General features: G+C 73.3%; 49 protein-coding genes and 2 pseudogenes (1 of these 51 only partly in view). 20 read left to right on the top strand and 31 right to left on the bottom strand.

The window, feature by feature from the left end; genetic code table 11:
* The 3 genes from AB0M76_RS31430 to AB0M76_RS31420 all read right to left on the bottom strand — a co-directional run.
* Nucleotides 1–119, bottom strand: partial view of a carbohydrate ABC transporter permease gene (locus AB0M76_RS31430; protein WP_365956126.1) — the 5' end (the start) only. Its footprint begins 748 nt before the window's first position; 119 of the gene's 867 nt are visible here — the first part of the coding sequence; the start codon lies at nt 117–119; its stop codon lies beyond the left edge, outside the window.
* Nucleotides 112–1,041, bottom strand: coding sequence for a sugar ABC transporter permease (locus AB0M76_RS31425; RefSeq protein ID WP_365956180.1), 930 nt, complete (start codon nt 1,039–1,041; stop codon nt 112–114). The genes AB0M76_RS31430 and AB0M76_RS31425 overlap by 8 nt, the downstream gene beginning before the upstream one ends.
* Before the next feature lie 73 nt (nt 1,042–1,114).
* On the bottom strand, nt 1,115–2,434 hold the full coding sequence (locus tag AB0M76_RS31420) for a sugar ABC transporter substrate-binding protein (protein WP_365956125.1): 1,320 nt from the start codon (nt 2,432–2,434) through the stop codon (nt 1,115–1,117).
* A 195-nt stretch (nt 2,435–2,629) separates the two neighbouring features.
* Between AB0M76_RS31420 and AB0M76_RS31415 the strand changes: the two genes are divergently transcribed.
* Nucleotides 2,630–3,949 (top strand): ROK family transcriptional regulator, encoded by a 1,320-nt coding sequence (locus AB0M76_RS31415; RefSeq protein ID WP_365956124.1) that lies wholly within the window; start codon nt 2,630–2,632, stop codon nt 3,947–3,949.
* Between the two features lie 3 nt (nt 3,950–3,952).
* On the opposite strand, the gene AB0M76_RS31410 is transcribed toward AB0M76_RS31415, so the two are convergent.
* Nucleotides 3,953–4,849, bottom strand: coding sequence for a LysR family transcriptional regulator (locus AB0M76_RS31410; protein ID WP_365956123.1), 897 nt, complete (start codon nt 4,847–4,849; stop codon nt 3,953–3,955).
* 126 nt (nt 4,850–4,975) lie between these two features.
* On the opposite strand from AB0M76_RS31410, the gene AB0M76_RS31405 reads away from it, so the two are divergent.
* Complete coding sequence (locus AB0M76_RS31405; protein WP_365956122.1) at nt 4,976–5,713, top strand: SDR family oxidoreductase; 738 nt, start codon at nt 4,976–4,978, stop codon at nt 5,711–5,713.
* A complete protein-coding gene (locus AB0M76_RS31400; RefSeq protein WP_365956121.1) occupies nt 5,706–5,951 on the top strand; it encodes a hypothetical protein in 246 nt (81 codons plus the stop codon). The genes AB0M76_RS31405 and AB0M76_RS31400 overlap by 8 nt, the downstream gene beginning before the upstream one ends.
* A gap of 12 nt (nt 5,952–5,963) precedes the next feature.
* On the opposite strand, the gene AB0M76_RS31395 is transcribed toward AB0M76_RS31400, so the two are convergent.
* Entirely contained in the window at nt 5,964–6,554 is a 591-nt protein-coding gene (locus AB0M76_RS31395) for an HD domain-containing protein (protein WP_365956120.1), read from the bottom strand.
* A 39-nt stretch (nt 6,555–6,593) separates the two neighbouring features.
* Nucleotides 6,594–7,670, bottom strand: a complete 1,077-nt coding sequence (locus tag AB0M76_RS31390) for an RNA ligase (ATP) (protein ID WP_365956119.1) — start codon at nt 7,668–7,670, stop codon at nt 6,594–6,596.
* 159 nt (nt 7,671–7,829) lie between these two features.
* Between AB0M76_RS31390 and AB0M76_RS31385 the strand changes: the two are divergent.
* A pseudogene (locus AB0M76_RS31385) lies at nt 7,830–8,095 on the top strand (SDR family NAD(P)-dependent oxidoreductase); the annotation flags it as partial.
* Between the two features lie 31 nt (nt 8,096–8,126).
* Here AB0M76_RS31385 and AB0M76_RS31380 read toward each other — a convergent pair.
* Nucleotides 8,127–8,861: a peptidoglycan-binding domain-containing protein gene (locus tag AB0M76_RS31380; RefSeq protein WP_365956118.1), complete on the bottom strand. Its 735-nt coding sequence runs from the start codon at nt 8,859–8,861 to the stop codon at nt 8,127–8,129.
* Between the two features lie 292 nt (nt 8,862–9,153).
* Nucleotides 9,154–10,386: an MFS transporter gene (locus AB0M76_RS31375; RefSeq protein ID WP_365956117.1), complete on the bottom strand. Its 1,233-nt coding sequence runs from the start codon at nt 10,384–10,386 to the stop codon at nt 9,154–9,156.
* A 303-nt stretch (nt 10,387–10,689) separates the two neighbouring features.
* Between AB0M76_RS31375 and AB0M76_RS31370 the strand changes: the two genes are divergently transcribed.
* Both AB0M76_RS31370 and AB0M76_RS31365 read left to right on the top strand, forming a co-directional pair.
* A complete protein-coding gene (locus AB0M76_RS31370; RefSeq protein ID WP_365956116.1) occupies nt 10,690–11,154 on the top strand; it encodes a hypothetical protein in 465 nt (154 codons plus the stop codon).
* Between the two features lie 62 nt (nt 11,155–11,216).
* Entirely contained in the window at nt 11,217–12,056 is an 840-nt protein-coding gene (locus tag AB0M76_RS31365; protein ID WP_365956115.1) for a MerR family transcriptional regulator, read from the top strand.
* 25 nt (nt 12,057–12,081) lie between these two features.
* On the opposite strand, the gene AB0M76_RS31360 is transcribed toward AB0M76_RS31365, so the two are convergent.
* Nucleotides 12,082–12,411 carry a hypothetical protein gene (locus tag AB0M76_RS31360; RefSeq protein WP_365956114.1) on the bottom strand — a complete coding sequence of 110 codons (330 nt, stop codon included), beginning with the start codon at nt 12,409–12,411 and terminating at the stop codon, nt 12,082–12,084.
* 95 nt (nt 12,412–12,506) lie between these two features.
* Here AB0M76_RS31360 and AB0M76_RS31355 point away from each other — a divergent pair, with 95 nt between their 5' ends.
* On the top strand, nt 12,507–12,971 hold the full coding sequence (locus AB0M76_RS31355) for a hypothetical protein (RefSeq protein WP_365956179.1): 465 nt from the start codon (nt 12,507–12,509) through the stop codon (nt 12,969–12,971).
* Between the two features lie 198 nt (nt 12,972–13,169).
* Here AB0M76_RS31355 and AB0M76_RS31350 read toward each other — a convergent pair whose 3' ends face one another.
* Together AB0M76_RS31350 and AB0M76_RS31345 are read right to left on the bottom strand one after the other, a co-directional pair.
* Nucleotides 13,170–15,014: a HEAT repeat domain-containing protein gene (locus AB0M76_RS31350; protein ID WP_365956113.1), complete on the bottom strand. Its 1,845-nt coding sequence runs from the start codon at nt 15,012–15,014 to the stop codon at nt 13,170–13,172.
* Nucleotides 15,015–15,145: 131 nt separating this feature from the next.
* Nucleotides 15,146–16,126, bottom strand: coding sequence for a WYL domain-containing protein (locus tag AB0M76_RS31345; protein WP_365956112.1), 981 nt, complete (start codon nt 16,124–16,126; stop codon nt 15,146–15,148).
* A 108-nt stretch (nt 16,127–16,234) separates the two neighbouring features.
* Between AB0M76_RS31345 and AB0M76_RS31340 the strand changes: the two genes are divergently transcribed.
* Nucleotides 16,235–16,663 (top strand): DUF3224 domain-containing protein, encoded by a 429-nt coding sequence (locus tag AB0M76_RS31340; protein ID WP_365956111.1) that lies wholly within the window; start codon nt 16,235–16,237, stop codon nt 16,661–16,663.
* 80 nt (nt 16,664–16,743) lie between these two features.
* On the opposite strand, the gene AB0M76_RS31335 is transcribed toward AB0M76_RS31340, so the two are convergent.
* A complete protein-coding gene (locus AB0M76_RS31335; RefSeq protein WP_365956110.1) occupies nt 16,744–19,476 on the bottom strand; it encodes a DNRLRE domain-containing protein in 2,733 nt (910 codons plus the stop codon).
* A 173-nt stretch (nt 19,477–19,649) separates the two neighbouring features.
* On the opposite strand from AB0M76_RS31335, the gene AB0M76_RS31330 reads away from it, so the two are divergent.
* Nucleotides 19,650–20,327, top strand: a complete 678-nt coding sequence (locus AB0M76_RS31330; protein ID WP_365956109.1) for an HAD family hydrolase — start codon at nt 19,650–19,652, stop codon at nt 20,325–20,327.
* A gap of 26 nt (nt 20,328–20,353) precedes the next feature.
* On the opposite strand, the gene AB0M76_RS31325 is transcribed toward AB0M76_RS31330, so the two are convergent.
* Entirely contained in the window at nt 20,354–22,264 is a 1,911-nt protein-coding gene (locus tag AB0M76_RS31325) for a cellulase family glycosylhydrolase (RefSeq protein ID WP_365956108.1), read from the bottom strand.
* A gap of 274 nt (nt 22,265–22,538) precedes the next feature.
* Between AB0M76_RS31325 and AB0M76_RS31320 the strand changes: the two genes are divergently transcribed.
* From AB0M76_RS31320 to AB0M76_RS31310, 3 genes are all read left to right on the top strand, one after another.
* Nucleotides 22,539–22,841, top strand: a complete 303-nt coding sequence (locus AB0M76_RS31320; RefSeq protein WP_365956107.1) for a hypothetical protein — start codon at nt 22,539–22,541, stop codon at nt 22,839–22,841.
* Nucleotides 22,842–23,079: 238 nt separating this feature from the next.
* Nucleotides 23,080–23,541, top strand: coding sequence for a cyclic nucleotide-binding domain-containing protein (locus AB0M76_RS31315; RefSeq protein ID WP_365956106.1), 462 nt, complete (start codon nt 23,080–23,082; stop codon nt 23,539–23,541).
* 236 nt (nt 23,542–23,777) lie between these two features.
* Nucleotides 23,778–24,221, top strand: coding sequence for an SSI family serine proteinase inhibitor (locus tag AB0M76_RS31310; RefSeq protein ID WP_365956105.1), 444 nt, complete (start codon nt 23,778–23,780; stop codon nt 24,219–24,221).
* 119 nt (nt 24,222–24,340) lie between these two features.
* Here AB0M76_RS31310 and AB0M76_RS31305 read toward each other — a convergent pair whose 3' ends face one another.
* Nucleotides 24,341–25,195, bottom strand: coding sequence for a GNAT family N-acetyltransferase (locus tag AB0M76_RS31305; RefSeq protein WP_365956104.1), 855 nt, complete (start codon nt 25,193–25,195; stop codon nt 24,341–24,343).
* 32 nt (nt 25,196–25,227) lie between these two features.
* Nucleotides 25,228–25,656, bottom strand: coding sequence for a hypothetical protein (locus AB0M76_RS31300; RefSeq protein ID WP_365956103.1), 429 nt, complete (start codon nt 25,654–25,656; stop codon nt 25,228–25,230).
* A 149-nt stretch (nt 25,657–25,805) separates the two neighbouring features.
* On the opposite strand from AB0M76_RS31300, the gene AB0M76_RS31295 reads away from it, so the two are divergent.
* Nucleotides 25,806–26,546, top strand: coding sequence for a Sir2 family NAD-dependent protein deacetylase (locus AB0M76_RS31295; RefSeq protein ID WP_365956102.1), 741 nt, complete (start codon nt 25,806–25,808; stop codon nt 26,544–26,546).
* Nucleotides 26,547–26,596: 50 nt separating this feature from the next.
* Here the strand turns inward: AB0M76_RS31295 and AB0M76_RS31290 are convergent, their stop codons facing one another.
* The 7 genes and pseudogenes from AB0M76_RS31290 to AB0M76_RS31260 all read right to left on the bottom strand — a co-directional run.
* Nucleotides 26,597–27,082, bottom strand: coding sequence for a VOC family protein (locus AB0M76_RS31290; RefSeq protein ID WP_365956101.1), 486 nt, complete (start codon nt 27,080–27,082; stop codon nt 26,597–26,599).
* A gap of 158 nt (nt 27,083–27,240) precedes the next feature.
* Nucleotides 27,241–30,819, bottom strand: coding sequence for a bifunctional glycosyltransferase family 2 protein/CDP-glycerol:glycerophosphate glycerophosphotransferase (locus tag AB0M76_RS31285; protein WP_365956100.1), 3,579 nt, complete (start codon nt 30,817–30,819; stop codon nt 27,241–27,243).
* Between the two features lie 179 nt (nt 30,820–30,998).
* A complete protein-coding gene (locus AB0M76_RS31280; RefSeq protein ID WP_365956099.1) occupies nt 30,999–31,373 on the bottom strand; it encodes a hypothetical protein in 375 nt (124 codons plus the stop codon).
* 95 nt (nt 31,374–31,468) lie between these two features.
* Entirely contained in the window at nt 31,469–31,894 is a 426-nt protein-coding gene (locus AB0M76_RS31275) for a roadblock/LC7 domain-containing protein (RefSeq protein WP_030295551.1), read from the bottom strand.
* Between the two features lie 80 nt (nt 31,895–31,974).
* Nucleotides 31,975–32,766, bottom strand: a complete 792-nt coding sequence (locus tag AB0M76_RS31270; RefSeq protein ID WP_365956098.1) for a transcriptional regulator — start codon at nt 32,764–32,766, stop codon at nt 31,975–31,977.
* Entirely contained in the window at nt 32,763–33,167 is a 405-nt protein-coding gene (locus AB0M76_RS31265) for a hypothetical protein (RefSeq protein ID WP_266631973.1), read from the bottom strand. The genes AB0M76_RS31270 and AB0M76_RS31265 overlap by 4 nt, the downstream gene beginning before the upstream one ends.
* Nucleotides 33,168–33,401: 234 nt before the next feature.
* Nucleotides 33,402–33,617: pseudogene (locus AB0M76_RS31260) on the bottom strand (helix-turn-helix domain-containing protein); the annotation flags it as partial.
* Nucleotides 33,618–33,884: 267 nt separating this feature from the next.
* Between AB0M76_RS31260 and AB0M76_RS31255 the strand changes: the two are divergent.
* Together AB0M76_RS31255 and AB0M76_RS31250 are read left to right on the top strand one after the other, a co-directional pair.
* Nucleotides 33,885–34,055, top strand: a complete 171-nt coding sequence (locus AB0M76_RS31255) for a hypothetical protein (protein WP_365956097.1) — start codon at nt 33,885–33,887, stop codon at nt 34,053–34,055.
* A gap of 111 nt (nt 34,056–34,166) precedes the next feature.
* Complete coding sequence (locus AB0M76_RS31250) at nt 34,167–35,405, top strand: helix-turn-helix domain-containing protein (protein WP_365956096.1); 1,239 nt, start codon at nt 34,167–34,169, stop codon at nt 35,403–35,405.
* Nucleotides 35,406–35,407: 2 nt separating this feature from the next.
* On the opposite strand, the gene AB0M76_RS31245 is transcribed toward AB0M76_RS31250, so the two are convergent.
* The 4 genes from AB0M76_RS31245 to AB0M76_RS31230 form a co-directional block, all read right to left on the bottom strand.
* Entirely contained in the window at nt 35,408–37,360 is a 1,953-nt protein-coding gene (locus AB0M76_RS31245; protein WP_365956095.1) for an APC family permease, read from the bottom strand.
* 51 nt (nt 37,361–37,411) lie between these two features.
* A complete protein-coding gene (locus AB0M76_RS31240) occupies nt 37,412–38,815 on the bottom strand; it encodes a helix-turn-helix domain-containing protein (RefSeq protein ID WP_365956093.1) in 1,404 nt (467 codons plus the stop codon).
* 322 nt (nt 38,816–39,137) lie between these two features.
* Nucleotides 39,138–39,593: a (2Fe-2S)-binding protein gene (locus AB0M76_RS31235; RefSeq protein ID WP_365956092.1), complete on the bottom strand. Its 456-nt coding sequence runs from the start codon at nt 39,591–39,593 to the stop codon at nt 39,138–39,140.
* 35 nt (nt 39,594–39,628) lie between these two features.
* A complete protein-coding gene (locus AB0M76_RS31230; protein WP_365956090.1) occupies nt 39,629–41,839 on the bottom strand; it encodes a molybdopterin cofactor-binding domain-containing protein in 2,211 nt (736 codons plus the stop codon).
* 321 nt (nt 41,840–42,160) lie between these two features.
* On the opposite strand from AB0M76_RS31230, the gene AB0M76_RS31225 reads away from it, so the two are divergent.
* Both AB0M76_RS31225 and AB0M76_RS31220 read left to right on the top strand, forming a co-directional pair.
* Nucleotides 42,161–42,409 carry an SCO4226 family nickel-binding protein gene (locus tag AB0M76_RS31225; RefSeq protein WP_266631957.1) on the top strand — a complete coding sequence of 83 codons (249 nt, stop codon included), beginning with the start codon at nt 42,161–42,163 and terminating at the stop codon, nt 42,407–42,409.
* A gap of 220 nt (nt 42,410–42,629) precedes the next feature.
* Nucleotides 42,630–44,054, top strand: coding sequence for a SpoIIE family protein phosphatase (locus AB0M76_RS31220; protein WP_365956089.1), 1,425 nt, complete (start codon nt 42,630–42,632; stop codon nt 44,052–44,054).
* Nucleotides 44,055–44,166: 112 nt separating this feature from the next.
* Here the strand turns inward: AB0M76_RS31220 and AB0M76_RS31215 are convergent, their stop codons facing one another.
* The gene (locus AB0M76_RS31215; RefSeq protein ID WP_365956088.1) at nt 44,167–45,648 is read right to left on the bottom strand and encodes a hypothetical protein; all 1,482 of its coding nucleotides are present in this window, start codon (nt 45,646–45,648) and stop codon (nt 44,167–44,169) included.
* Nucleotides 45,649–45,878: 230 nt separating this feature from the next.
* Here AB0M76_RS31215 and AB0M76_RS31210 point away from each other — a divergent pair, with 230 nt between their 5' ends.
* Nucleotides 45,879–47,003 (top strand): aminoglycoside phosphotransferase family protein, encoded by a 1,125-nt coding sequence (locus AB0M76_RS31210; RefSeq protein ID WP_365956087.1) that lies wholly within the window; start codon nt 45,879–45,881, stop codon nt 47,001–47,003.
* Between the two features lie 211 nt (nt 47,004–47,214).
* Nucleotides 47,215–49,044, top strand: a complete 1,830-nt coding sequence (gene kstD / locus AB0M76_RS31205; protein ID WP_365956086.1) for a 3-oxosteroid 1-dehydrogenase — start codon at nt 47,215–47,217, stop codon at nt 49,042–49,044.
* 13 nt (nt 49,045–49,057) lie between these two features.
* Here the strand turns inward: kstD and AB0M76_RS31200 are convergent, their stop codons facing one another.
* From AB0M76_RS31200 to AB0M76_RS31185, 4 genes are all read right to left on the bottom strand, one after another.
* Nucleotides 49,058–49,558, bottom strand: a complete 501-nt coding sequence (locus tag AB0M76_RS31200) for a hypothetical protein (protein ID WP_053787178.1) — start codon at nt 49,556–49,558, stop codon at nt 49,058–49,060.
* A gap of 139 nt (nt 49,559–49,697) precedes the next feature.
* The gene (locus AB0M76_RS31195; protein WP_365956085.1) at nt 49,698–50,546 is read right to left on the bottom strand and encodes a maleylpyruvate isomerase family mycothiol-dependent enzyme; all 849 of its coding nucleotides are present in this window, start codon (nt 50,544–50,546) and stop codon (nt 49,698–49,700) included.
* 34 nt (nt 50,547–50,580) lie between these two features.
* Complete coding sequence (locus AB0M76_RS31190) at nt 50,581–53,403, bottom strand: AAA family ATPase (RefSeq protein WP_365956083.1); 2,823 nt, start codon at nt 53,401–53,403, stop codon at nt 50,581–50,583.
* Nucleotides 53,404–53,547: 144 nt separating this feature from the next.
* Nucleotides 53,548–53,967: an ACT domain-containing protein gene (locus AB0M76_RS31185; protein ID WP_365956082.1), complete on the bottom strand. Its 420-nt coding sequence runs from the start codon at nt 53,965–53,967 to the stop codon at nt 53,548–53,550.
* Between the two features lie 26 nt (nt 53,968–53,993).
* Here AB0M76_RS31185 and AB0M76_RS31180 point away from each other — a divergent pair, with 26 nt between their 5' ends.
* On the top strand, nt 53,994–55,196 hold the full coding sequence (locus AB0M76_RS31180) for a low temperature requirement protein A (protein ID WP_365956081.1): 1,203 nt from the start codon (nt 53,994–53,996) through the stop codon (nt 55,194–55,196).
* Nucleotides 55,197–55,299 lie beyond the last annotated feature (103 nt).

The following is a 55,299-nucleotide window of genomic DNA, read 5'->3' as shown; positions in this document are numbered from 1 at the left end:
GTGACCATCACGTAGACGGGCAGCAGGACGAAGCCGGTGAGCAGGGTGAGGAAGACGGCGCGGACCACCCGGAAGGAGGCGGGCGGGGCCAGCGGGGACGATCGGCGGCGGTCAGGCACGCTCGTTCCTCCGTCCGCGTGTCGTGGCGAGCAGGTAGCCGGTGGTGACGAACAGCAGGAAGAGCAGCAGCAGGACGGACATCGCCGATCCGGTGCCGAAGTTCCAGGTGACGAAGCTGGATTGGTAGATGTGGAGGGAGATCAGGTCGGCGGCCTCGGGGGCGGATCTGCCGAACAGCACGAACGGTGTGTTGAAGTCGTTGAAGGTCCACAGGAACAGCACCAGGACCAGCACCTGGTTGACCGCGCCGACGGAGGGCAGGGTGATCCGGCGGATCTGCTGCCAGACGCCGGCGCCGTCCAGCGCGGCGGCCTCGTACAGCTCCGCGGGGACGTTCTGCAGGGCGGCCATCACGATGAGGAAGGCGAAGGGCCAGCCCTTCCAGACGGAGACGGTCAGCAGGGCCCAGAAGCTGTTGTCGCCCAGCAGCCAGAAGGTGTGCTCGGCGCCGCCGAGGCCGAGCTGGTCGTGGAGGACGTGGTTCACCAGGCCGTTGTCCCGCTGGAACATGAACGCCCAGGTGATGACGGCCGCGTACACGGGCAGGGCGTACGGGACGAGGAACAGGGCCCGCAGGATGCCGCGGCCGCGGAAGCTCTCCTGCATGAACACCGCCGCAGCGGTGCCCAGCAGCCAGCACAGGCCGACGGAGAGCAGGGTGAACAGGCAGGTGGTGAGGAAGGAGCGCAGGAGGGCCTCGCCGACGGGCCGGTTGACGTCGACGGCGAGTTCGTAGTTGGCCAGTCCGGTCCAGGGGGCGCGGGACCAGTCGCGGATGAAGAACTGGGTCAGCTGCCGGAAGCTCATCAGGATGCCCATCACCATGGGGACGAGGTGGATGAGCAGTTCGAGGAGCAGGGCGGGCAGGAGCAGGAGGTAGGGCAGGGCGCTGCGGCGCAGGCGGGCGGTCTTAGGGCTCATGCGGTTCTTGGGGATCTCGGGAGTCATCGGGCTCATCGGGCTCTTGGGGCTCTTGGGGCTCATCAGGCCGGACTCAGCTCGCCATCTGCTGCTGCGCCTTGGTGAGCTTGGCCTTGACCGACTCGGTGGTGACCGGGCGGCCCGCTGCCGCGTCGGCGAAGAGCTCCTTGACGGCGGTGCCGACGGCGGTCTCGAACTGGGACTCGTGCGGGACCTGCGGGAGCGGGGCGGCGCTGGTGCCCAGGGTGGTGCGGAGCACGGTGAGGTCGTCGGTGGCGAACGCGGGGTCGTTCTGGGCGGCCTTGACCGGCGGGACGGAGCCGTACGTCTTGTTGAGGAGCTTCTGTTCCTCGTCGCTGGTCATGAACTTCACGAACTTGAGGGAGCCGTCGATGTTGTCGGTGTTCTTGAAGACTGCCAGGTTGATGCCGGCGACCATGGAGTTGGTGTTGCGGCCGGTGCCGGGCACGCCGCCGGCGGGCACCGGTACCGGGGCCACGCCCCAGTCGCCCTCCTTCATGCCGTGGCTCTTGAAGGAGGAGGCGGCGCTCTGCCACAGGACCATGGCGGTCTTGCCGTTGGCGAAGTCCTGGACGGACTGGTTCTGGGCGTACTCGGCGTTGCCCGGCGCGATGATCTTGTCCTTGGCCATCAGGTCGACGTACTGCTTGACGGCGTCGACGGCGGCCGGGGAGTCGAAGGTGGGCTTGGCGGCCGCGTCGAAGAAGTCCGCACCGTGCTGTTTGGCGAGGACGAAGACCTGGTGGATGTTGTTGGCGAGGTTGCCCCCTTCGGCGCCGAGCGCCCACTTGCCGTCCTTGGACAGGCTCCGGCCGATCGTGACCATCTCGTCCCAGGTGGCCGGGGGCTTCGCTATGCCCGCCTCCTGGAACATCTTCTTGTTGTAGTAGAGCGCGTACGACATCGAGTAGAGCGGGACGGCGGCCGGGTCCTGGCCGGCGGCGCCCGCCGAGCCGATGGCCGACTCCACGAAGCGGTCCTTGCCGCCGATCGCGTCGAAGTTCTTGCCGTCCCACGGGAGCAGGGCCCCGGTGGCCTGGAGGGAGGCGGACCAGGTGTTGCCGATGTTGAGGACGTCCGGGCCCTGGCCGGAGGCGGTGGCGGCGAGGATCCGGTTGAGCAGGTCGGACCAGGGGACGACTTCGAGCTTGACCTTGATGCCGGTCCGCTCCTCGAACTTCTTCAGCTCCGGGCCGAGGGTCGCCTGGTCCGCCGCGAGGTCGGGGCCCTGGTTGGAGGCCCAGTACGTGAGCTCCTTGGGGGCGGTGTTGGAGCCGCCGCTGTTGTCCGCGGTGCCGCCGCCGCAGGCGGTGGCCGTGGCGGCGAGCAGGCAGGCGGTGACGGCGGCAGCGGCGGCTCGGGTTCTGCGCATGGCGGATCGGCCCCTTTCGGCAGGGTCGGGGGAAGGCCGGCGGATGGTCTCGGCTCGGGTGCTTCGAGGGCGCCCCACGCGCCAAAGCCTTAATTCAGGACGTGAGTTAAGCCTCGTGAAAGGGTCGCGTCAAGGGGCCCCGCACGGGTATGTTGCGAGCGACGACAGGGCGGACGGCAGGACGGAAGGAGCCAGATGACCACAGGGCGTGGCGGCCGTACGGTGCGGGACCTGCGGCGCGGCAACCGCAGCGCCGTGCTCCAGCGGCTGTACTTCGGCGGGCCGATGAGCCGGCAGGAACTCGGGCCCGCCACCGGGCTGAGCTCCGGTTCCGTCAGCAACGTGGTCGGCGAACTCGTCGCGGACGGACTCCTGGAGGAGGCCGGCATCGTCGACTCGGACGGCGGCCGGCCCCGCACCCTGCTGCGCGTGGCCCCCGGCAGCGCCCACATGATCGGGGTCGACGTCGGCGAAACCCGGGTCCGCGTCGAGCTGTTCGACCTGGCACTCACCGAACTGGCCCGCACCGAACTGCCGTTGCTGCCCCGCGGCTGCTACGACGTCGGCCCGATCGTGGACCACGTCCGGACCGGGATCGCCGCCGTCCTCGCCGAGGCCGGGGTCGGGACCGAGCGGCTGCTGGGCGTGGGCGTCGGCGTCCCGGGCATAGTGGACCGCGAGGCGCCGGGCGGAGCGGTCGTGCACGGGCAGACCATCGGCTGGGACGCGGTGCCGCTGGAGGCGCTGCTGCGCGCCACCGGGGCCCTGCCGGACGAGGTCCCGTACATCATCGACAACGGCGCGCGCACCCTCGGCCAGGCCGAGATGTGGTTCGGGGCGGGGCGCGGGGCCCGGGAGGCCGTCGTCGTCCTGTTCGGCTCGGGCGTCGGCGCCAGCCTGATCACGGACGGCTCGCCCGACGGGGGCACGACGGAGGGCACCCCGCTGGAGTGGGGGCACCTCACGGTGTCGGTACGGGGGCGGCGCTGCCGGTGCGGTGCGCTGGGCTGCCTCGAGGCGTACACGGGGGCCGAGTCCCTGCTGGCGCGCTGGGCGGAGCGGGGCGGGGGCGTTGGCGGCGCGGTGGACGCGCTGGACGAGGAGGAGGCCCTCTCGGCCCTGCTGGCGGCGGCGGTCGCGGCGGATCCGGTGGCTCTGGAGGTCCTGGAGGAGACCGCGGAGTACCTGGGCGCGGGCCTGTCGGACGTCATCAACCTGTTCCGGCCGGAGCGCATCCTGATCGGCGGCTGGGCGGGCCTGCTGCTGGGCCCGCACATCCTGCCCGCCGTACGGGAGCACGCGACCCGGTACTCCCTGCGCCATCCCGCCGACCGGGTCACCATCGACCTGGGTTCCCTGGGCCCGGACGCGGTCACGGTCGGGGCGGCGACGCTCCTGCTGTCGGCCTTCTTCGCCACGGGAGGCCGCCGCACGCCCCCGCAGCAGCAGGCCGAACCGCCGGGCTGGCGCACGGCCCTGGAGGTCCGCGGCGAATCGGCGGCCCGCCGGGGCTGAGCCTCAGCCGGCGCCGGCGCCCGCATCGCCCGCACCCAGGTCCGCGTGCTCGGCGAGGGTGTCCAGGAAGGCCGTGGTGAGCGGGTCGGGGTGCGGGCGCGTGTAGGCGGCCAGCATCCGGCGCACCGGCGGCTCGGGGCGCAGTACCCGGCCCGCGAAGCCGGGCGGCAGGACGCTCTCGGGGACCAGGGCCGGGCCGAGCCCGGTGGCGGCCAACAGTGGCGCCGCGGCCGTCTGTTCGGTCCGTACGGCGGCACGCGGCCGGAAGCCGGCCGCCGCGCAGGCCTGGTCCAATACCTCGGCCAGGCCGTTGCCGGGGGCGTAGTGCACCCACGAGCGGTCCGCCAGGTCCGCGAGGTGCACCCGCTCCGGCGCCGGGTCATCGGCGGGGACGGCCACCACGAACTCCTCCTCCCCCAACTCCCGTACGGGACCGTCCCATACGCGGGGTGCCGGGCCGACGGCGAGGTCGGCGCTGCCCGCGGCCATGGCGGCGAGCAGCGCGTCGGTGTGCGGGAACTCCCTCAGCCGGATGCGCACCTGCGGATGCCGCTCGTGCCAGCTGCGCAGCACCGGGAGGAGGATCCCGAGGGTGATCGAGTAGACCGCTGCGACCTGGATCTCGCCACCCTCCAGGCCGACGGCGCGACGGGCGGCGGTACGGGCCCGTTCGGCGTCGGCCAGCGCGGCGCGGGCGTGCGGGAGCATCGCGCGGCCCATCGGGGTCAGCCGGACCGCCCGCGGGAGCCGCTCCAGCAACGGGCCGCCCGTATCCCGCTCCAGTGCGCGGACCTGGTGCGACAGGGCGGGCTGGGAGACGTGCAGCAGCTCGGCGGCGCGGGTGAAGGAGCCGGTGTCGACGACGGTGACCAGATACTCGAGCTGCCGCAGGGTAGTCATGAGCAAAGGTTATGGCAGCAGTAGAAACCAAGTCTTGGACGTATGGGCTCCGGCCGACGGAGAGTCGAGTCGTACCCGGCGGCCATCCTCGGCACGCACCGGAACTCACACGACACAGGACCTCCGATGCCCACATCAGCTCTCTTCCAGGACTCCCTCGACGGCAAGCGGCTCGTCGTCGTCGGCGCCGGCTCGCACATCGGGCGCACGCTGGCCCGTACGGCATCGGCGGCCGGCGCCGAGCTGATCCTCGCCGGGCCCGACGCGGACCGGCTGGCAGCGACCGCGAACGCCCTACCCGCACCCGCCCGCATCCAGCCGACCGACCTCACCGACGAGGACTCGATCGCCGCCCTCGCCGAAGCGGTGGGCCCGGTCGACCACGTCGTCTCGACGGCCGCCGTCCCGGCCAACGGGCCCGTCTGCGGCCTCGTCCTCGCCGACGTCCAGCGGGCGTTCGCCGCCAAGGTGTTCGGCCCGCTGCTGCTCGCCAAGCACCTGGCCGGGCGGATGAACGAGGGCGGCTCCCTCACGTTCTTCTCCGGCGTCGCGGCCTGGCGGCCCGCCCCGGAGCGGGTGGTCATGGCCACCGCCAACGGCGCCCTGTCCTTCCTGGTGGAGGCGCTCGCCGTCGAGCTGGCGCCCCTGCGGGTCAACGCGGTCTCCCCCGGCATCATCGACTCCGGGGCCTGGGACCGGCTCGGCGCGGACAAGGAGGCGTTCCTGCGCGGCGTCGCCGGCCGCAACCCCGCCCGCAGGACGGGCACCCCAGACGACGTGGTGCGCTCGGTGCTGTACGCGATCGGCAACCCGTTCGTCACCGGGACCGTGCTGCACGTGGACGGAGGTGCGCGCCTTGTCTGACACCCCTGGTGCGCCGGCCGGCGAGCTGACCGGCTCCGGCTTCGACCGCCGGCCGTCCGCGCTGCGTGCGGAGTTCGAGGCGGGCGCCTTCAACGGGCGCGTCGGGCAGCGGCTGCTCAGCGAGACGGACCGGGTCCGCGTCCGGGAGATCCGGCTCGCGCCGGGCGAGCGGGTGCCGGCCCACCGGCACGTGCTCGACGTCCCCCGCACCCGCGCATCACCGCCGCCTCCGGCGTGAACAGCAGACAGCTCAGACCGGAAAGGCGGCCTGGAAGGCCAGCCGCCGGTCGCCGCCGTCGGCGATCCGGCCGAGCAACTCGTCCAGATCGAGGAATACGGCCCACGGCTCGGTGCCCGCGGCCTCCGCGATCCGGCGGACCAGAAGGTTCTCCAGTTCGGGCACGCGCTTGCCCTTCCACACCTTGTCGGCGGTGCTCACCAGCAGCTCCTCGACGCTGATGCCGGGCGCCGCCCAGCCGGCATGGGTGGCAGCGAAGCGGGCCTGCTCCTCGGTGAACCCGTGCGCGAGGAGCAGTTCCCGCCCGGCGGCCTCGTGCGCGGAACCGGGTCCGCTGAGCTCGGCGGTGTGGACGGCTTTGCCCACGTCGTGCGTGGCCGCGCCGAAGAGCACGGCCTCACGCGCGAAGGGCAGGCCGGGGCAGTACGCGGCCAGCCAGTCGGCGAGCTGGCCCGCCACCTCGTGCACGAGCCGCAGCTGCGCCGCCAGCCGGGGCGGCGCAGCCAGCTCACGCAGCAACGCGGCCACGCCGGGCGGCAACGTGCGCAGCGGAGGGTCCGCCTGGGTTTCAAGGGCCCGGGACAGCACATCGGAGTCGGCCATCGGGTCAGGCTACCCGGGGCCCCGCAGCGTGCGCCGGGGTCACTCGTACTCCGTGCCTCCCTTGCGGGTGAGGTACGCCGGACTGACCGCCTTCGCGATCGCGCGGCCGCCGACCACCGGGCTGTAGCGTTCCGCCGCCGGGCGGATCACGACACCCTCGCGCAGGTGCTCGGCCCGGCCGGACACCGTCTCCCGGCCGCCGGCCAGCTCCAGGACCGCGTCGAGCTCGTACGGGCCCTCGAACAGCCGGGGTACGAGCGGCAGCTCGCCGTCCTGGAGCAGCTCGTGCGGGTCCAGCCAGCGCACCTGCCCGTCGATCTCCGCGGACACGTCGAAGACGGCGTACCCCGGCCCCGTGGCAGCCGTCCGCGCGTCGGTTCCGTACGCGAGGTCCTGGACGCCCGCGCCGTACACCTCGCCGAAGACGCCGATCCGGGTGGCTCCCAGCCGGGCGGCCAGCTTCGCCGCGACCTCCGGGACGCCGTGGCCGCGTACGGCTCGCCAGTAGAGGTTGCGGTCCTCCTCCTTGAGCGCCAGCCCCTTGGACCCGAAGCCCTTGGAGGAGACCAGCACCCGGCCGCCTTCGACGACGTACGTCAACAGGCAGGCCGTGCCGTGCAGTTTCTCGGTGAGGACGACCGGCTCGCCGGGCTCGAAGAGGTGCGGGTAGCGCTGGAGGTTCTCGATGTCCACCCAGGGCAGCAGGTCGGGCGCGGCCTCCACCTCGCCGTTCATGGTCGTCGGCACGGGCGGCGCCCATTTGGTGATCCCGAGGAGCTCGGCGAAGTCCGTACCCTCCTCGGCCGCCTGCGCCAGGTCCACATCGGCCAGCGCACTCGGCCGGCACACCAGCCCCTGCGACAGCTCACCGCGCAGCCGGACTGCCTTGACCCGGTCCGCGGAGCCGCCGGCGAGGCGGCCGGTCAGGCCGAGCTCCTCGATCAGCTCGGCCGGCAGCACGGCCTGTTCGGGTATGTAGACGGCGAACTCGCCTGTGCTGTAGGCACCCTTGGCGACGACGGCGCGGTAGAGGCCCACTTGGGCCAGCTCCAGCGCGTCGGCGTTCGGATGCTCGTGGACGGTCAGCTCTTCGGCGGTGACTCGCAAGGTCGACATGTGCGCAACTCCTCGGACGTGACGGCGTCGTGTGACGGCGTCGTGTTGCCATGCCGTCCACTCTGCGGCCCGGCATTCTTGCTGGTCCAGCCGATATCACGGTGTTAACCTGACCCGCCCGCCACCCCGGCGGCCCGTCCCGTCGCCCAGGAGGCCCCTGTGCCACGTCGTCCGGTCACCGTCGTCACCGGAGGCAGCAGGGGCATCGGCGCCGCGACCTGCGTGCGGCTCGCCGCCGACGGCCATGACGTGGTGTCGGCTACCTCCGGGACGACGCAGCCGCCGAGGCCGTCGCGGAGCGCGTACGGGCGACCGGTGCGCGCTGTCTGACCGTACGGGGCGACACCTCCCGGGAGTGCGGGGTGGAGCGGCTCTTCGACATCGCTGGGGCCGAGTTCGGCGCGGTGACCGGGCTGGTGAACAACCGAGCAGAGCCGATGCCCCGGCCCCGGCGGGTCACCCCCCGAAGGCGGCCTGGGTGGCCGGGCCGTAGACGCCCGGCTGGTCGCCCTTGATGTCCCGGTCGCGCTGGAGCTGGGCGACCCCGCGCTTGGTCTGGCTGTCGTAGACGCCGGTGACGTCGACGTACGTGAACCCCTGGCCGCGGAGCCGCTCCTGCAGGGCGCTCACCCCGGGCCCGCGGTCGCCCATCCGCAGCGTCCCGGAAGGCCCCGTCGGCTGCCCGGCCGAGGCGCTCGGCGGGGGCGTCGACTTCGGCGTCCGGCTCGCGGACGGGCCGGCCGACGCCGATGCGGCCGCCGAGGACGCGGAGGCCTGTACGGACCCCTCGGGCGAGGGCTCGTCGCCCGCGCCGGGGCTGCGCGCCGGGAGCATCGGTACGGACAACTCCGGCGGCGCCACGGCCCGCTCGGGCCGCGGATCGGGGCCGCTCAGCAGGAACACCAGCCCGCCGGCCGCACCGAGGGCGAGCAGGGCGAGGACAGCCGGCGGGAGCGGGCCGCCGCGGTCCCGCCGGCCGGCGCGGGCATCGGCAGCGCCAGTGGCCCCGGCGGCCCGCTCGGGGTCGTCCTCGAGCAGGCCGTCGGGGGCGCGGAAGGAGACGGGGACGGGTCCGGTGTGCGGCCAGGCGGGCGTCGTCGCCCGGTACGGCCGCTGGGAGGGTGCGACGTACGGGCGTACGAGCCGGCGGTCGTCCGGGACGCTTTCGCTCTCATCGGGATGGTGGGACACGGTTGTCTCCCGGCAGGGGTGGGGACCGGCGCGGCGGTGCGGTGTCGGCCCCCACCCGGCCGGTCAGGCCCTGCGCCGCCGCGCGACCAGGACCATGCCCGCAGGGGGTGTCCCCGGCACGAGGGCGCCGCCGGTCGTCATGGGGTCAAGCGAGGAGCGGACCGATATGAACATATGAGATATCTCCGAAGTGCAGCTCATGCGGTGGTTCCTGAGTGCTTGATCGGCGCACTCTTTCCCCCCGGGACGGCCCGGGTCAAGCCAGGTGTCCGAACTGCCCCATCCGTCCGGTCTACCCATCGGCGGCGGTAGCCCTCGGCATCCGGACCGTGACGGTGAGGCCGACCGTGACCGCGGCCACGAGCATCAGCGCGGCCCCGGTGAGCGGGGCCGCCGGGGCGCCGATCCCGTCGACCGCGAAGCCGCCCGCCAGGGCGCCCGCCGCGATGGCCAGGTTGAACATGGCCACCATCAGCGAGGTGGCGGCCTCGGCCGCGCCCGGCGCCGCCTTGATCATCCAGCTCTGCAGACTCACCGAGACACCCCCGTACGCGAGCCCCCAGGCGATCAGCAGCGCGGTCCCCGCGGCCGCTCCCGGCAGGGTGGCGATCAGCCCGAGGACCACGGTCAGCGCGGTGCTGATCACCAGGACCGCACGGTACGCATCGCGCGCCCCGGCCAGGAAGTTGCCCGCGACGCCGGCCACCCCGTAGCCCAGGAGCAGCGTGCTCACGTACGCGGCGTCGATGCCGGACACGTCCTGCAGGACGGGCCGTACGAAGGTGTAGGCGGCGAACTGCCCGGTCACCACCAGGAAGGTGACGATCACCCCGGCCCGGACCCCGCGGTTCCCGCGCAGCAGGGCGGGCAGTTCACGGAAGGTGACGTCCCGGGTCGGCGGCAGCGGGGGCAGCAGCAGGAGCAGCGCGGCCAGCGCGAGGAGGCCGAGGACGCCGACCGCACCGAAGGCGGCCCGCCAGCCGCCGAGTTCGCCGAGCAGCGTGCCTGCGGGGACGCCGAGCACGGAGGCGGTGGGGACGCCGCCGAAGACGAGCGCGGTGGCCCGGCCGACGTGGCGCTCCGGTACGAGGCGTACCGCGAGCCCGCCCGCCAGCGCCCAGAAGCCGCCGACGCCGACCCCGACGAGCAGGCGCGCGGCCAGCAGCACGGCGAAGCCCGGGGCGACGGCGGCGGCGAGGTTGGCGGCCGCCATCAGGGCGATCAGTACGCACAGCACGAGCCGCCGGTCGAGCCGGCCCGCGCCGACGGTGACGAGCGGGGCGCAGAGTCCGGCGACGAGCCCGGGCACGGTCACCATCAGCCCGGCGGTGCCGTCGGACACCCCGAGGGCGTCCCCGACGGGGGTGAGCAGGCCGACGGGCAGCAGTTCGGAGGTGATCAGGCAGAAGATCGCGAGCGCGACGGCGAGGACGGCCGCCCAGCCCTTCCAGGGCGCGGGGTGGGTGGTGGGTGGGAGGGGGTCAGGAGTCGGTGCGGGTTCGCCGGGCGCGTCGGCTGCGGTCATGGATCGGTACTCCGTACGGTCCGTCGGGATGTGAGGGCAGGGCAGCGCGGTGCACCGGGGGTCGCGCCTCCCCGGCCATCGCACTGTCGTTCCCGTCCTCCGGCAGACTACGGAAATTCCCGGTCCGGGCAATCGTTTCGGCAATCGGTGCCGGGCCGGGAGCGACGCCGGGCGCCCCAGGTGACGCCGGGCCGACTCCGCGATCGCCCCCGCGCCGGGCTCCGCGGGCCGGCTTCCGGGCCTCGTCACCCGGACGCGTGAGCGCGCGGACCGGCCGGCCGTGCGGTACGGCATGGTGGTCGGATGCAGTTACGCCGGGCCCTGCCCCTGTCCCTCGCCGCGCTGCTCGCGAGCAGCGGCTGCGTCTCCGTCGGCTCGGGCGCGGATCCGGCCCCGGCGCCCGGCACCTCGGCGCCGCTGGACGCGCGGGATCCGGCCGATGCGTCGCCCCCGACGGCTGGTCCCGACCTGCCGCCGCCCGTCCCGGAGTCCCGGCCCCTGCCCCTGCCCCTGCCCCTGGGGCACCTCCCGCAGCCCGACGAGGAGCCGGATCCGGAACGTCCGCCGGCCGGGGCCGCCCGGCAGCCTGCCGCGCGCAGCGCGAAGCCGCCGGCTGCGCCGCGCCGGGCGCACCCGCCCCAGCCCGCGCCGCCGCGCGGCTCGCGGCAGGCGGCCCCGCTGCCCCGGCCGGACGAGCTGTGCGCGGCGGCCGAGGGCACCGTACCGCCGTCCATCGTGGACCTGTGCATCCGGCAGTATGGCCGCTGACCAGCAGGTATCGCTCAGGACTTGACCCTCCCCCCGTGTCAGGGCCTGCACTGGAAGGCGTCATGTTCACCATCGGAGACTTCGCCAAACACGGCCGGGTATCGGTCCGCATGCTGCGCCACTACGACGCCATCGGACTGCTGCACCCCGCACGTGTCGACCCCGCCAGCGGCTACCGCTACTACGAGGCCGAACAGCTCGCCCGCCTCAACCGTGTCATCGCGCTCAAGGAGCTCGGCTTCAGCCTGGACCAGGTGGGGTCGATCCTCGACGAGCGGGTGGGCGCGGAGGAGTTGCGCGGCATGCTGCGGCTGCGCCGGGCGGAACTGGAGTCGGCCATGGCCGCCGCGGCGGCCCGGCTGACCCAGGTCGAGGCGAGGCTCCGGACCATCGAGAGCGAGGGATCCATGTCCACCGTCGACATCGTCGTGAAGAGCCTCCCGCCCGTCCGGCTCGTGGAACTGACCGGGGTCGCCGGGAGCTACCAGCCGCAGGACATCGGGCCGGTCATCGGCCCGCTGTACGACGAGCTCTGCCGCCGGATCGAGGCTGCCGGGGTGGTTCCGACCGGCCCGGGGACCGCGTACTACGAGGACGCGCCGGGGGCCGAGGCCGGAGCCGTCCTCGTCCACGCCGGGCTGCCGGTGGGGGCCTCGGTCCGCGCCGAGGACCTCGGGGGCGCGGTCCGGGTGGTCGAACTGCCGGGGGTCGAGCGGGCCGCGACCGTGGTGCACCGCGGCTCGATGGACCGAGTCCTGCCCACCGCCCAGACGCTCGCGCGGTGGATCGACACCAACGGCCACCGCTCGGCGGGGTATGCGCGTGAGCTGACCCTCGCCTGCCCGGAGGACCGGGACCAGTGGGTCACGGAACTCCAGGAGCCGCTCGCGCCCTCCGTGTAGGTCGTCGGACGGTCGGGCGGCGCGGTCAGGCGGCGCGGTCCCGGGGGACGGCGGCGGGGCGGCGGCGGGTACGGACCGAGGCGCAGCGGCGAGCCGTGTCCCGGCGGGCGGTGCGCAGTCGGCGCATCGTGGCGCGGCCGCGCCGGCGCCACTCGGCCCGGGGCAGGCCCGCCCGCTGGCCGCCGTTGGTGATGAGGGCGTTGACGGGGGTGTGCGGATCGGCGGCCATGCCCTTGGCGACCAGGACGCCGACCACGAGCGGGACCAGGGCCACGGCCAGGGCCGAGCCGGCGGTGGTCACGTGCTGCATGCGGCGCGGGCGGGGCGCGGTGCGGGCGGCGGCGTCGAAGGTCATGCCCCTATTCGATCAGCGGCGGGGGCCCGGGGAATCGGGGCGGATACTCAGGTCGTTGGGTGTGAGGTACTCAGACCGAGGGAGGGCGGTGGGTGGTGACGTCACCCGGGCAGGGCTTCGAGCCCGCGACCGGCGACGGACCGGAACGGCCCGCCACGGCAGCGCGGACGGCCGAGGTCCGCACGGCGTACGAGGGCCTGCTGCAGATCCGCCGCCTCGTGAACGGCCCGGCGGGGACGGCGGTTCCCGCCCCCTGGGAGCTGCGGCAGATGCCTCGCGCGGTGGCCCTCGTACTGGAGGCAGCGGGCATCACGCCGTCGGCGGTGGACGCGGAGGGCCGGCATACGCGGACGGGGTACCGGGTGGCGCCCGGCCCGTCCGAGTCCGGGGACGCACGGGTCGAGGTGACCTGGGCCGGCCCGCCGGGCGGCGGCGCGGCCGAGGCGGAGCAGGAGCGCCTGACGGCCTGCGCGGCCGCACTGGAGCCCCTGGGCTGGGGCTGCCTGCTCTACCGGGGCCCACGCCGCCGCCGCTTCCTCGAGGTGGAACCCCCACGCTGACCGGCCCGGCGCGTACCGCGCCCGAGAAAAGCGGCACTAAGCGGCCTCGGGGAAGTGGGGTGCGTTTTCGCGTCGTCCGGTGCGGTGCATCGCAAGGCGGAGCGGCACGCTTGTACTGGACGTACCAGGGTGTTGCGACAACGCGGCGAGGCGCCGTGCCGGGCGGCGCGGGGGCGTGCCCCACTTCCCCGAGACCGCTTAGCTCCGGCGGAAGGGTCGGTCGGGGGCGGCAGGGCCTGGGGCGATCTCTGTGCCGGGGGCTCCGGCGAACTCGCGGGCATCCTGGCCCCGGCCGGCCGCGGACTCGCCGATCCGGTGCAGGGCCCCGCGGGCGGCCGCGGCAAGGCGCTCGTCGCCCCGCGTGTCCTGTTCGAAGCTGCCGGTGTGGAGCGCAACGCGGACCCGTCTCCCGGCCACCGCACGCAGGGCGGGGACGGCCGGTGCGGCGGCCGCGCCCATGTCCCCCAGGACCGTGCAGGCGTACGGGCCGTACAACTCGCCGTCCAGTGCGCGCGGCAGGACCTCGAGGGCGAGAGCCGCGGCGGCCGCCCCCTCGTGCCGCCACAAGGCGGCGGCCCACTTCGGGTGCACCGCGCCTGCGGTGTCCACGGCCTCCCACAGGTACGCGACGTGCTGCGGCTCAAGTCCGCCGTGCTCGGCGAACCACTCCAGCAGGTCCGCGGCCAGGCTCGCGTTCCGCCGCCACGCGGGCAGCCGCGCGAACAGGCGCTCCGCCCGGCGCCGTTCCCCGGTGATCCGGATCAGGGCCATCTCCACATGCCCCTCGAAGCGTGTGCTGCCGCCCCCGGCGAGGCCTTCGAGCAGCGGCACCGCAGCGGCCGCCCCCGGACCGATCTCGCCGAGGGCGAGGGCGGCCTGGGTCCGCAGCCATCCTGCGTCGTCCGCGCCGAGCAGGCACAGCAGCTGCGGTACGGCGACCGCCGAGGCCGCCCCGCACACCCGCAGCACGCCCACCGCGGCGGCCGCGTTGCGGTCCGTCGCGCCCTCGTGCCGGTCGAGGTGCCGGTCGAGGAACTCCGTGGCCGCCGCCACGAGCGGCCCGGCATCGGCGCCCGCCCCGGCCAGGCCTTCCGCTGCCTCCCCGACCACCGCCACCGTCCTGCCCTCGGCGACGAGCCGGCACAGCTGCGGCAGCGCCCGAACGTCCCCGATCCGGGCAAGTGCGGGGGCCGCCGCGTCGGGCAGTTCGTCCAGCAGGCCGGCGAGTTCGCCGGCGCAGAGCCGGGTGGTCTCCAGCAGGCTCCCGAGCAGCGCGGCGGCGGCCGCCCGCACCCCGGGGTCGGCCGCGGCGCCCAGCAGCGGCCGCAGGTGCGGGACGAGCGCTTCCGGAGCCGCCCGCCATTCCCGCACGGCCACTTCCGCCATGTCGACCGCGGCGCGCTGCGCCACCGCGGTGTCCCGCGCGGCCAGCAGCCCGACGTGCTCGTAGCAGGTGTTCTCGTCACCGGACCGGGCCGCCAGGCCCCATACCGTGCCCGCTCCCCAGCTCATCCGGCCGCCGGGACCGCCGAGCCGTGCACCGGCCGCATCGAGGTCCGCGAGCACGGCCTCGGTGTCGGGCCGCCGGGCGGCCCTCAGCCGGATCGCCGGGTCGCGGTCGGCCGCCGGCAGCTGCCGTTGCGGCGCGTCCGGCCGTACGAGCAGGGCCTCGGCCAGTGCCAGCCGGGCCACGGGATCCGGTTCCTGCCCCGCGCCGGTCAGCAGTTCCACGGCCTGTCGGTGGTCCGCCTCGGCCAGCAGCCAGGCGGCGGCCCGGCGCACCGGCTCGTCGGGATCCCGCAGCCGGGCAACGGCGGCGGCTGCCGCTTCGGGCCACGGGTCGTGGATGCACCCGCTCAGCCCGGTCACGATCTCCAGCAGGAGGAGACGGACGTCGGCCCGCTCGTCGGCGGTTGCGTCGAGCAGCCGGACGGCCACCGGTCCGGTGCGGTCCGCCAGGACGGCATCGAAGATCACGCGCCGTACGAGACCGCAGGCCGCGCTCGCGGGATCGCGGCGTGCCTCCCGGATCCAGGTCTCCACACAGTCGGCCGGTCCGTGGACCGGCGGTTCGGGCCTCACAGGCCCGGGCGCATTACGCCCTTCGACGTCACAGTCATCAGCATCGTCATGCCGTGATCAGCACCGCCCGGCGGGCCGTGGCACAAGTGATTTCAGCCGTACCGCTCGGCCAGCGCCGCGACCGTGTCCGCGAGGGCCTGCCGGAGCTCGGGCGGGCCGAGGACCTCGGCCTCGGTGCCGAGCCGGAGCAGGTCGCCGACGGCGACGGCCTGGGATTCGACGTCGAGGTCGACGCGGACCCAGCCGTCCGGGTCCGCGGGGCCGGCCGGGTCGGCGCCGGCCAGCGCCCGTACGCCGGCGGCGCCGAACTGCATCGGCAGCAGCCGGCGGCCGCGCGGGGACAGCAGCAGCCGGGCGGTCCCCTGCCGGGTCGCCTCCTCCATCCGGCGGGCGGACTCCGCCCAGTACGCGCCGAGTTCGAAGCCGGCCGGACGTTCGAAGCCCTCTTCCGCGGTGTCCACGGCGAGGAACCGCGAGACCCGGTAGCTGCGCACGCGCTCGTCGGCGGCCTGCGCCACCAGGTACCAGATGCCGCCCTTGAGGACGAGGCCGAGGGGGTGCAGCGGGCGCCCGGCCCGCTCCTCGCCGTTCCAGCGGCGGTAGTGGGTGAGCAGTACGCGCTGGTCCCAGACCGCCTGGGCGATCTGCGCGAGGTGCGGGACGGGGTCGGCGTCGCGGAACCAGGCCGGGGCGTCCAGGTGGAAGCGGTCCTGGAGCCGGCGGGCCCGGTCGGCGAGTGCGGCGGGCAGTGCGGCCTGGAGCTTGAGCTGGGCGGCGGCCAGATCGGCGCCGAGGCCGAGCTCCTGCGCGGGGCCGGGAGCACCGGCGAGGAAGAGGGAGCCGGCCTGGGCGTCGGTGAGGCCGGTGAGCCGGGTGCGGTAGCCGTCCATGAGCCGGTAGCCGCCGTCGGGTCCGCGGTCGGCGTGGACCGGGACACCGGAGGCACCGAGGGCTTCGACGTCCCGGTAGACGGTGCGGACCGACACCTCGAGCTCGGCGGCCAGTTCGGGTGCGGTCATCCGGCCGCGGTTCTGCAGCAGGAGGAGCAGGGAGAGGAGGCGGTCGGCGCGCATGGGCCCATTGTGTCCGGGATACCTGACAGAGGATGTCAGGTATCCCGGACAGACTGTTCTCGTGCCGGAGGGACCGAGCCCGCCCGGCCGTGAACCAGGAGGTCCGCCATGTCCGCCCGTACCACCACCCGTACCACCGCTCGTACCACCGGCAGTTTCACCTTCGCCGACTGGGAGGAGCAGCCGATCGGTTCGCCCGACTCCACCCCGCGCCTCGCCCGTTCCACGGTCGTCAACTCCTTCGCGGGCGGGATCGAGGCCGGGGCGACCAACGCCGGCTACACGTTCACCTACACCGGGGAGGGCTCCGGCTCCTACGCCGGCATGGAGCTCCTGTCCGGCACCGTCGACGGCCGCAAGGGCACGTTCGTCATGGAGCAGCGCGGCACGTTCGACGCCGCCGGCACCCGGTGCACGTTCGAGGTGGTCCCGGGCTCCGCGACGGGCGAGCTGGCCGGGCTGGCGGGCTCCGGCTCGTTCACGTACCGCCACGGCGAGACGTCCGTCCCGTACGAGTTCACCTACACGGTGGCCTAGCTAGTGCCGCGCGGACGGCGGCCGTACGACAGAGGGGGCGCGGACCACAACCGTCCGCGCCCCCTCTGTAGCAGTCACTCCTACGGCGCGCCGAAGGTCAGCGTCAGCTGCGGCGTGCCTTCGTTCGCCGTCGCTTCGGAGGACCACAGCCACAGCGCGTCCGTACCTGGGCTGGTCAGGGCCAGGCTGTAGTTCGTGCCGAGTGCGCCCGCGAGGGCGGCCGTGGACAGGCCGGTGGTGTGCACCGCCGAGCCGTCCGGGAACCCGGCGAAGCTGCCGAGGGCCGGAGTGCCGGTGGCGGGGCGGTTGTTGTAGGTGGCGCCGGCCTCGGTCCAGCTGCCGGTGACCGGGACCACCGAGACGGTGTCCGCCGTACCGGCTCCGCTCATCGTGCTGGTCTTCACGCTGAGGGCGGCCGACTTGAGCACGGTGCCCGCGGGTGCGGCGGGCAGGTTGAAGCGCAGGTAGCTCGAGTACAGCGAGGTGCCCCGTACGGCGAGCGAGGACGAGGTCCCGTAATTCGTGTCCGGGGCGCCCGCGTTGGCGTACGTGTCCTCGGCGGCCTGCACCTGGACGACCGAGTCGGCCGGGGCGGTGGCCAGGGCGTAGTGGTTCTGCACCTGGGCCGCGCTCAGGACGCTCGGGTAGACGGCGGTCTCGTCGAGCTGGCCCGCCCAGAACTCGCTGGCCGGCCGGTCGGGCCAGCCGCCGAGGCTGTCGCCGCCGGCGTGCCAGTAGCCGGCGTAGTTCTCGTGCGTGGTGACGGCGAGGGTGCCCTTCTGGGCGCCGTCCACGTAGAGGACCATGCCGCCCGGTCCCTGGGTGGCGATGGCGTGGTGCCACTCGTTGTCGTTGTACGCGGCGGCGGTGGTGACGGTGCGGGTGGCGCCGGTGTAGACGCCGAAGACGATGCGCCCGTCGTTGGTCATGTAGAGGTGCTTGTCGTACTGGTTGCTGCCGCGCACCTGGTTGTTGCCGAAGCCGAGGAGCTTCCCGCCCCGTGTGGTGTTCGTCTTGAACCAGGTCTCGATGGTGTAGCTGCTGCCGATGTTCTGGCGCAGGTCGCCGTAGACCCGGGTGTCCGTGCCGTTGAAGCCGATCGCCGTGCTCGCGCCCGAGACCGCGCCGCGCGTCTGGCGCAGGGCGGGGGCGTTCAGGTGGACGCCGTTCTGGTTGCCGCTGCCCGAGGAGTCGGCGACGTTCGGCAGGGCAGACTCGTCGTAGCGCCAGAACAGCCGGGCGCCGTCCGTACGGACCTGGTTCGGGTACGCGTCGACCGAGGTCGGGACCGTCACGCTCGCGGTCGCCGACAGGGCGCTGGTGTTGCCGGCCGCGTCGGTGGCCGTCACCCGGTACGTGTACGACTGCCCCGCGGTGACGGTGGTGTCGGTCCAGGAGGCCTGCGGACGCTTGAAGAACAGCGAGTCGGCCGTGACCGTGGCGATCGGCGTTGCCGCGCCGTTGCGGTAGACGCGGTACGTCAGCGCGCTGTCGTCCAGGTCGAGACTGGTGCGCCAGCGCACCTGCACCTCGCCGGGCTTGAAGCTCGCCGCGGTCGCGACGGGGACGGTGGGCGCACCCGTGTCCCCGGTGGACGCGAACCGGGTCAGGCTCTGCTGTGCGGACCCGTTGACCGTGGTGAACTCGCCGCCGACCCACAGGTACTGGGCGCCGCCCTTGGAGCCGACCGCCATCACCCGCGGGCCGATGCCCTCGCCGATGCCGTCGTTGGTGTCGGGGGCCCACCCCAGTTTGCCGACGCCGGTGGTCGGCTGCGCGAGCAGGTGGTGGCGCTGGCCGTCCGGGTACTCGCCCACGCTGGAGCAGTCGTGCGCGTGCGAGGCGCTGTACAGCACGTTCTGGTACGGGAGCACGGCCTGCGTGGCGCCGAGGCAGGTGTCGCGCCAGCGCTGGTTGAAGTCGCTCAGGTTGAGCGCGATCCGGCCGTCGAAGACACCGCCGCCGGTGCCTTCGTTGGCGGTGTAGAAGCCGGTCGCGTCCGTCGCGATGTCCTTGACGACGGAGTTGGTCTCGATGAAGCCGGGGTACGTCTTGGTGAGCGCGCCGCTGGTGGCGTCGACGACGGCCAGCGCGTGCGTGTTCGTACCGTTGAGGGTGAAGAAGTCGCCGCCGAGGACGACGTTGTTGCCGTCGGGGGTGACCTCGACGGCGCGGCCCGGCTCGTCGGCGTCGGCCGTGAAGGGCCGCAGCGCGCCGTCGGCCGCGTCGACGGCGGCGAAGCGCTCGCGCTGCTGGCCGGCGACGGTGAGGAAGTCGCCGCCCGCGTAGACGGTGTCGTTCGTGACGGCCAGGGCGCGGACGGTGGCCGCGAAGGCCGGCCGGAAGGAGGCCTTGACGGTACAGGTCGCCACGTCGATGGCAGCGAGGCTGGAGACCGGGGTGCCGTTGACGGCCCCGAAGTAGCCCCCCGCGTACAGGGTCTTCTTGTCCGGCGAGAGGGTGAGGGCGCGGACGGTGGCGGTGCCGCCGCCGACCGTGAAGGAAAGGTTGCAGGAGGTCGGGGCGCCGGTCGCGGCGTCGAGTGCGGCGAAGTTCACCGCCGGCTGCTCGCTGCCGCCGGCGCCGTCGGGAGGACGTACAGCGGAGAACGTGCCGCCGACGAACACCGTGCCACCCGCCTCGGCGAGGGCCCAGACGACGCCGTTGGGCTGCCAGGTGGACAGCGCGTCGGCGGTGAAGGCAACGGGCGGGGTGATGGCCGCCGCCTGCGGGACGAGGCCGAGGCCTATCCCTGCGCCGGTGCCGGCCAGGGACAGGGCGAGAGCGGCCGCCAGCCCTCTGGATCTACGCATGAGCCCCCCAGTTCGGTTCACTGTGCGGTGGTGGCCGAAAACAGCCGTACAGCCGTTCGCAACCGTGCGTACGGGCGCACCCTAGGCCCCTTTGGGCACGTGTTCAGCACACTTGACGCATCGGATGCCAAATTGCCGGATCCAGGCTCTCCCGGCCTGCCTATCCTTCCCTCATGATCACTTCCACCGAGCCGTTCGAGCTCGTCATATTCGACTGCGACGGGGTCCTCGTCGACACCGAGCGGATCGCTACCCGCGTGAACGTCGCCCTCGGCGCGGAATTCGGCTGGCCGCTCACCGAGGACGAGGCGATCAGCCTGTTCATCGGCCGCTCCAGCGCCTCGAACCGGGAGCTGGTCGCCGACCGCCTCGGCGCGGAGGCCGCCCGGGAGTGGGAGGAGCGCTTCGCGCAGATGCACACGGAAGCGGTGGACGCCGGACTCACCCCGGTCGACGGCCTGCCCGAGGCGCTCGCCGCGATCACGCTGCCGACCTGCGTCGCCTCCAGCGGCAGCCACGAGAAGATGCAGCACACCCTCGGCCGCACCGGCCTCTACGAGCGCTTCGCGGGCCGCATCCACAGCGCCACCGAGGTCGCCCGCGGCAAGCCCGCCCCCGACGTCTTCCTGTACGCCGCGCAGCGCATGGGCGTCGACCCGTCGGCCTGTGCGGTGGTCGAGGACAGCCGCCCGGGCGTCGAGGCGGCCCGCGCGGCGGGCATGCGCTCCTTCGGCTACGCGGGCGGCCTGACGCCGGCGTCCCACCTCGCCGGCCCGGGCACGGTCGTGTTCACCGACATGCGCGACCTCCCGGGCCTGCTCGCCGGCGCCGCTGCCGACGGCGGTCGCTGACGTCGCCGACCTCGTGGGTGAACGGATCAGGCGGACGGCAGCGGGCGGCACAGGAGCGCCGCCGGGCCCGGTCGGGAGGCCGCGCGGGTGGTGAAGGCGATGCCCGCCGCGTACTCGGTGGGCAGGCACTGCCCCTTGTAGTCGCCGTACGCGTACTCGCCCCCGGGGACACCCGGCGGGCGGTTGTCGCCGCGGTCGAACCAGAGCGTGCGCCCGCCCGCGGGGAGGGCCGTCCGGGACGGCGCGCACAGCGCCGCCGAGACCCGCTCGCCCTGCAGGCTGTACCCGATCAGGAACTGGCCGGCCGGACACTGGAACTTCGTGTACCCGGTCGCCCAGTCGCCGCCCGCCGGGACGTACGCCTCGTCGCGGACCACGGTGTGCCCGCCCGTCGGGGCCCGCAGGTCAGAGGTGGTGCACAGGCCGCGGCCCCCCGTGTGCCCGAGTCCGGCCAGGCGGGCGCCGTCGGGGCAGACCGCCTTGCGGGCCCCGCTGTCCCAGTCGCCGGTGGCCCGCGTGCGCAGCGAGGCGTTGTGGTCTCGGTGGTCGATGGTCAGCTGGTACCAGGCGGGGGTGGCGGGCACCTGCCCGGTGCGCCCGGCGGTGGCGGCGAGGGCGGTCCACGGCTGCGTACGCCAGTCGGCCGCGTCCAGTACGCCGGACCGGCGGCCGGAGGAGTCGTAGCGGAGCATCGCCCAGGTGTCGCCGCCGGGGGCGCCCTGGGCGGTGGTGCTCCAGCCGACGAGCGGCCAGTAGGCGAAGTCGGCGTCGGCGGCGGTCAGATAGCCGGTGAGGTTCTGGAACCAGGCGCGCGGGACGGCGCCCGTCTCGTCGGCGCCGATGCCGAACTCGCTGATCCAGACGGGGGCGGTGAAGTGGGTGCCGGTCTCGGCGGATACGTAGAAGGCCTGGTCGTAGAGGGTCTGTTCGAGCTGGGCCCGGCTCATGTCCTGGTAGCGGAGGTCGCTGGTCTCGCCCATGCCGGTCGCGCCGCTGTGCCGGGGGCCGGTGTACCCGTAGAAGTGGGCCGAGTACACGAGCTTGTTGGACACCACGAGCGTGTGGGACAGGGTGCGTACGGGGGTGAGGGTGGGGCGGCCGTGCGGGAAGCCGTCCACGGGGATGCCGGTCCAGTTGATGCCTTCGACCACGATGAGCAGGTTCGGGTTGGCCTCGGCGAGGATCCGGTCGCCGGCCTCCTGGGCGGCAGCCTGCCAGTCGTGGCCGTCGCCGAGGCCCCAGTTGGGGTCGTCAAGGAAGTCACGGCGGACCTCGTTGTAGAGGTCGGCGCCGACCACGCGCGGGTTGTCGCGGTAGCGGCGGGCCAGGAACACCCAGTCGTCGGCCCACTGGGCGGTGGACCGGCCGCTGTTCCAGCGCTCGTTGCCGTCGAGTCCGCAGCACCAGCGGGTGGTGACGGTGTGGTTGTTGAGGATGACGGCGAACCCGGCGTCGGTGAGCGCCGTGACGACGGCGTCGTAGACCTGGAGCGGGGTACGGCCGCGCAGCGCCGGGTTGGCGGCGACGGCCGTGTCCGGGACGGGGGCGGTGGTGCGGAGCATCTCGTTGGAGAAGGGCAGCCGGATGCTGTTGAGGCCGAGGGCCCGGAAGTCGGCCAGCAGGGTGGGCAGCGGCACCCGGTCGAGTCCGAGCGGGATGCCGTGGGAGTCCTGGCCGCTGTGGTGGGTGGCGGGGTCGTTCCGGTCGCCGGAGCCGCCCCAGGAGCCCTGGGCTCCGTCCCAGTTGCCGGAGCGGAGGCGGAACCGGTTGCCGTTCGCGTCGACGATGTAGCGGCCGCGGGTGGACAACGGCGCGGTCCACGCCTCCCCCGTGGGCGCGGCCGGCGCGGCCACGGCGGGCACCGGAGCGGCCACCGCCGGCAGGACTCCCACCAGCAGCAGGAGGGCGGTGAACAGCGCGCGGACGAGGCTCTTCATGTCGCTCCTGGCGGGGTCGGGCCGTCCGGGCCTGTCTGGCAACGGACGGATGCCGCGGCCAAGTTACCGGCCGGTCGCCGACCAGGGAACCCAAAGGAGCGCCGACTTTCCGGCCGCCGCCCCGCCGGCGCCCATGCCGGTCGCAAGGCCGGGACGGGCGGTGGTGCGGGCCCGCCCCTTACGTGCGGTCACCCTGGCGAAACCGCCCCGCGCGGGGCCCTCAGCGCCTACCGTGCCCCTGAGGGGGACGGGAACGCACGGGAGGGTGGGGCAGATGGACGAAGAGGAAGACCTGCGGCTGGCGAGGATGACGCCGGAGATCTCCCGCCGCACCCTCACCATGCTGCGCGGTCTCGCCGGGCTCGAGCCACCGGAGCAGGTTCCCGAGGACGCGATGATCGTCGCCGACGCGATCCTGGCCGAGCACGGCACCGACGGGCTGCGCGTCCTGGTCATGACCCTGGCGGCCTGGGCCACGGCGCAGATCGAGAACGTCGCCGAGCTGAGCCGGCGCAGCCACGAGGCGGTCCTCGACGCGATGGAGCTGGCCTGCCTGGAGGCGAACGCCGAGGACTGACCCTGCGCCGGGACCCCGGACAGCAACCCCGCGCAGGGGCTCTGCGGAAGGACCGCCCGGACGGACCGCGCGCGGGTGACCCCCGGGAGGGACTTCGGGGAGTCGTCGGCGATGCCCCCGTCCGGGGTGTGCAGGGCCGCCTGTGGGGTACTCGGACAACCGGGTGATGCGCCGGGCCTGCATTCGTACGGGCGTCGGCGACACTGGGGGTAGTGGGGGGCCCTGATCGGAGGCCGTCGTGAGCACACCTTCCCCCATCCGAATCGCCGCCGTCCTCTCCGCCGAACATCGCGGACGGCTGATGTCACAGGCCCGTGAGGTCAACTTCCCCGAAGGCGCGACGATCTTCGAGGAGGGCGGCCGCGCGGAGGCCTTCTGGATCGTGCGGTCCGGCACGGTGACGCTCCAGATCCCCCTGCCCGGCCGCCGGCCCGCCCCCGTCGAGAACCTCGGCCCCGGTGAACTGGTGGGCTGGTCCTGGCTCTTCCCGCCGTACGTGTGGCAGCTGAGCGCGGAGGCGATGACCCCGGTGCGCTCGTACGAGTTCGACGCGACCGCCGTACGGATGCTGATGGACGCCGACCCTGCCTTCGGCTCCGCCGTCGGCCATTGGGTCGGACGCGTGCTCGCGCTCCGGCTCCAGCAGACCCGCACCCGGCTCATCGACCTCTACGCCCCGCGCATCTCGACGACCCGCTAGGACGCCGAAACCGCCCCCGGGGGCCGGTCCCGACCCGCCCCCGGAATGTTTCAGCGCGTGTGTTCGGCCGATTCGGCGGCCCGCTCCCCCACAGGTCAGCACCCCTCACACGGCTGCGGTCTGCATACATTCGCTTACGATCGGTGACGAGAAATGGCCATACGAACGGGCGTTCACGGTCCGTGTCGGCAAGACTCCTGTCCGCTATCCGAAGCAACCACTCAAGGGAGTTCGAAATGCGGTCCATCGCAAAGGGTCTCGGCCTCGGTTCCGCCGCCATGGCGCTCACCGCTCTCACGGCTCTGGCCTGGCCCGGAGCTGCCGACGCCGCACCGTCCGGTGCGGAGAGCCTGTACGCGCCGTCCGCCCTCGTCCTGAGCATCACGGCCGGGGAGGACACCACGTACGGCACGGTGCTGCGCGCGGTGACGCTCGTCTGTGCGCCGGCCCCGGGCGGGACGCACCCGGCCCCGGCCGCCGCGTGTGCCGAACTAAGGGGGCACTCGCACGAGTTGGACGCGGTCGCGGCACCGGGCGCCGGCGTCGACTGCACCAGGGAGTGGAACCCGATGACGGTCACCGCCGTCGGGGTGTGGCAGGGCCGCCGGCTGAACTACTCGTACACCTTCGGCAACCCCTGCGGCCTGCGGCACACCAGCGGCGCCCTGTTCGGATTCTGACCCGGCACGACGCGACCGGCCGGGCGGCGTCGTGCGACCGCCGTCCGGCATCCCGCCCCACGCCGCCCCACGCCCGCCTCACGCCCGGCGTCCCGTCGGGCCGTCAGTCCGTCGGCCCATCAGCCCAGTTCGAGGCTCGTCACCCCGTACACCCCGGCCAGCTCGACCTCCGGGGCAGGGCCGGTGTACATCCGGGCGGCCTCGAACGAGGGGGCCAGCCCCATACCGGCCAGCAGGGCGGTGGCCGCCGGATTGGCGTCGGGCACGTCCACGGCGACCGCCCCGTCGGGGGTGTGCTCCGCGAGCCGGTGCAGCAGGGCGGCCGCGATGCCCGGGGTGGAGGCGTACAGCGGGCCGATCCGGGAGGCTCCGCTGCACGGGCGGATCACGCCGAGGCCCTCGATCCGCCCGTCGCGGACGGCGGCGAGGGCGGTGCGGCCGGGCAGGCCGGTCCAGGCGGACAGGAAGGCGTCGCGCGACGCGGGGAAGAACCGGCGGTCGTAGGCGGCCAGTTGCCCGAAGGGGAGCGCGGCGGCGTCGACCACCTCGACCCCGGCCCCCTCCGCGCCCGCGCCGTTCACCCGTGGGGCGCCCTCGTACCGGACGTTGTTCCAGGCCGAACGGAACCCGGACTTGCGGTAGTTGTCCTGCTGGTCGACCACCCCGTCCAGGCCGACGAGCCGCCCGTCGAGCCGCTCCATCCCGGCGTTCCACAGCCGGATCCCGTAACCCTGCCCGCGGACGGCGGGGCGGGCGATGTAGAAGCCGATGAACCCGAAGGCGGACCCGTACCGCACGGCCGAGATGCAGGCGACCGGTTCACCGTCGATCCGGCCGACGAGGAAACCGGCCGGATCGGCGACCGCGAAAGCGAACCGGTCGGAGTCGCCCGGGTTCCACCCTTCCTCATCGGCCCAGGTACGGATCATTTCCATGTCGGCGGCGCTCGCGCCGGTGATCTCGAATCCCGTCATGTCCGGTGTTTTACCAGACGGCGTACGGGCGGTCAGCCCGCGCAGATCACGTCGTCGAGCTTGATCGGCCGCGAGTCGAGCCGCACGTATGCCGTGAACGTGTCGGTGCTGTCCGCGCTCCAGTGCGTGGTGACGGTGGCCCAGCCGACACCGGCCGACTGGGCGACGGTGACCGCGCCGATGGCGATGTCCCAGGGCTCGTTCCGGGCGCAGAGCAGAACGTCGGAGTACGGGCTGTGTGCCTGCTTCTCCTTGAGCTGCTGCGAGACGCGCTGGTCGCGGTCGTGCGGGGAAGGGCCGTGGTGGCCGTAGAAGGTGGCGAGGAAGGTACTGATCTCGGTGGCGTTGTGCCGGTGGCGGACGCCGACCGGGGCGGGGTCGGCGACGGCGGTGGTGGTCGGGGCCGGCAGCGCGAGCAAGGGCAGCAGCAGGGCACCGAGGCTGTACGGCATGATCTTCATGCGGGATGTGTAACCACCGCGGGTCTTCGCGGGCAGGGGTGGACCGCGGATCTCACTCCTGTGGGGGGCGGGATTCACCGCAGAAACGACCCTCTCGGACGAAGGTAATCCAGTCGCGGGTCGGTACCGGCCGTACGTAGGGTCGGGGCATGGGGAAGCCGCTTGTCGCAGTGTTGAGTGGGGCCGGGATGTCCACCGACTCCGGGATTCCGGATTACCGGGGGCCGCAGGGGTTGTGGCGCCGTGATCCCGGGGCCGAGAAGCTCGTGACGTACGAGTACTACATGGCCGATCCGGAGATCCGGCGCCGCTCCTGGCAGATGCGCGCCGAGGTCGGCGCCCTCGGGGCGCGGCCGAATGCCGCGCATCTGGCCGTGGCAGCGCTGGAGCGCGGCGGCACCCCGGTCCGGGTGATCACGCAGAACGTGGACGGGCTGCACCAGCTCGCCGGGATGCCGCCGCGCAAGGTGTTCGAGCTGCACGGGACCGCGCGGGCGGTGGTCTGCACGGCCTGCCACGCCCGGTCGGGGATGGACGAGGCGCTGGCCCGGGTCTCCGCCGGGGAGCCTGATCCGGCCTGTCTGGCCTGCGGCGGGATCCTGAAGTCGGCGACCGTGATGTTCGGCGAGCGGCTCGACCCGGAGGTGCTGCGGCAGGCCGTGGCCGTGGCCAAGGGCGCTCACGTGTTCATCGCCGTCGGGACCACGCTCCAGGTGCAGCCCGCCGCCTCGCTGGCCGGGATGGCCGCCGAGGCGGGGGCCCGCCTGATCATCGTGAACGCCGAGGAGACCCCGTACGACCCGCTCGCCGACGAGGTGATCCGCGAGCCGATCGGGACGGCCCTCCCGGCGCTGCTGGCCCGGATCGGCGATCTCGGCCCGGCCGCCTAGGCTTCGGCTCGGGCGCGCCGGAGCTCCTCCTCGGGCATACCGGAGCCCTGTTACCCGGCGTCGGCCGCCCGGCGCATCTCCGCCACGTCCAGCTTCTTCATCTTCATCATGGCCGCGGTGGCGCGGGCGGCCCGCCCCGGGTCCGGGTCGGTGACCAGGTCGATGGCGCCGGCCGGGACGACCTGCCAGGACACCCCGAACTTGTCCTTGACCCAGCCGCAGGCGGACTCCTGGCCGCCGTCCTTCGTCAGCTCGTCGTAGTAGTAGTCCGACTCCGCCTCGTCGCCGCAGTGGATCTGGAACGAGATCGCCTCGGTGAAGGGGAACTGCGGACCGCCGTTGAGGCCGACGAACTTCTGGCCGTTGATCTCGAACTCGACGACCATCACGTCACCGGCCGTGCCCGGCCCCGCCTCGTTGTAGTAGCCGGTCCGCCCGATCTTCCCGTCCTTGAAGACGGACACGTAGTAGTCGGCGGCGGCCTCCGCGTTGCCGTCGAACCACAGGCACGTGGTGAATCCGTTGCTGCTGCTCATGACTGCCTCCAGGCGGGTGCGTGGTCGAGTCCGTGCGGTGGGGCACCGTCTCGCTCCTATACAGACCGGCCCCGGGCCCGAAATTCATCGGTGGGCCCGGGGCCGGTCTGTAACGCGTCCTGAATGCACTCCTACGGCTTACACCGCAGGCCTGCGGCTCACACCGCGGGCTCGGCCGCCATGCCGAGCATCCGGTCGACGACGCGCTCGGCGGCGCCGCCGTCGTCCAGGTCGCAGAACTCGGCGCGGAACGCGGCCCGCGCCTCCTTGTACTCCGCTGCGACCGAGTCCGCGCCCCGCACGGCCTCGATCAGGCTCGCCGAGTCCGCCAGCAGCGGGCCGGGGGCCTTCTCCGCCAGGTCGAAGTTGAAGCCGCGCAGCGTGGCCCGGTAGTGATCCATGTCGTACGTGAAGAGCAGGATCGGCCGGTCGGTGAGCGCGAAGTCGAACAGCGCCGAGGAGTAGTCCGAGATCAGCACGTCGGCGACGAGCAGCAGGTCCGTCGCGTCGGGCCAGCGGGACACGTCCACGACGAAGCCGTCGCGCACGTTGTCCCGGACCTGCTCGGTGACGTGGTGGTGGCCGCGGACCAGCAGGACGTGGTCCTCGCCGAGCTCGCGCCGCGCGGCGTCCAGGTCGATCTGCAGGTCGAGCTTGTAGCCGCCCGACCAGCCCTCGCGGTTCTCGCGCCAGGTCGGCATGTAGAGGACGACCTTCTTGCCCTCGGGCAGGCCGAGCCGGCGGCGGACCTCCGCGATCCGCTGCGCGTCGGGCTTGACGAGCGCGTCCGTACGCGGGCTGCCGGACTCGATGACCTCGCCCTTGTAGCCGAGGGCGCGCTTCAGGAGGGGCGTCGCGTACGAGCTCGGGGAGGCGAGCAGCGACCACTGGGCGCTGTCGTGCTCCAGCGCCTCGAGGATCTCGGGGCTCGTGTAGTAGTCGTGGATGAAGTCGTGGCCGATCTCCTTGATCGGCGTCCCGTGCCAGGTCTGGACGACGATCTGGCCGGCGCGGCGCCGGAAGCGCTGCGGCACGTTGTCGTTCACGACGTAGTAGCGGGCCCGGGCCAGGACCTCCCAGGCCTCGACGCTGTCGTACTGCACGGCGCGGGCGGTCGCGGGGACCTCGGCGCGGCCGTCGCGGACGAGCCAGACGTGGTCCAGCTTCTCGCCGCGGCGCAGCAGCTCCTCGTGGATGGCGCGGGGCGAGTCGCCCGCGCCGTTCCCCTGGAAGGTGTCGTAGACGACGATGTCCTTGACCGGCAGGGCGCGCTGCGCCGGGTAGGTCTCGTACCGGGTGACGCGCTGGGCGTACCGGGTGCGGTCGTGCGGGCTGAGCAGCGGGTCGGCGACGAGCACCATGCGGTCGTAGAAGCGGGCCTCGACCCGCATCCGGCGGCCCTCCACGGTGAGGGCGTGCGGCCCGGCGTGCAGGGCGGTGGGCGCGAACTGCACCGGGGCGCCGCGGTCGACGCCGAGCAGGCCCGCGGTGGTGCCGCCCTGGGCGAGCGGGCGCAGGGTGGGCCACCAGCGGCCCTGCGGCAGCGTGGTGCGGCCGGCGTAGGCCTCGGGGAGCACGGGCTCGAACGAGGACGCGAAGCGGTCGCCGTCGCGGGTGAGGGGGTAACTGAACTCGGTGCCGTGGGCGTCGTGCAGGACCAGCTCGTACGGCTCGTCGGACGGGGCGACGAAGCGGCCCTTGAGCGTGACGGTGCCGTCCTGGGTGGCGACCGAGTCGACCAGCGGCGGCGAGGGCTGCACCGAGAGGGTCAGGTGTCCGGTGTTGCCACGCTTGGCGAAGAGGGCGCGGCCCGCGTCCCCGCCGGTCAGGGGCACGACCAGGCCGGCGAAGCCGCCGCGCTCGTCGTGCACGAGACGGTGGTCGGAGCCGTCGGCGCCGACGATGGTCAGGCTCCACGGCTCGGGGGTCCACTCGCCGGGCTCGCACGCGGCGTCCGGTACGGCGGCCAGCTCGGCCAGCGGTACGCGCACGGTGAACGGGATCCGCCCGGCGCCGCCGGCGGCGGTCTCGAGCGGGAAGGTGAGGACGGTGCCGGTGGAGACGTGCTCGGCGCGCAGGGTCGCGTCGGTGCCGATCTCGGCGGCGAGCTCGCCGGCCACCTCGACGGCGTCGTCACCGGCCGGGCGGACGTCCAGGGCGCGGGCCCGGACGACCTCCACCTGGATGGTGAGGGCACCGGTGGAGTTCGGGACGACGCGGACGTCCGGGGCCACCCAGTGGGCGGGCGGGTTCTGGGCGGTGTCGGACTCGCCGCCCTTGAGACGGGCGCGGTGCAGGCCGCCGGCGCCGGTGACGGCGATGGACGTGGTCCATATGCCGTCGTTCCACTTGCCGCCCGACTGGAAGACGGTGGGGTCGACGACGGCGGTGAAGCCGGCCCAGTCGGCGTGCCGCAGGGCGAGGTGCGGGGAGTTCACGGTGGCCATCGGGGAGGCGACCGTACGGGTGCTGACGACCGTGCGGCGGCGCTTGCCGCCCTCGCGGAAGACCAGCACCTTGCGCGAGCCGAGGCGGCTCTCCGCGCCGAGGTGGCCGGGCAGCGCGTAGCCGCGCAGCAGCAGCTTGCCGTCGCTCCAGACGGCCTGCTCGAGGCGGCTGACGACGCGGCGCTCGCGCGGGCCGAGGGTGAGGATCTTGGCGGGGACCGGCGGACGGCCGTGCAGGAAGGGGTAGTCGGCCTGCGGGCGGGCCAGCCCCTTGACGGGGACGCTGTAGGAGTAGTCGCTCTGGTGCTGCGTGAGGGCGATGAAGTCCTCGACGCGGCCTTCGCGGGCCAGGTACGCCTTGAGGCGGTCGGCGACGGTCAGGGCGGACCAGGGGCCGGTGCCGATCTCGCGGACGAGCCCGCCGACCTCCTTGACGAAGGCGGCCCGGAAGTCGGCTCCGCCCTCACCGACGTACTTGTAGATGAGCGGGAGCTCCTCGCTCAGCACGTTGTAGTCGTAGTCGCGCAGGTAGCGGACGTACTTGGCGCCCTCCTTGGCCTTGAGGGCCTCGCGGACCAGGCGGACGGAGGTGACGCGGTCGATCAGGGAGACCGGGTCGGTGGAGCGCTGGGTGATCGAGCGCTCGCCGGTCTCGCGGACGCGCCAGTGGTAGACGCAGTCGCTGATGACGTCGACGCTGGACGCGAAGTAGTGCGCGGGGATGCTGACGGGGGCGTCCTCGTAGAGGATGCCCTCCGGGTACTGGAAGCCGTGCTCGTCCCAGAAGCTGCGCCGGTAGACCTTGTTCCACGCGGTGCGGTCGGTGACCAGCGCCGGGAACTTGGAGATGTGGGTCTTCAGCTGCGTCTTGGCGAAGGCGGCCCGGTGGCCCCAGGACTGCTGCATGCCGACGGAGCGGAAACGCTTCACGTTGCCGCCGGCGAAGTCGGAGCCGGTCTCGTCGAGGGCGGCGATCAGGCGCTCGTAGGCGTAGTCCGGCATCGTGTCGTCACTGTCGACGAAGGCCAGGTACTCGCTGTCCTTGGACGCGTGGCGGGCGCCCACGTTGCGGGCGGCACCGAGTCCGGCGTTGTCCTGCATGACGACCCGGAACCGCTTGTCCCGTGCGGCGAAGGCCTTGGCGATGACGGCGCTGGTGTCGGTGGACCCGTCGTCGACGAGGATGCACTCGAAGTCGTCGAACGTCTGGGCGGCAATGGACTCCAGGCACTCGTCGAGGTAGAGCTCGACGTTGTAGACGGGGACGACGATGCTCAGGCGCGGGGGCATGGGTGGCGGGTTCTCCAGCGTTTTAAGCTATTTCGATGATCAGGTGATGACAGCATCCTACTCGGTAACGGGATGATAAAATCCCCCCATCATGGACATATAGCCCTTGTCCCCCGGGGCGGACGGCAAAGAATTCAGCCGCCCGCCACCTCTGCGTCGGGGTCGGACCGAACGTCTGCTCAGACTTCGAGCTCCGCCTCGATCTTCTTGAGCTGGTGCCGGGCCATCGCGAGGTTGGCCCTGCCGCGGTCGAGCGCGAGGTAGAGGAAGAACCCCTTGGAGTCGCGGCTCTTCAGCAGCCGGATGAGGTGGTACTGGCTGCCGAGGGTGATCAGGATGTCCTCGATCTCGTCCTTGAGGCCGAGCATCTCCATGGTGCGGACCTTGGCGCGGACCACATCGGTGTTGCCGGCCGCGGCCACCGCGAGGTCGAGGTCCTTGCCGCCGCCGATGGTGCCGAGGGCCATGCCGCTGCCGTAGTCGACCAGGGCGGCGCCGATCGCGCCGTCGATCGTGGCGAGGGTTTCCTTGAGTGCGGTCTCCACGTTGGCCATGAGGGGCCCTCCTTCTTCTTCTACCGTTTCTACGGTGTCTGCGGTTTCTGCGGTCTATCGGTGGTGGGTACGGGGTGTGGTGCCGGCAGCGCGGCTCAGGCCGACGGGATCTCGGGGCCGCGGCGCCCGAGGACGTGGTCGATGAGCTCCGCTATCCGGAGGCTGGAGCGGCGGGCCTCCAGATGGAGCCGGCCGACGTTGACGCGGGGCTCCGCGATCAGGGTGAGGACGGCCGCGTCCCCGGCCGCGTAGGTGGCGACGTATCCGTGTTCGCCGCGTATCAGCAGCTCACGGAATCCGCCCTGTCCGGTGCAGTCGCTGAGCCGCTGGGCCACTCCGAGGGCGGCCGCGGTCAGTGCCGCGACGGACTCCACCTCGGTGGCGGCGCTGTCCTGCGCGAGAACCAGGCCGTCGGCGCTGCCGGCGAGGGCGCCGGTGAGCTGGGGGACCCGGGCGCGCAGCCTGCGGAGCTCGGCGAGTATGTCGGCCTCGGCCTCGGGGGGCACCATCGCCGTGCTCATGTCGGCCTTTCTCGTTTCGGGCTGCCTCCGCTCGGAGCGGTCGGCGCGCTCGGAGCGCAGAGCCGGTCGCAGCGGGAGCCTCACAGGCTTGCCTCCAGTGCGTCGCGTAACCGGCGAAGCAGCGCCACGTCCGGGGATTGGGTCTGGGTCATCCAGTCGGGCAGGGGTGGTTCGACCGGTGTCAGGACCGGCGTGTGCGGGGTCTCGACCAGTCCGGCCGCCGCGAGGCGCCGTACGTCGAGCAGCGTGTGGAACGCCGGCCGGCCCAGCACCCACGCGAGGTCCGCGGGGGTCCGTACGCCGTCCGCCTGGGCCAGCAGGATCCGCTGGCGCGCGGTGACGGTCTGGCCGGGGGCGGCGGCCCGCGGCACCACGGGGGAGGTGTCCAGCAGCGGGTACGGCCACACGGCGTCGAGCAGCTCCCGCCTGCGCCGGGTCTCCCGCTCGACGGCGGCGGCCGGGACAGAGCGGACGGAGCCGATCCAGTGGGTGGCGCCGCGGCGGAACCGGGAGGGGCCGGTGCCCGGGGACAGGGCGAAGAAGGCGGCGTCGAATATCGCGGCGAGATGGCAGATCTCCAGTTCGCCGCCGGCGAGGCCGCCGCTGTCCACGAGGAAGCGGGCGACCTGGCGGCGGGCGCCGGCCCGGTCCACCGCCTCGCGCCAGCGCTCGGGGGCGAGGCCGCCGCCGGTGGTGAGGAGTACGTCGAGGCCGGGGGTGGCCGGGCTCTCTGCGTGCACGATGCGGCCGTCCTCCAGGAAGAGGGTGCCGCGGTCGCGGAGCAGGGCGCCGGTGGCGCGCTCGGCGGCGAGCCGGGTGAGCAGGGGGGAGACGGCGACGGCAGCGAGGCCGCCCACCTGGGTCCCGGTCATCTGAGGACCAGCCCCTCGGCGAGGACGCGGAGTCTGTGCCGGGCGAGGGCGAGGTTGCCGTCGGTGCGGTCCAGCCACAGGTGGAGGAAGACGCTGCTGTCGAAGCTGGTCTCGACGAAACGGAGGACGTGGTATCCGGTCCGGGTGGTGACGATCAGGTCTTCCACGGGCTGGCCCGCGGGCTCACCCTGGGCGGAGTCCGGGGCCGGCTGGGCGAAGGACTCGTACTCGGCGGCCGCCCGGGCCAGCTCGGCGGTCTCGGCGGCGGTGGTCTCGTGGTCGCCGACCGGCGAGTCCCCGGCGGTGCCGAGGGCCAGTCCGCTGCTCCAGTCGACCAGCGCGGCCCCCCGCGCACCAGGCAGGGCCATGGCTTCGAGCAGGCATTCGTCGATCCCGGGCACGCGGGCTCCCCTCCCGGCCAGACGTGCGAAGTGCACGGTCTACGGCGCGACAGGAGGGAACTTACTCACGTTCCACAGCACGGATGGGGCTTCTGGCATTTTCCGCTGGAACATGCACAGAACCACGCGGCAGCTTGGCCGGAACCCGTCGACTTCTGATCACGAATGTTGATCACCGCCGCCGGTCGCGCAAGGGCGCCCGGGGGCTCACGAAGCAAGCGGAAGGTGCTCCGCGAGCCGGAACGCGCCGCCCTCGCGCTCCACGTATCCCTCATGGGTGAGGGTGCGCAGCAGGTGGTACACGGTGGGCAGCGGAATGCCGGTGACCCGCGCGAGCCGTTTCGCCGTCGCCCCGCCCTCGGCGTGCATCGCCTCGACGAGGCGCAGCGCGCGCTGCACGGAGCCGATCAGGGTGGGTGCGCTGTCCTTCTGGCTGCCGTCGGTGCCCATGAATACTCCCCCTGCTCCGGTACGAGTCCTGGCACCCCCATAAAAGTCGCTTACCGCCCGCAATCCCAGCTGACTCGCGCACTTCCGGGCATAAGATCACCACGCTTCGGGTCCGCTCCCCCCACACTCGCGCAAAACACCGCACTCCGGCCCCGGTTCGGGCCGCATCGCCGCCGCGCGGCGCAGGCTCGCGCAGGGGTACGGGGAACAGTTCGCGGCCGAGATGGAGCGGGGCGGGGCGCCGGGTCGCTGCTCGGCGCGGGCACAGTGTGGACAGCACCCACCCGCCGGCCCATCTGCGCCGGCAGTGCACGGCGGCGGGTCGGCCCGTACCCGGCTCAGGTCGTCTACGACGCCCGCGCGGCCGCAGTTGCCGCCGAACTGGCCCCGGTCCGCGCCGCGCCGGCCCGCCGCGTCATCCGGGACTTCGCGGGCTGACCGGCCGCGGCGGCCCCGCCGCGGGGTATCGGGTGCATTCGGACACGCCGGCGGATGCGGCACGGTCCGGGCCCTCCCCTCGAACCCCTCCCACGTGTCACTCTGCCCGTCATGGAGCGGATCATCGAGGAGATACGAGAGGACCTGTCCCGCCGCATCGCGGTGACAGCGGACCGGCTCGCCGACCGGACGCTGGCCGAGGACCCCGCGTACGCCGCCCTGCTCGGCCGGGCCGAGCTGCGCGAGCGGATCCACCACAACCTGCGGCAGGCGGTCGAGGGCCTGGTCCTCGGCATCCGCGGGCTGCCTGTGGAACTCGCCGATGCACGCGCCACCGGTACGCTCCGCGCCGAACAGGGCCTGCCGCTCGCCTCGCTGCTGCGCACCTACCGGCGCGGCGGCCGGCTGGTGTGGCAGGCCCTCAACGAAGCCGTGGCCGCGCACGACCCGGCGGCGCTGCCCCGGCTGCTGCCGGCCGCGGGCGTGCTGTGGGACGTACTGGACCAGCTGACGGACGCGGTGGCCGACGCGTACCGCCGTACGGAGGCCGCGCGCTGGGACCGCGACCGGGAGCGCCGGGCGGCCCTCCTGGACGCGCTGCTCGACGGCGCGGGTCCGTCGGACGGGCCCGCGGTCTCGGAGGCGGCGGCCCAGCTGGGTCTGCCCGAGCGCGGCCGGTTCGCGGTCGTCGTACTCGGCTCGGGCGGGTCCGGCGATCCGGGCGGCCCCGGCCGGCCCGGCGCCGAGCCGGCCGCGAGCGGCCTGCGCGTGCTGTGGCGGATCCGCGCCGACGGGGAGACCGGCCTGGTGGAGCTGGGCCACCATCCGCTGGAGTCCGTACGGGAGCTGCTCGGCCCGCTCAGAGCCCGGGCCGGGGTCAGCCCGGTCGTGGAGACCCCCGGCGACCTGGCCCGGGCACGCTGGCTGGCCGCGCTGGCGCTGCGCACCGTCCCGGCGTCCGGCGGTCCGTGCACCGCCCTGCTGGACGAGCGGCTGCCGACGGCGCTGGTCGCCTCCCAGGCCGAACTCGCGGGCCGGCTGCGGCAGGTGGTGCTGGGGCCGGTGCTGGCGCTGCCCGCGGAGGACCGCCGGGTGCTGCTGAACACGCTGGGCACCTGGCTGACCTGCCACGGCTCGACGACGTACGCCGCCCAGCGGCTGTACTGCCACCGCAACACCGTCTCGAACCGGCTGCGGCGCCTCGAGCAGCTGACCGGCCGCACGCTGTCCGACCCCGCGCACGTCGTGGAGCTGGCGCTGGCCCATGCGGCGGTGCTCCAGCGGGCCGCGGGCGAGCCGGCCGCACCGGGAGCGAAGCCGGCCGGCCGCGCCCCGCGCCGCAGCAACTGACCTCAGGCCTTGGTCGATTCCGCCGGCTCGTGCGGGGCGGCCGGCCGGGCCGACTCGAGCAGGTACGGTACGTCGATCACCGCGACGCCCGGGGTGAACAGCAGCCTCGCCTTCAGCCGGAACGCGTTCTGGTTGTGCAGGGGCTGCTCCCACCAGTGCCCGACCACGTACTCGGGGATGACCACGGACAGGATGTCCGTCCCCTCGGCGGCGGCCAGCTCCTGGATGTGCGCGAGCACCGGCCCGACGACCTCGCGGTACGGGGAGTGCAGGATCTTCAGCGGGACGCCCGGGTCGTGCTCCGCCCATGCCTCGCGCAGCCGGCGCGCGTCCTCCTCGTCGGCGGCGACGGTGACGGCCGTCAGGGTGTCCGGCCGCAGTGCCTGTGCGTAGCCGAGCGCCTTCAGCGTCGGGGCGTGCACGTTGGCGACCAGCACCAGCACGTGGTGGCGGGAGGGTTTGCGCGGTCTGACCCCGGGGGCGACGGCGACCTGGGCCGAGACCCGGTCGTAGTGCCGGCGGACCCCCTTCATGCCGAGGAACAGCAGCGGCATCGCGATGACGACCAGCCAGGCGCCGTGCGTGAACTTGGTGAGCAGGACGATGACGAGGACCACGGCGGTCAGGGTGGCGCCGACCGCGTTGATCGCCAGCCGGCGGTGGATGTGGATCCGCTGCTCCCGGGGCGTGGCCGGGGAGGCGAGTTCGCGGCGCCAGTGCCGGACCATGCCCGCCTGGGAGAGGGTGAAGGAGACGAAGACGCCGATGATGTAGAGCTGGATGAGGCGGGTCAGCTGGGCGTCGAAGGCGATGATGAGGGCGACGGCGGTGAGCGCGAGCAGCACGATGCCGTTGGAGTAGACGAGGCGGTCGCCGCGGTTGAAGAGCTGGCGCGGTGCGTACCGGTCCTTGGCCAGGATCGAGGCGAGCATCGGGAAGCCGTTGAAGGCGGTGTTCGCGGCGAGGATCAGCACGCCCGCGGTGACGGCCTGGAGCAGGTAGAAGAGGAAGTGCCAGCTCCCGAAGGTGGCACGGCCGATCTGGGCGAGCGCGGTGGACATCGGTGTGCCGGCCGGCAGGCCCAGTTCCGTCGGGTCGGCGGCGACGTGCACCTGGTAGACCATGGCGAGGATGGTGATGCCGAGGAACATGGTCACCGACAGGACGCCCATCACGGCCAGGGTGTTGGCGGCATTGCGGCTCTTGGGCCTCCGGAAGGCGGGCACTCCGTTGCTGATCGCCTCGACGCCGGTCAGCGCCGTACAGCCCGAGGCGAAGGCCCGCATCACGAGGAGCACCAGGCCCAGGCCGGTGAACGTGGCCTCCGCGGTGATCGGGAGGTCGGCGGACTCGGCGCGGATGGTCTCGCCGGTCGCGAGCCGGACCGCCGCCACGGCGAACATGACGTAGATGACGAGGACGAACCCGTAGGTCGGAATGGCGAAGATGCGTCCCGACTCCCGTACGCCGCGCAGGTTCATCAGCATCAGCAGCACCACGAACCCCACCGACAGGCCGACTTCGTGGTCGCTGAGCGAGGGGATCGCGGAGGTGATGGCGTCCACGCCGGAGACCACGGAGACGGCTACGGTCATGACGTAGTCGACGAGCAGTGCGCTGGCCGCCGTCAGGGCGGCGGTCTGGCCGAGGTTCTCGGAGCTGACGATGTACGCACCGCCGCCGCCGGGATAGGCGTAACAGGTCTGCCGGTAGGAGGCGACGACCACGATCATCAGGAAGACGATGGCGGCGGCGGCGTACCAGGCGAGGTGGAGCAGCGCGACACCGCCGAGGGCGAGGATCAGCAGGATCTCCTCGGTGGCGTAGGCCACGGAGGAGAGCGGGTCGCTGCAGAAGATCGGCAGCGCGAGCCGTTTGGGCAGCAGGGTCTCGCCCAGTCGCGCGGTGTCGAGCGGTTCACCCACCAGCACGCGCTTCAGATTGATACGCCTCATCCCGGCATGATCGTGCATATTTCATGCACTTCGCCCCTTATTGGGGCTGTGTCATGCCGTGAACCCGGCCAGTTCCTCAGCCCGGTGAGCCAGCCAGAGGTCGTAGCGGGCGCTCGGCGAGCGCAGCAGCGAGCGCTCCAGCAGCGCCTCGATCCGGGCCAGCCGCTTGCGCGTGCCCGGCACCGAAATGCCGAGCGCGGCCGCCGCCGGGACCAGGTGCGCGTCGTGGCGCAGCCAGGCCCGTACGGTCTCCCGGGCGCCGGGCGGGGCGTCCCGCCCGGCCAGCGGCGCCAGATGCGCGTGGGCCCAGGCCGCCAGGTCGGGGTGGCGCAGTACGCCGTCCAGATCGGCCGGAGCGCCGGCCGCGCCTCCGGGGGAAACCCCGGCGGCGGCGCCCGTGGCGGCCCCCGCGCCGCCGCCCGCCCCGCCCGGGGTCAGCCGCAGCGCGAGCGAGAGCGCCGCCTGCTCGGGGAGCCGCGCGAGGTCCACGCCGAGCACCGACTCGATCAGGCGCAGCCGGGTGGCCAGGGTGTTGCGGTGGATCTTCAGCAGCCGCGTCGCGTGCGAGCAGAAGTTCAGCCAGGCGTGCGCGGTGGCCCGCAGCTCCTGCGGGCCGGGGTCCTGGGGGCGCCGGGGCACGTACGTGTGCAGGGGCGCGAGCAGGGCCTCGGCCCAGCCGGTCCCGGCCGCGTGGGCGGCCAGCTCCAGTTCGGGCCCGGGGCCGAAGCGGGCGTGGCGCCCGCCGCGGCCTCGGGCGACGGCCAGGGCGTGGAAGGCCTGGGTGTAGGCGGCCGGGGCCTCGCGCAGCCGCAGTTCCGCGCTGACCCCGACCGTGCAGTCGCGGGCCACCGCCGCCAGCGCCTCGGCCAGCGGATCGTGCGCGGCCGAGGTCGCCGCGAGGTCGCCGGGGACCAGCACGATGAGGTGGCGCACGTACACCGGGCAGCGCACGATCCAGGCCCGGCCGCCCGTCAGCTCCTCGCAGAGCCGGGCCACCTCGCCGCGCTCCCCGGCCCGGCACTCCACGACGTACATCCGCATCGGCTCGGGCAGCGAGGGGCAGAGCGCCTCGGCGATCTGGTGGGCGGTGGAGAGCCGGCCGTTCATCAGCAGGTGCAGGACGGCCTCGCGGGCCCGTGATTCGGCGAGTTCGGCCCGCTCCTCGCGCCGCTCGGCCTCCTCGGCCCGCAGGACGAGGGCCAGTACGGCGGCGGCGTCCGCGAGCAGCGCGGACGCTCCCGGGTGGTGCGGCGGGTCCGGTACGGCGGCCAGTGCGCGGCTGCCGTCCAGCGCGAACAGCAGCGCGGCCGGGCCCTCGCCGTGCAGGACGGCCGACCGCGCGCCCCGGGCGCGCAGCTCCGCGGCCCCGCGGACGGCGAGTTCCGGGCCCGCGGCTGCGTCGGCGTCCACCACTCCGGTCCAGCCGCCCAGCCGGGCGGCGAGCCACTGCAACACCGCGGCCGAACCGCCCGAGTGGGCGAGCCGGTGCAGCTTGAGGATGTCCTCGGACCGGCTGCGGGCCCGGTCCGCCGACGTTTGCGGGATGCGCGGGTGCGAAATGAGAGGTCCCTTCGGTCCGGGTCGCGCTGTCGCAGTCGACCACCCGGTGTATCACTGTGCTGAGTGATACCCGCCCCGCCCGGTCACTGTGCACGGCGGACCCTGCGAACCGGCAGCCGGCCGCCTAGGTTTGACCGCGAGCGGTCGGGCCCCGGGAACGACGGGGGAGTCCCCGGGGCCCCTCTCGCTCACGCCCGGATCACTCACGCCCGGTCGCTCACATCCGGGCGGCCGCGCTGCGGATGGCCTCCCGGATGCGGAAGTAGGTGCCGCAGCGGCAGATGTTGGCGATGGCGTCGATGTCCTCGTCCGTGGGCGTACTCGTGCGCTTCAGCAGGGCGACCGCGGCCATGATCTGGCCGGGCTGGCAGAAACCGCACTGGGAGACGTCCTGTTCGAGCCAGGCTTCCTGCACGGGGTGCAGCTCGTCCCCGTTCGCCAGTCCCTCGATGGTGGTCACCGTCTTGCCGGCGCACTCGGAGACGGGCACCACGCACGGGCGGATGTCCGTCCCGTCGAGATGGCTGGTGCAGGCCTTGCAGACGTCCACGCCGCAGCCGTACTTGGGGCCGCGTACGCCCAGCATGTCGCGGAGCACCCACAGCAGGGGCAGATCGTCGGGCGCGTCCACGGTGACGCTCTGCCCGTTGACGGTGAAGGTGTGCGAGGGCACGGCGGACTCTCCTGAACTGACTGGCTGTTGCTGTTCTAGCGGGGGTACGGGGTGAAGTCGACGTCGAAGTCGAGGGGGAAACTGCGCGGCTTGCTGCCGGTGGCCCGGGCCCAGGCGTTGGCGATGGCGCCCACCGCGGCGGGTACGCCGAGCTCGCCCGCGCCACCCGGCTCCTCCCCGGTGGCCGGCAGCACGAAGACCCGTACGTCGTGCGGGGTGTCGCGCTGCCGGGCCCAGTGGAACTGGCTGTAACTGCCTTCCAGCGGCAGCCCCTTGTCCAGGTGCAGCCCGGCCTTCAAGGTGGTGGAGATCGCGTCGGTGAGGCCGCCGATCATCTGGGCCTCCAGTCCGCGCGGGTTGACGGGCAGGCCCACGTCGACCGCGATGACGGCCTTGGTGACGCGGACGTGCTCCGGGTCGCGGGTGTCGATCTCGACCAGGCAGGCGGTCCGGGACTTGTACTCGTCGTGGAAGGCGATGCCCTGCGCGCAGCCCGCCGGCATCGGCCGTCCCCACTCCCCCTCCGTCGCCGCCTTGTCGAGCACCGCGCGCTGGGCGGCGGTCTTCAGGAAGGCGCGCCGGAACTGGTACGGGTCCTTCCCGGTCCGCGCCGCGAGTTCGTCGACCACGATCTCCTCGGCGCCCCGGGTGTTGGCGGAGTACACCGAACGCCAGGAGCCCGTCGGGATGCCGGTGGGCACCTCGCTGAGCCCGTGGGTGGTGAGCCCGAAGTGGTAGGGGGACTTGATTGTGGTGTGGAACAGGGTCTGCGCCAGGGTCGCGTTGCCGATGCCGAGCGGCAGGCTGGCGGCGGTGGCGGTGATGATCTCGCCGAGCCCGTGCCGGAAGTCGGTCTCGGCGGCGGCCACCCGGTGCTCGAAGCTGAGTACCTCGCCCAGCAGGTGGGTGGCGCGGATCTTGTGGTGGGTGGCGGGGCGCATCCGGCCGTGCCGGGTGTCGTCGACGCGGGTCCACATCAGCCGGACGGGACGGCGGCAGGCCTTGGAGACGCGGGCGGCCTCCAGGGCGGCGTCGAAGAAGAGCCGCCGCCCGAAGGAGCCGCCGGCCTGGACCACGTGCACGGTGACCTTGTCCAGCGGCAGGCCGAGCTCGGCGGCGATGGTCTCGCGGGCCACGATCGGGGACTTCAGCCCGGACCAGATCTCGGCGCGGTCGTCCCGTACGTCGGCGACGGCGGAGTTGGTCTCCATGGCCGCGTGGCTGACGAAGGCGAAGTCGAACTCGGCGTCCACGTACAGGGTGAGCAGCGGCGGCACCAGCAGCGGCGGGGTGGCGGCGCGCAGCTTGGCGCGGATCTGCGCGTCCGAGAGCTCGTCGGCGGGGCCGGGCCCCCAGGTGACCTGGAGGGCGGCCTTGGCGTCGAGGGCCTGCCCGAAGGTCTCGGCGACGACGGCGACCCCGGTCGGGACGGTGACCACGTGCAGGACGCCGGGCATGGCGCGGACGGCGGCGAGGTTGGCGACGGCCTTGACGCTGCCGCCGAGGGAGGGCGGGCGGCGCACCACGCAGGGCTTGGCGCCGGGCACGTCGAGGTCGAGGGTGTACTGCTGGGCGCCGGTCACCATGGCGCGGGCGTCGATCCGGCCGGTGGGCCTGCCGACGAGGGAGTGCTTCGCCGCCTTCTTCGGGGTGGCGCCGAGGACGATCAGGGCGGGGTCGGCGGCGGCCGCGGAGAGGCTGCCGTAGTCGGCGGTGCGTCCGTCGGGGGCCCGTACGGCGCCGTTCGCGGTGGTCAGCGAGGAGGCGGCGAGGCCCCACCGGCGGGCGGCCGCCGCTACCAGGCGGGCCCGGGCGGTGGCGGCGGCCTGCCGGACCGGCCCGTAGAGGGAGCGAATGGAGTTGGAGCTTCCGGTGAGCTGGTTGAACAGCAGCTCGGGCCGCGCGTCGTCCAGTTCCACGCGGACGGCGGCCAGCGGCGCGTCGAGCTCCTCCGCGACGAGCATGGCCACGGCGGTGGTGAGCCCCTGGCCGACCTCCTCGCGCGGCAGCCGGAAGCGGATGGTCCCGTCCGTCTCCACGGAGAGCGCCAGCAGGGCGGAGGTGGGCGCGCCGGCCAGGATGAACAGGTCGCCGAGGTCGACCAGATCGGCCGGGGCGGGCAGGCTCGGGACCACGGCGTGGGCGGGCTGCGGGGCGAGGACGTCGGCCCCGGCCCGGGTGACGAGGGCGAGCGTCGGCGCCGCGACGAGGTACGTGAGGAAGGAGCGGCGGCTCTGCCCGGTCATGTTGCTGTGTCCCCAACCCTGCGCGGGCCCGCGTTCGCGGGCCTTTCCCCGGCTCGTTACCGACACGTAGAGTAGCGATCACCTGGCGGGGTGGGAAGCGGGGCGACGGTAACGGCCGCGCGGGGAGGGGGTCCTTCGTTCGGGGGGGTACTCCCGCGGGGGTGTTGATCCGGCTCGGGTACAGGTTCTGCCGCGCGGAGGTCTCGTACATCTCGTCCGTACGATCGATCCACGCCCTCCGAAGGGCCGGTTTCCGGCCGCGGGAGGACGATGGGAGGAGATACGGCTGCACTCCCGAAATACGTGAGGAGGTGTGCGGCGGTGACGATGTACATGGATGTCCACCACGGCATGAAGGGCATCACGGAAGCCGAGCTGATGGCCGCCCACAAGGCGGACCTGGCGATCGAGGGCGACGAGAAGGTGCACTTCGAGCGCGCCTGGGCCGACCCCGCGTCCGGGACCGTCTACTGCCTGTCCGAGGCTCCCTCGGCGGACGCGGTACTGCGGATCCACGAGCGCACGGGACACCCGGCCAGCGAGATCCACCCGGTGCCGCTCAGCGTGTGAAACCGGACGGCGGCCGGAGACCGCCGACGGGAGCCCGGCAGGGCTGACCGGAAACGTTCGTACAGGCGAAGGGGGGGCCGGAAGGCCCTTGGCATATGCCAGAAGCAACGACGTTACGGATGTTGCCAAACGCCTTACGGCCCGTCGCGGCCTGTGCAACAGTCGTAACCGGTCCTTCCTTCAGACTTGGCCGTGCCGCGCCGCCTGTATCGGAGTTCTCATGCCGTCCCACCTCTTCGCGGACCGTCCCGCGCAGCCGTCCGAGCCCGGTTCGGTGGACGCCCTGATCTCGCAGACCCGGCGGCTTCGCGGCGAGGTGGACGCGGTGCGCCGCGACACCGTGGTCGACGACGACGACGCCCAGGGCCGCTGGCAGCGCGCCCTGTGCGACCTCGCCGTCCACCACCTCGACGACCTGCGCGAGCACCTGGGACAGCTCAAGGAAGGCCTGCCGCCGGCCCCCGAACTCGACGAGCTCCCCGAGGGGGCGCCCGCGACCGGGGCCGAGCCGCAGCAGACCCGCGTCGGCAGCGCCGAGTGGAACCTGCTCACCGACGAGGTCAACTGGTCCGAGGAGCTGTTCCAGATCTTCGGCCGCTCGCCCGAGGCGGGCCCGCTCCCCCTCGACGAACTCGGCTCCACCCTCTTCTCCGAGGACCAGCCGCTGCTCACCTCGATGGTGACGGCCTGTCTGGTCGACGGCAAACCGATCGACGGCGAGTTCCGCATCGTCCGGGCCGACGGCCGCGTCCGGACGCTGCACATGCGAGGCGAGCCGGTACTCGACTCCGACGGCTGCACGGCCTCGATGTGGGCCGTGCTCCGGGACGTGAGTGAGCTGCGCCGAAGCCAGCGCGCCGAACGCGAGTCCCGTGACTCGCTGCAGCGCCGGCGGGAGATCGCGCAGACCGAGCACCGGCTGGCGGTCGAGCTGCAGGAAGCCGTGCTCCCCCCGTGGCGCGGCTCCCTGCGGTTCCCGCACCACACCACCGGAGCGCTCGACGTCGCCGCGCACTACCTGCCCTCCGCGACGAGCGCCCTGATCGGCGGCGACTGGTACGACGCGCTCGAACTGCCCGACGACCGCTCGCTGTTGACGGTCGGCGACCTGACCGGGCACGGGGTGACGGCCACCTCCGGGATGGCGATGATGCTGGGCGCCCTGCGCGGCATGGCCATGGCCGGGATCGAGCCGGGCCCGCTGATGGGCTGGCTCAACCAGCTCCTGGAGACCTCCGTACAGCCGGCGCTCGGCTCGGCCGTTTGCTGCCGCTACGATCCCGCGCGCCGTGTGCTCTCCTGGGCGCAGGCCGGCCATCCCGCCCCGCTGCTGTTCCGTGGCAGCTCGGGCCGCGCCCTGCAGCCGCCGGAGGGCGTACTGCTGGGCGCGACCTCCGGGGCGGCGTACGGGCAGGCCGAGGAACGGCTGCAGGCCGGCGACGTACTCGTCCTGCACACGGACGGACTGACGCCGCGCAGCATCGAGTTCAGCCGGGCGGACGGCACCGAGCGGCTGCTGGCCCTCGCGCCGCGGTTCACGGCGGCGCGGTCGGCGCAGGACTGCGTGCGGATGGTGGTCGAGGAATTCGGTGAGAGCGAACGCGAGGACGACGCCTGCGTCCTGGTGGCCAGGGTCGGTGGCTGAGCGCCCGGTACGACTTCTCAGGGCCGCGCCGGAAGGCGCGGCCTTTCTCGTCTCCGTACGGGTGCCGATGGCGGTGCCGGTGCACGCACCGGCGCAGGGTGCCCGCGCAAGGCTAGACGGTGTGCTGCGTCGGGCTGTTCGGCAGGGCCATCTCGATCTCCGCGCGCAGGTCCTCGATGCGCCCGTACCCGGCGTACTGGCCGGTGAGCCGGTACATCTCGCGCAGCCGGTCCCAAGTCCGGTGTGAGGAGGTCTCGTTCATCGAGACCAGCGCGAGCCGGGCGTAGCGGTCGGCCTGCTCCGGGTCGTCGGCGATGAAACAGGCCGAGGCCATGGAGATGTAGTCGAAGATCTGCGAGCGCTGGTGGCCGCCGGACCGCAGCCGCAGCGCCTCCCGGGCGTGCCGCTGGGCGATCGGCGCGACCGAGGGGTCGTGTTCGGCGAGGGTGCGGAACGCCAGGGCCTGCATGCCGTGCATGTCCGCCTCGTCGAAGTTCTGCATCCACGACGGCGGGGGCACGTCGCCCTTGTCCGACACGAACAGGTCCTCGGCCTCGCCGAGGGTGCGGCGCATGGCCTGGCCCTTGCCCATCGAGGCCTGTGCCCAGGCCTCGATGGTGTGCAGCATGGCGCGGGTGCGCGGCAGGGTCTGCTCGCCGGAGCCCGACTGAGCCAGTTTCATGAGGTCGAGGGCCTCGTGCGGCTTGCCCAGGTGGACCATCTGGCGCGCCGCCCGGGACAGCGCTTCGCCGGCCCGCGGCCGGTCCCCGCCCTCCCGGGCGGCGTGCGCGGCGATGACGAAGTACTTCTGCGCGGTGGGTTCGAGACCCACGTCGTGGGACATCCAGCCCGCCAGAACGGCGAGGTTGGCCGCCACGCCCCACAGCCGCCGCTGCAGGTGGTCGGGGTGGTGGTACGCGAGCATGCCGCCGACCTCGTTGAGCTGGCCGACCACGGCTTTGCGCTGCAGTCCGCCTCCTCGTGAGGCGTCCCAGGCCCGGAAGACCTCCACGGAGCGCTCCAGGGCCTCGATCTCCTGGGAGCCGATGGGGGCGGCCTCGTAGCGGTCGTAGCCGGCCGAGTCGGCCTGGAAGGAGTCGCCGAAGGTCTGCGGGGCTTTGGCGGGGGCTGGATCGGTGTGCAGCCAGTCGTTCATGGCGTGGGTGAGGGCGGAGCCTGCGGTGAGCGCGACACCCGCGCCCATCAGACCGCGTCGGTTGAGCATGAGGTCCATTCCCGTGAATTCGGTGAGGACCGCGGCTGTGCGTTCGGGCGCCCAGGGCATTCCGTCGGGGTTGTCCTTCGCCCCGTCCGGCTGCCGTTTGGAGGTGCGCCGCTGCCGTACGAACCCGAGGTCCTCGATGGTCACGACACGACCGAGCCGCTCGGTGAACAGGGCTGCCAGTACGGTGGGCACCGGTTCGCGCGGGGTCTCCCCCATGTCGATCCAGCGCCGTACCCGCGAGGTGTCGGTGGCCAGTTGGTGGTGGCCCATGGCCGCCGCCTGCCGGTTGACCATCCTCGCCAGCTCACCCTTCGACCAGCCGGCCAGGCCGAACAAGTCGTTCAGGCGGGTGTTTGGACCTTTGCTCACGTCAAGCCCCCAGGTTCTCGGCTGATTTGACACTAGCCCGCCGTCAGAGGCCCCGCGCATATTCGCCAGGCTTCGCCAGGGCACGCTTCGTGGTCCGCCACCCACGGCCCGGTGTAAGGTAGGAATGCGCCTCCCCGACCCGGTCTCCGGGCGGAACTCCCCAGGGTGAAGTACGGGACCGGCGGGGTGGCGTACGCAACTCGTCGGCGCACGAAGGGATCCGTAACGCCATGTACGCAGCAACGTCCTCCGTGTCCGCCCCGGTCCGGCCGCACCGCACGCTCCAGGCGGGCGGCAGCCCCTACCTCGACCCCGGCCGCCAGGCGGCACCGGCGCAGGGCGGTGTACGGGCGCGGCGGATGCCGGGGGCCGGATCGCAGCCGCTCAGCGGAAGAATCGACCTCTCGGGGCCGCAGGGTGCGCAGCTGCGCACCGCGCTCGCCTCGGTGCAGCGCATCTGTCCGGAGTTCGCGCCGGTGCAGGTGCTGCGGCGCAGCGGCCGGTCGGTCCTCCTGGTCGGGACGACAGGCCGGATGACCGCCGTCGCCAAGGTTTTACTGGACCACTCGCCGGAATGGCGCGAGCGGTACCGGCACGAAATAGGGTCGTACCGGGCGTTCGTCCGGCACCGCCCGCCGGTCCGGGTGCCGCGGCTGATCGCCGCGGACCCCGAGAACTGCACGCTGGTGGTCGAACGGATGGCGGGCCGGGTCGCGGCATTGCAGAGGCACCCCGTGGAGGCCCCGCCCCGGGCCGACGTACGGGCCGCGCTGGGCGCGGTGTGCCGGGTGAACCAGTGGCGTCCGCCGACCGATCTGTTCGGGGACCCACTGAACTACGCGCAGCGGGTGGCGCGTTACCACGAGCTCGGACTGCTCACCGACCGGGACCTGGGTGATCTGCAGAAGCTGCTGTGCGGGCTCAAACTGGCCGGCGTGCAGCGGCAGTTCAACCACGGTGACGCGCTCCTGTCGAACCTGCTGCTGTCCCCGGCCGGGCCGGTGCTGCTCGACTGGGAGCACGCGGGCTGGTACCTGCCCGGCTACGACCTGGCCACGCTGTGGACGGTGCTGGGCGACGCCCCGGCCGCCCGCAGCCAGATCAGCCGGCTCGCCCAGTCGGCCGGTCCGGCCTCGCGGGACGCCTTCCTGGTCAACCTGATGCTGGTGCTGACCCGGGAGATCCGGATGTGTGAGTCGGCGGTCCAGCGCTCCATGCTGGCGACCGCCCCGACCCAGCCCCTGGCGATGGGCGCCCTGTCCTCCGGCGAGGAGCAGCGGCTGCTGCTGCGCCGTCTGCACGACGACTGCGGCATGGCCCGCAGGGCGGTACGCGCGGCGGTCGGAACCCGCTGATCCCGGCGGCCCGCACCCCGTACGAAAATCCCGTGGTGTACGCACTCGATGTGCGTACCACGGGATTTCGTGCGTTCGGGGCCGTCTCGGCCCGTCTCGCCACCCCTGCGTATGCCTTGACACCACATGATCCCCCGAACACCTTTTCTGACTCAGCATCAGACATGCTGGAGCCGCCGTCCCGCCCTCCCCACTCCGCTGGAGCCCGCCCATGTCCGCAAGCGCCGGTCCCGTACGCCCTGATCCCGCGAGCCCCGGTCCCGTGCCGGCCGATCCCGCGAGCCCCGCGCTCCCCTCCCGCCGCACGGTCCTCGCCGGGGCCGGGGCGGGGGTGGTCGCGGCCGCCGTGCTGCCGGCGGCCGCCGCGCTGGCCGCGGACGGGGTTCCGCTCGGCGAGTACGACGTCGTCGTGGTCGGGTCCGGGGCATCCGGGATGACCGCCGCGCTCACCGCCGCCAAGCGGGGGCTGAGCGTGCTGGTGGTCGAGAAGGCCCCGGCCTTCGGCGGTTCGGCGGCGCGTTCCGGGGCCGGCATCTGGCTGCCGAACAACTCGGTGATCCTGGCCGCGGGGGTGCCGGACACCCCGCAGAAGGCGGCGGCGTACCTGGCGGCGGTCGTCGGCAACGGCGCGTCGGCGGACCGGCAGGCTGCCTTCCTCGCCAACGGCCCCCGGATGCTGGACTTCGTGATGGCCAACAGCCCGCTGCGCTTCCGGTACATGGACGGGTACAGCGACTACTACCCGAACCTCCCGGGCGGACTGCCGAACGGCCGCTCCATCGAGCCCGACCAGATCGACGGCCATCTCCTGGGCGCCGAACTGGCCCGGCTGAACCCGGCGTACCTGCCGGTCCCGGCCGGGATGGTGGTGTTCAGCCAGGACTACAAGTGGCTGAACCTGGCCGCCGTGAACGCCAAGGGGCTGGCGGTGTCCACGGAGTGCCTGGCGCGCGGCACCAAGGCCGCGCTGTGCGGGCAGAAGCCGCTCACGATGGGCCAGGCGCTGGCGGCCGGCCTGCGGGCCGGACTGATACAGGCGGGGGTACCGGTGTGGCTGAACAGCCCGCTGGTCGACCTGGTGCAGGAGGCGGGCGCGGTCACCGGTGTGGTGGTGGAGAAGGAGGGCGTACGGGGGGTCGTACGGGCCCGCAAGGGCGTGGTCGTCGGCTCGGGCGGATTCGAGCACAACGAGCAGATGCGGGCGCAGTACCAGCAGCAGCCGATCGGCACCCAGTGGTCGGTTGGCGCCAAGGAGAACACGGGAGACGGGATCCGGGCCGGGCAGCGGGCGGGGGCGGCGCTGGCGCTGATGGAGGACGCGTGGTGGGGTCCGTCGATCCCGCTGCCGGGCGAGCCGTACTTCTGCCTCGCCGAACGCACCCTGCCGGGCGGGCTGATCGTGAACGGGGCGGGCGCGCGGTTCGTCAACGAGGCGGCCCCGTACAGCGATGTGGTGCACGTGATGTACGAGAAGGACCGGGGCGCGGTCGGCTCGCACATCCCGGCGTGGCTGATCGTGGATCAGAACTACCGCAACAAGTACCTGTTCAAGGACATCCTGCCGACGATCGTCTTCCCGGACTCGTGGTACCAGGCGGGCGCGGCGAACAAGGCGTGGACCTGGGACGCGCTGGCCGGCCAGATCGGGGTCCCGGCGGGAGCACTCCGGGCGACCCTCAACCGGTTCAATGCGCAGGCGTGGAACGGCACCGACCCCGACTTCCACCGGGGCGACACGGCGTACGACCACTACTACACGGACCCGGGGGTGCAGCCGAACTCGTGCCTGGCCCCGATCTGGGCGCCGCCGTTCTACGCCTTCAGGATCGTGCCGGGTGACCTGGGCACGAAGGGCGGCATCGTCACGGACGCACGGGCGCGCGCCCTGCGGCCGGACGGCTCGGTGATCCGGGGCCTGTGGGCGGCGGGCAACGCGAGCGCGGCGGTGATGGGGCACAGCTACGCGGGGGCGGGGTCGACCATCGGCCCCGCGATGACGTTCGGCTATGTGGCGGCGAACGACATCGCGGACACCCCCTAAGCGCCGGTGGCTGCTATCCCTGCTGGAAGAGCTCGGCGGGGAGCGGCTTCAGGAGGGCGTACAGGTCGTCGGTGATGGGCCGGTCCCAGCTCGCGATGGTGACCAGCACGTTGTCGCTGCGGTCGAACTGCACGCAGCTGATCCGGCCCTCGGAGAGCTTGATCTTCCGGACGATGAGGAGGTTGTCGCCCTGCATGACGGGGCAGTCCTCGGTGCCGGTGACCTCGACGTCCTCGTCGTTCTCGAGGGCGTCGAGGAGCTGGGCCACCTCGAAGGGGACCTGGCCCTCGGTGAGCTCCCGGGCCGGGGAGCCCTCGGGGAGGTTGCCGATGATCATTGCGGGGCCGCGTCCGCCGAACAGGTCGTAGCGGAGAAAGACGCCCTGGCAGCTGCCGTCGGGCGCGGGCAGCAGCCCGGCCCCGAGATTGCCCGGCCAGTCCCCCGGGTCCATGGCCAGGACGTCGAAGTCCGGGCCGGCGGGTGTGGCGGCGCGGTTGCGGCGGAGGAAGGACATGCCGCCATGGTACGTGCCCGCCCACGTTTTCCGGCCCCGGGCCCCGCCCATCCCCCGGAGGGCGCACCTCCGGAACCGGTCCGCTCGCGGCGGGGGTGGGGGGCCGCTGCGCGGGGCGCGGAGAGGCTTCACGCAGCGGTCAGACCGGCGGGACCAGGGTGAAGTAGTGCGGCAGCAGGTCAGCGTCCCCGGTGACCGACAGGTCGGTGGACGGGATCCGCCGCCAGAGGAACAGCATCAGGTCCGACGCCGTGCCCGCGGCCTCCACATCCACCGGATCCGTGACCCCGTGCTCCACCAGGACCCGCTCCCCCGAGAACGTGACCGTCCAGGACTCGGGACCGTCCGTCCGCCGGAAGCGGTACCGCTCCCCCGCCCCGGCCGGGGCCCCGGTCATGGCACGCCGGAACGGGGCCATCGCCTCGAAGGTCTGCGGGACCGCGTCCACCGCGATCTCCGCGTCGATGGGCGCCGGCGCCCCGGTCGCGGACTCCGCGTCCCACCGGTGCACCGCCAGCTCGATGGTCTGCATGCGCAGCCAGAAGCCACTCGTGTGCGCCGCGGAATCCGCTGCATCCGACCACGTCCACACCGGCACGTCCGGCCCCAGCTCCCGGAACAGGCCCTCCAGCTGCCGCGCGCCCTGCGCGAACCACTCCGTCAGCGCCTCCGGCACCGGCCCCCGGTTCGGCTCGGTCTCCGGCTTCGGCCAGGCCGCCCGTACCGCCGGGTCCTCCGGGATCGCGAAGATCGTCAGATCGGTGTGGTCCGGGGCCTCGGCCAGGCGGTCGCGCAGGATGCGGCCGACGAACCGGTGCACCCCGCCCAGGTGCCCGACGAGGTCGGCGGCCGACCAGCCGGGGCAGGACGGCACCAGCGGGACCGGTCCGTCGCCGGCTTCGGCGATCGCGCGCCGGATCGCCTTCTCGAAGGCCAGCGTCTCGTTGCGGAAGTGGGAGAGCCTCTGACTGTGGTCGATGACGTCCATGACGTCACCCTGCCCCCCGCCGGCACCCGCCGTATCACCTTGAGCCCTGGGCGAACGCCTCCAGCGCCTCCGCGAGCCCGGACCGGTCCGTGCCCAGCTTCCGGTAGACGGGGGACAGGTCCCGGCCCCGCGCCGCCTGGTCGTCCCGTACGGCCAGTTCCGCCACCCGGAATTCCTCGTCCGTCAGCCCGTCCTCCCGGACCGGAGCACGCGTCGCCGCAGCACCCTGCGCCGCCCCGCCCAAGGTCACCACCATCCCGTCCGCCCCGCACTCCCGCGCCGTCTCCGCCGCCCGCGCCAGCAGCTCCGCGTCCCCGAGCTCCGTACCCAGCGCGGCCAGCGCGCACGCCAGCTCGTACCCGGCCGGCGAGGCCGACAACAGCTCGACCGCCTCCGTCAGCAACCCCACCCGCTCCTCCGGGGCCGCCACCTCCGCCGCCACCCGCAGCGCCTGCCCCACACCGGACGGGGCCCCGAAGGCGCGGGCCCGCCGTACCGCATCGGCGGTCAGGGCGCGCGCCCTGGCCGGTTCCTCCGCCGCCACCGCGCGGGCCAGGTGCAGCTGCCACGGGCACCAGGACGGGTTCTGGATCCCGCGCCGGCTCAGCCGGCGGTCCACCGCCTCGAGTTCGGCCGCCGCCGCCTTCGTCTGGCCACGGGCCAGCAGCAGTTCGGCGTACACGGTCTGCGGGTCGGGGAAGACCACGGCCGCCGGGACGGACTCCCCGAACGCGTGCTCCCGGGCCAGCTCCCAGGCCTCGTCCACCCGTCCCCGCGCGAGCAGCGTCGTGGCGAGGATCGCAATGCTGTACCAGTGCACGGGCGTACCGCGCCCCACGCGCTCGGCGAGCCGCAGCCCCGCCCGGGCCAGCTCCTCGGCCTCCGCGAGGCGCCCGCGCCGGTAGCGGATGTACGCGCGCAGGCTGTACGCGAAGGACAGGTGCGCCCCGCGCCAGCCCTGCCGTTCGAACTCGGCGGTGCCGGCCTCGAACAGCTCCTCCGCCCTGCCGGGCCGGTCGGCGTACATGTGGACCATGGCGGCGAGCACCGGTACCTCGAAGCCGCGGTCCTCGTAGGCCCAGCTGAACTCCGTGCCCAGGGCCCGTACGGCGTGGTGCAGGACCACGTCCACGGGTTCGCCGCGCAGGCAGGCGTCCCAGGCACGCAGCCCGATGATGTACCGCTCGGTGAGGTCGCGCCCGGTCAGCCGGTCGGCGAGCCGGGTCAGCCGGCGCGAGCGTGCCGGGGAGTCGGGCTCGACGGCGTCGAAGGCGTCCCACATGAACTGCTCGGACTGCAGGCGCAGTCGGGTCCGGGCGTCCGGGGTGTACGGGATCTCCCGCGCGAGCGAGTCCGAGGCCTCGGCGAGGCGGTCGCTGTGGGCGAGGACCTGGGCGAGCCGGATGACGATGCCCTGGCGCAGCGCGGGGTCGTCGAAGGGTTCGGCGAGCGCGGCCCGCAGGTGGTTCACGGTGTTGGCGGGTTCGGTGAGCAGGGAGGCGCAGCCCAGCTCGTACAGCACGGCCGCGCGCTCGTCGAAGTCCGGGGGCTCGCGCAGGGCTCGGGCGAGCTGGCGGCGGGCCGCCTCGGGGGCGCCGGCCCGCAGGTTCTCGGCGGCGGCCCCGCGCAGGGTCCGTACCACCCAGGGGTCGTTCTCGGGGTGGGTCTCCAGCAGGTGGCGGGCGGCGGCGGAGGCGCCGAGTCCGGCATCGACCAAGGCCACGGCGGCCTGTCCGTGGAGGGCGACGCGCAGTGTGTCGGGGATGGCCCCGTAGAGGGCGGTGGCGACGAGCGGGTGGACGAACTCCAGTCCGGCGTCGGGCTCTTCGCCGGGGCCGGACAGGATGCGGGCCTCCCGCAGCCGTCCGGTGGCGTCGGCCGCCTCCTCGGGGCCGAGTCCGGCGACCCGGGCGGCGAGCTCGTGCCGGATGGCGGTGCCCAGGACGGCGCAGGCCCAGGCGAAGCGGACGGTGGAGGGGCCGAGGCGTTCGAGGCGGGCGACGAGGCCGCTGCCGCGCTGGGCGGCGGCGAGTTCGCGCAGCAGCGGGGCGCTGGCCGAGGTGGGGGCCAGGCCCTTGTCGCGGACCTTGGCGGTGAGCTCGACGGCTTCGAAAGGGTTGCCGGTGGTGACGGCCCAGGCCTCCCGGCAGAAGGCGTCGTCGGCGTGGTCGCCGACGGCCTCGCGGACCAGGGTGGACACGGCGGCCTCGGTGAGCGGCGCGAGGGCCAGCGGGCGGTGTCCCGCGCGGCCCGGCAGCGTACGGAACGCCTCGGCGTGCGCCGGCAGTTCCTCGGGGCGGTACGCGACGACGAGGAGCAGCGGGAGGTGTTCGGCGCGCGGGGCGAAGGCGGCGAGCCAGGAGAGGGATTCGGGATCGGCCCAGTGGGCGTCGTCGAGGACGAGGGCGACGGGGGCGCGCTGCACGGTCAGGTGGGTGAGGACCCAGTCGAGGCCGTCGCGCAGGCCCTGGGGGTCGGGCGGGGCGCCCTGTTCGGGGGCGCACAGGCCGAGCGCGGGGCCGACGATGGAGTACCAGCTGCCGAGGGCGGCGCGCAGTTCCGCCTCGGAGTGGCCGGCCAGCTGGGGCTGGATGAGCTGGCGGGCGACGTGGAAGGGCTGGCTCTGCTCCTGTTCGCCGCCGCGGGCGGCCAGCAGGGTGTAGTTGCGGGCGAGGGCGCGGCGGCGTACTTCGGCGAGGAGGGTGGTCTTGCCGAGGCCCGCGGGCCCGGAGAAGGCGAGCAGCGCGCCACCCGCGCCGGGGCCGGCACCTGCATCCGTGCGGCCGTTGCCGTTGGAGCCGGTGAGCTGCTCCAGGGCTTCGTCCACGGTGGCGAGTTCCGCCTCGCGTTCGAACATTTTTCGCCGTTTGCGGGTCCGGCGCTCCGTCATGGCTGGTCCCCCCAGGCCTGTTCGGGGCATCAGCGTACGCCCGCGCACCCGTGGGGGAAGGCCCTCTGCCGGGAAAGATCGGAATCTTTGGTATCGGGCCGTTGCAGGCCTCTACGGGTGTCCCTCTTGCGTCGAACGGGTTGCCAGTTGCTCCAGTACCGCGACGGCCTCGGCCGCCCGCTCGGCGGGTACGAAGAGGTGGTCGTGGTGGTGGCCGGCGATGACGTTGCAGCTGAGTCCGTGCGCGGCGAGCTCGGCGGCGAAGGCGCCGGTGAGGCCGACGGCGTCGAGGGCGGAGTGGATGCGCAGGGTGATCCACCCGGCGGTGTAGTCGTAGGCGAGGCCGGCGGCGTCGGCGTCCTCCTGGCGCAGGACCAGGGTGAGCCCCTCGGCTTCCAGGACGGTGGCGACGGGGGCGGTTCCGGAGGGCGGTGCGGTGGCTCCGGGGATCGTGCAGAAGACGTACCGCCCCTCGTGCAGTTCGGGGCGCATGCCGCTCAGCAGTTTCCTCAGGTCGCTCTCGCCGCTCATACGGCCACCCTACCTATCATCCCGTTATGACCGATTCCGCGCCGCCAGGGTCGGCGCCTGCGGAGGGCGAACGGCACGCCTCCTGGCTGGAGCTGTTCTTCGACCTGACGGCGGTGGCGGGCGTCGCCCAGCTGGCGCACCTGCTTGCCGGCAGCCCCGGCCGCGGCGATGTCGCGCTGTACGTGGTGATGTTCCTGGCCTTCTGGACGGGCTGGATGCTGTTCACGGTGTACGGGAACGTCAGCGGCGAGGAGGCCCGCACCTGGACGGTGCTGGCGGGGATGTTCGGCATGGCGGTGATGGCGGCCTCGGTGCACGGCGTACGGGAGGACCGGGCAGGGGCGTTCGCGCTGGCCTACATCCTGGTGCGGTCGCTGGCAGGCAAGGCGTGGGAGCGGCGCGGGGAGTACGTGCCGGACCTGCCGATCACGCAGCTGGGGCTGGGGCTGACGCCGTGGATCGTGTCGATGTGGTTCGACGGGACGGCCCGGTACGCGCTGTGGGCGCTGGGGCTGGCCATCGACCTGGCGGTGATGTTCTCGGTGTCCGGCACGAGGCTGGCCGCCCGGGTGGACGCGCAGTACGCGCAGGAGGCGGCGCGCAGGCGGCGGGCCGCGCCCAAGCCGGTGGCAGCGCTGATGGACGCGCCGCATCTCGGGGAGCGGCTGGGCCTGTTCCAGCTGATCGTGCTCGGCGAGGCGGTGGCCCAGGTGGTGGCCGCCGCCTCGCAGGTGGAGTGGGACGCGGCACTGTACGGGGTCGGCATCGGCGCGTTCCTGCTGCTGCTCCTGCTGTGGTCGCTGTCGCTGCGGCACGGGGCGGACGGGGTGCCGCTGCTGGCGTGGGACGTCCTTCCGGTACGGCTGGTGCTGCCGCTGCACTGCTTCGTCGCGGGCTCGGTGGCGGCGCTGGCGGCGGCGCTCGGCAACGCGGTGGAGTACACGGACCATCCGGTTCCGGAGTCGGTGCGGTGGCTGCTGTGCGGGAGCCTCGCGGTGTACCTGGCGATCGCGGGGGTGGCGGCGGTCGGCTCGGGCCGCGGGACGCGGGAGGTTCTGCTGCTGGTGGGGCCGTCGCTGGCCGTCGTGCTGGGGGCGGGGGCGGTGGCCCGGGAGGCCGCGGCCGTGCAACTGGTGTGGCTGCTGGTGCTGGCGGCGGCGTGGCCGCGGGTCATGCTGGAACGCCTCCCACGGACGCCGCCGGCCCCTCAACAGGACTGTGCGGACTAAGCGGCCTTGGGGAAGTGGGGTGCGTTTTCGCGTCGTCCGGTGCGGTGCATCGCAAGGCGGAGCGGCACGCTTGTACTGGACGTACCAGGGTGCTGCGACAACG

Origin of the sequence: Streptomyces sp. NPDC051364 (assembly GCF_040682115.1) — a bacterium.
Taxonomy (GTDB): domain Bacteria; phylum Actinomycetota; class Actinomycetes; order Streptomycetales; family Streptomycetaceae; genus Streptomyces.
The sequence above is the reverse complement of the archived record's forward strand: the minus strand, read 5'-3'. Positions and strand labels throughout refer to the sequence as shown.

Bases quoted from the DNA above. Each gene is read 5' to 3' on its own strand.
- AB0M76_RS31280 (WP_365956099.1), bottom strand. From the start codon at position 31,373: ATGGCCAACGTGGAGACCGCACTCAAGGAAACCCTCGCCACGATCGAC.
- AB0M76_RS31310 (WP_365956105.1), top strand. From the start codon at position 23,778: ATGCGGTCCATCGCAAAGGGTCTCGGCCTCGGTTCCGCCGCCATGGCG.
- AB0M76_RS31290 (WP_365956101.1), bottom strand. From the start codon at position 27,082: ATGAGCAGCAGCAACGGATTCACCACGTGCCTGTGGTTCGACGGCAAC.
- AB0M76_RS31405 (WP_365956122.1), top strand. From the start codon at position 4,976: ATGCCCACATCAGCTCTCTTCCAGGACTCCCTCGACGGCAAGCGGCTC.
- AB0M76_RS31375 (WP_365956117.1), bottom strand. From the start codon at position 10,386: ATGACCGCAGCCGACGCGCCCGGCGAACCCGCACCGACTCCTGACCCC.
- AB0M76_RS31365 (WP_365956115.1), top strand. From the start codon at position 11,217: ATGTTCACCATCGGAGACTTCGCCAAACACGGCCGGGTATCGGTCCGC.
- AB0M76_RS31345 (WP_365956112.1), bottom strand. From the start codon at position 16,126: ATGCGCGCCGACCGCCTCCTCTCCCTGCTCCTCCTGCTGCAGAACCGC.
- AB0M76_RS31180 (WP_365956081.1), top strand. From the start codon at position 53,994: ATGACCGATTCCGCGCCGCCAGGGTCGGCGCCTGCGGAGGGCGAACGG.
- AB0M76_RS31395 (WP_365956120.1), bottom strand. From the start codon at position 6,554: ATGGCCGACTCCGATGTGCTGTCCCGGGCCCTTGAAACCCAGGCGGAC.
- AB0M76_RS31330 (WP_365956109.1), top strand. From the start codon at position 19,650: ATGATCACTTCCACCGAGCCGTTCGAGCTCGTCATATTCGACTGCGAC.
- AB0M76_RS31285 (WP_365956100.1), bottom strand. From the start codon at position 30,819: ATGCCCCCGCGCCTGAGCATCGTCGTCCCCGTCTACAACGTCGAGCTC.
- AB0M76_RS31415 (WP_365956124.1), top strand. From the start codon at position 2,630: ATGACCACAGGGCGTGGCGGCCGTACGGTGCGGGACCTGCGGCGCGGC.
- AB0M76_RS31220 (WP_365956089.1), top strand. From the start codon at position 42,630: ATGCCGTCCCACCTCTTCGCGGACCGTCCCGCGCAGCCGTCCGAGCCC.
- AB0M76_RS31275 (WP_030295551.1), bottom strand. From the start codon at position 31,894: ATGAGCACGGCGATGGTGCCCCCCGAGGCCGAGGCCGACATACTCGCC.
- AB0M76_RS31270 (WP_365956098.1), bottom strand. From the start codon at position 32,766: ATGACCGGGACCCAGGTGGGCGGCCTCGCTGCCGTCGCCGTCTCCCCC.
- AB0M76_RS31325 (WP_365956108.1), bottom strand. From the start codon at position 22,264: ATGAAGAGCCTCGTCCGCGCGCTGTTCACCGCCCTCCTGCTGCTGGTG.
- AB0M76_RS31425 (WP_365956180.1), bottom strand. From the start codon at position 1,041: ATGAGCCCTAAGACCGCCCGCCTGCGCCGCAGCGCCCTGCCCTACCTC.
- AB0M76_RS31245 (WP_365956095.1), bottom strand. From the start codon at position 37,360: ATGAGGCGTATCAATCTGAAGCGCGTGCTGGTGGGTGAACCGCTCGAC.
- AB0M76_RS31360 (WP_365956114.1), bottom strand. From the start codon at position 12,411: ATGACCTTCGACGCCGCCGCCCGCACCGCGCCCCGCCCGCGCCGCATG.
- AB0M76_RS31200 (WP_053787178.1), bottom strand. From the start codon at position 49,558: ATGTCCTTCCTCCGCCGCAACCGCGCCGCCACACCCGCCGGCCCGGAC.
- AB0M76_RS31340 (WP_365956111.1), top strand. From the start codon at position 16,235: ATGTCCGCCCGTACCACCACCCGTACCACCGCTCGTACCACCGGCAGT.
- AB0M76_RS31335 (WP_365956110.1), bottom strand. From the start codon at position 19,476: ATGCGTAGATCCAGAGGGCTGGCGGCCGCTCTCGCCCTGTCCCTGGCC.
- AB0M76_RS31370 (WP_365956116.1), top strand. From the start codon at position 10,690: ATGCAGTTACGCCGGGCCCTGCCCCTGTCCCTCGCCGCGCTGCTCGCG.
- AB0M76_RS31195 (WP_365956085.1), bottom strand. From the start codon at position 50,546: ATGGACGTCATCGACCACAGTCAGAGGCTCTCCCACTTCCGCAACGAG.
- AB0M76_RS31295 (WP_365956102.1), top strand. From the start codon at position 25,806: ATGGGGAAGCCGCTTGTCGCAGTGTTGAGTGGGGCCGGGATGTCCACC.
- AB0M76_RS31210 (WP_365956087.1), top strand. From the start codon at position 45,879: ATGTACGCAGCAACGTCCTCCGTGTCCGCCCCGGTCCGGCCGCACCGC.
- kstD (WP_365956086.1), top strand. From the start codon at position 47,215: ATGTCCGCAAGCGCCGGTCCCGTACGCCCTGATCCCGCGAGCCCCGGT.
- AB0M76_RS31305 (WP_365956104.1), bottom strand. From the start codon at position 25,195: ATGACGGGATTCGAGATCACCGGCGCGAGCGCCGCCGACATGGAAATG.
- AB0M76_RS31390 (WP_365956119.1), bottom strand. From the start codon at position 7,670: ATGTCGACCTTGCGAGTCACCGCCGAAGAGCTGACCGTCCACGAGCAT.
- AB0M76_RS31420 (WP_365956125.1), bottom strand. From the start codon at position 2,434: ATGCGCAGAACCCGAGCCGCCGCTGCCGCCGTCACCGCCTGCCTGCTC.
- AB0M76_RS31190 (WP_365956083.1), bottom strand. From the start codon at position 53,403: ATGTTCGAACGCGAGGCGGAACTCGCCACCGTGGACGAAGCCCTGGAG.
- AB0M76_RS31250 (WP_365956096.1), top strand. From the start codon at position 34,167: ATGGAGCGGATCATCGAGGAGATACGAGAGGACCTGTCCCGCCGCATC.
- AB0M76_RS31320 (WP_365956107.1), top strand. From the start codon at position 22,539: ATGGACGAAGAGGAAGACCTGCGGCTGGCGAGGATGACGCCGGAGATC.
- AB0M76_RS31300 (WP_365956103.1), bottom strand. From the start codon at position 25,656: ATGAAGATCATGCCGTACAGCCTCGGTGCCCTGCTGCTGCCCTTGCTC.
- AB0M76_RS31185 (WP_365956082.1), bottom strand. From the start codon at position 53,967: ATGAGCGGCGAGAGCGACCTGAGGAAACTGCTGAGCGGCATGCGCCCC.
- AB0M76_RS31230 (WP_365956090.1), bottom strand. From the start codon at position 41,839: ATGACCGGGCAGAGCCGCCGCTCCTTCCTCACGTACCTCGTCGCGGCG.
- AB0M76_RS31410 (WP_365956123.1), bottom strand. From the start codon at position 4,849: ATGACTACCCTGCGGCAGCTCGAGTATCTGGTCACCGTCGTCGACACC.